Source organism: Ochrobactrum sp. WV_118_8 (assembly GCF_039631535.1).
GTDB lineage: Bacteria > Pseudomonadota > Alphaproteobacteria > Rhizobiales > Rhizobiaceae > Brucella > Brucella anthropi.
The window spans coordinates 398,120-455,790 of sequence record NZ_JBDIUZ010000001.1; the positions used below are offsets into that span (position 1 = coordinate 398,120).

The window sequence follows — 57,671 nt, forward strand, 5'->3', positions numbered from 1 at the left end:
CGGCTGCGAAAACAGTCGTGTGGTGGCGGGTTGCCGTCAGCACGTCCTGAAGCGCGCGGCGGTCGGGGTGATGATAAAGAACGTCATTGGTGGCGAGCAGCGGCACATTGGCTTCGGCTGCAAAACGGGTGATGCGCTCGGCCCGGCGCCCGTCATGGCCCTGATGCGGCATGGCGAGCATCAGCCAGACCGAGCCGGGGGCCGCTTGCGCAATCTCGGTCAGGCGTGCGGCAAAATCCGGTCTGTCGTCTTCAGGCGGAAAGACCGCGATCTGGAACTGCCGGGCGCGAAACAGCAGATCACTCCATTCGAGGTGGCATTCGCCCTTGATGGCGGCGCGTACCTTGCCCTCCGTCAGCAGGCGGCACAATTGCCCATAGGCAGCGCGATCACGCGGATAGACGACCATATCCGGCGTGCCGTCGATGCAAGACAGGCGGCAGCCGATGAAAAGCCGGAAATCGCTCTTGTCGCGAAAATCCTTCCATGCCGCATGTGCCCGCACCACACCGGCCAGCGTGTTGCGGTCGGCAATGCCGATACCGGACAGGCCAAGCTCATGCGCACGCGCTACCAGTTCCTGCGGATGCGAGGCGCCGCACAGGAAGGAAAAATTGCTGGCAGCAGCCATTTCGAAATAATGAGTCATCACGCGAACAGTCCGTGTAAAAACCAGCGCGGATGATTGGCGCCGTCATAAAGGCCTTCGCGGAAAATCCAGAAGCGCTGGCCGTTCTCGTCTTCCACCCGGTAATAATCGCGCAGTTCCGGAACCGTGTGACCGATTGCGAGCCACCATTCCGGTTCGATCCTTTCCGGCCCTTCGGCAAGGCGCACATGATGGCGCACCCGTCGCCACAGGAAAAACGAAGGCGGACTGTCAGGCACTTCCGCCACGCTTTCGATCAACAGTGGCGGGTGAAACAGTTTTATGGGGCGCGCTGGCGGATCACCGGGAAGCACTGATGCACTCTGATAATCGGCTTCGCCCTTGCCATCCGTGTGCAGGGCAGGGCGCAGGCCGAAGGCCCGTTCAGGAATATGCGTGTTGCGCGAAAAGGAAACGAGAACGCGGTTCTGTCCAAGCCGCGCCGAAAGCCGGTCGACAAGCTGACTAAACCCCGCTTCATCTTCCTCATGCTGGTCGAGCCCCGTCTGGCGCTGGGCGATTGCCGCACTGCGCAGCGCTGCCAGCCGGATCATGTCGAAGCCGAAACCTGCATCGAGCGGGTCGGTCAAGGCGTTGAGCCTTTCACGCGCAAGGCGCAGGAAAACCTTGTCGCTGCGCAAGGGCTGGCCGGTTTCGATGTGGATATGACGCACTTCGCCATCGACACGGAAGAAGAAGGCCTCAATCAGAAGCGCGCCTTTTCCCTCCGGTTCAAGCTGCGTAAAAAGCTCCTGCGCCAGTTCCTGCAAGATGCGTTCGACCAGTTCCATTGCGGTAACCGGCTCTGACAGGCGGCGCTCGACGGCACTGAGCGGCATGATGCGCAAGGGGGAAATCGGCGCGCGCTCGCGCCGCGCCAACCGGTCAAGCCTGGTGGCAAGATCGGTGCCGAAGCGGGCGGTGAGTGCGGCGCGCGGAAGCCCCATCACATCGCCGATGCGTTTCAATCCGGCGCGTTTAAGGCCGGTTTCGGCAGCTTGCGCCAGTTCAAGCGCGGAGAGCGGCAGGCGGGGAAGCAGCCGGTCGGCCTCCGCCCTGCTGAAAACACCGCCCTTCGTTCCCCGTGCCAGAAGCCGCGCGGCAAAACTGTTATCGGCAATCGCCGCCTGTACGCCAAGCCCGGCCCGTTCCAGACGCCGGATTGCATCGGCACGCATGGCGTCGAGCCCGCCAAAAAGATGCGCGCAGCCGGTTATGTCGAGCATCAGCCCATGCGGCTCATCGAAGGCGACAAGCGGCGTGTAGCGCTCGCACCAATGGGCAAGGCGCTTGAGTAATGCCGCATCATGTTCCGGTGCTGCCGTTGCCACTTCAAGCCTTTCCACGCGGGCGCGCGCATCCGTTAGCGCCATGCCGGGAAAAAGGCCGAGCTTTGCCGCTCCGGCATCCACTGCTGTCAGGCGCAGCGCATTGGCCGTGCGTTCGGTCACAACCAAAGGCAGGTGCGGTTTACCATCAGGCGGAGCGCTGCTGCGAAGCCGGTCGGTCGGCAGAAACGGAAACCAGAGGGCGAGAAACAGACGTTCTGCCATCCCGTTCGTTAGCACCAAATTCCTGGGTTTCATTGTTCCATTCCATGATCCATTGCCCGCATGTGCCGTGGCGATTGCGTTCCAGAACCGCCGAAAAGACAGGCTTGCCGGGCGCGTTTGCTCCGCTTGAACGGGACGGCGCGGGCGCTACCCGCCAGCGGCTGACGGCAGCGCTCTGCACGCCTGTCCGGTGGCTCCTGAGCAGGATGACGGGCAGCTGCGCGGTTTCGGTTGCCAGAAGCAGACGACGCGAAGCGGTCAGGTCGAGGCATTTCGGCTGGCCTGTCACCGAGGCGACGACACCGGAAACAAGATGCGAAGCCTTGCCGCCACTTCCGGCTTCCAGCGTATCGTTTGCTGCTTTCAGCACATCCTGTGCCGTGGGGCAGCGCACGATCAGAAGTCGCGACGGATCGATCCCGAAGGCATGAAGTCCCGGCGGATAAAGCCCGCCATATTCACTTGCAGCGCTTTCTTCCTCGATCCAGATAATCGGACGACGAGGCTCTGCGGCGCGTTCTGCCGCACGGGCGGCAAAGGCCAGCGCAAAGCCGGTCGCGGCCATATGCGCGCCGGGGTTTTCGGCAAAAACCTCATGCAGCGCGTCGCCTGCAAGGCCATGCGGAAAGGCGGCATCCGCCCCGGCAAGGCCGAGCGTGAAACTGCGCGCCAGCCCGAAGCCCGTTTGCCCCTGATTTGCAAAACTGCCTTGCGGATCGTTGCCTTCAATGGTCGTAACCATGCGCCGCAGCGCCGCGATGTCGATGCCGCTCACGTCTAGATTCCATCTTTTGTTCTCTATATGTTCTAGTATTGAATCGAGCGAGGCAAGAGTCAAGCGGGATCAGCCGGGGGCATGTGTGGATAAGAAAAATGTTCCCCTAGAGCGCTGTGCGTTCATTTGGACGCACAGCGCTCTAAGAGGGAGCATTTATCGTCATGGGTGATTAGCTTAGCACTACAGTTGCAAATTCGTCAGGCCGTGGCGAAAAGAGTGATTTTCGAGTACCGGAGCGGAGCGTACTTGAAGGTACGTGAGCACCGGAACGCAGACAAAACGCTCTTTGCAGCCCGGCATCACGAAGAATGCAACTGTAGTGTTAGGCGGCGTCCCTGAAAGGCACGCCTGCCAGTTGCGCCAGATGGCCGGGAAGGTCGGTGCCTGCACCAGCCGCATTGATCGTGTCGAAATAATCATGCCAGCCGGTGGCCGTGATTCCGGCAATCAGCATGTCGAGAGCTGCTTCATCCGGGAAACGCCAGATGGCGAAGAAACTCTGGCTGGGCGCAAAAGACTTTGTCGCATCGACGGGACCTAATGCCAAAGCCTCGATACCGAGCGCGCCAAGCCCGCCCATACCCGCGCCGACTTTCTCAAAGAAGGCCCGCCTGCCTTCAGCATCAAGCGCGTGCCAGCTCGATTTCGGGGAATAAAGCTCGGCGAGGTAATAGGTCATGTCATATCCCTTAGGGTTTCATTGATCTTGAAAGAGCGACCGGCATCGGTGCGGCTCCAGATGCGGCGCAGCAAGGTGCTGAGAAGCTGCTGTTCGCCTGACGAGAGATCGCCCATCAGGCTTGCAATCCATGCGGTATGTTGTTCGAAAAGCTGTTGCGCCAGCAGCACCCCTTCGGATGTCAGCCGGACAGTCAGTTTGCGGCGGTCCTCGCTATCCGCGTGACGCTTGAGGAAACCATCGCGCTCCAGCCCGTCCAGCAGGCCGGTTATGGTGGCGCGCGTGACACCTGCGCGTTCTGAAAGCTCGTGCGGCGAGAGGCCGTCGGGCGCATTGTGCAGCAGAAACAGCAGGACGAACTTGCCCTCCGAAAGCTTGTGCGGTGCAAGCCGGTTGGCGCAATCACGGTCAATGGCCGCAGCAAGCGACAAGACTTCAAAGCAGGTTTTCAGCGCGTCGGTGGACGGGCTGTGACGGTGTTCCATTTCGCCCAGAAGGGCGTGGTGCTTTTGCTCGATTATTTCCATACGGTGACTTATAGTATGGCGCCATACTAAATGCAAGTGACTTTGATTGCTTGAGCAGGAACAGTGGAGAGCTTGATCGATGGGTATATACGGTTTATATATGATCCGTATATGAACTATATGGTCTGGACAATGCTATGGGTATCGTGAAAATCGGCGATGAACTGCATGAGGAACTGCGCAAGGCGAGTGACGTCATGTGCCGTTCGATCAATGCGCAGGCTGAATACTGGATGAAGATCGGCATGCTGGCACAAGCCCATCCCGACCTGTCGTTCAACGAGATCGTGCAGATGCAGTTGCGCGCAGCACGGGTCGAGCTGCCGGTTCTGCCCGTTCTTACTGTGCAGTCGTCATGACCAAAACCCCTGCCGAAGTGGAGAAAATGGCGACATCCGGCGCGCTGCTTGCCTCGGTTTTTGCGCTTCTCGACCGCACGCCGCTGGCGGGCATGACCACGATGCAGGTCAACGATCTGGTCGAGGATTATATTACCCGCGAATTGCAGGCGCGGCCTGCCAGCAAGGGGCAATATGACTATCCCCATGTGCTGAACAGTTCCAAGAACGAAGTCGTCTGCCACGGCATGCCGTCGGATGACGAGATCATTGAAAACGGCGAGATCATCAACTTCGATATCACGCTGGAAAAGGACGGTTATATCGCTGATTCCAGCAAGACCTATATGGTCGGTGAAGTCGCTCCTTTCGCCTCACGGCTGGTCCGCGTGACCTATGAGGCGCTGTGGAAGGGGATTGCTGCCGTGCGTCCTGGTGCGACTTTGGGTGACATCGGCCATGCCATTGAGCGCCACGCCAAGCGGCATGATTACAGCATCGTGCGGGAATATTGCGGCCATGGTATCGGCCGCGAGATGCATGAGGAACCGCAGGTTCTGCATTTCGGCAAGCCGGGCACCGGCGTTCGTCTCCGCGAAGGCATGGTGTTCACCATCGAGCCGATGCTCAATCAGGGAACGGCCAAGGTGAAGACCGAAAAGGACGGCTGGACGGTGGTGACGCGCGACGGAAAATTGTCAGCGCAGTTCGAGCATACGGTCGCAGTCACCTCGAATGGCGTGCGGGTGCTGACCTTGCGTCCCGGCGAGGAAAAGATGCTGGCGGGTATAAAACACGCCGCTTGATCTCATGCGATCCTGCCGGTCATCCAGAGCACAAAGACAATTGTTCCGCTCTAAAAACAAAAGCCCGCCGGAAGGCGGGCTTTTGTCTGGATTGGATATGCTTATTTGCGATCGCGCGCAGCAAGCGTGCGCAGGCGCAGTGCATTGAGCTTGATGAAGCCTGCGGCGTCCTTCTGGTCGTAAGCACCCTGATCGTCTTCGAAGGTGACGAGCTTGTCGGAATAGAGCGACTTCTCCGATTCGCGGCCGATCACCATCACGTTGCCCTTGTAGAGCTTGAGCGTGACTTCGCCTTCGACATGGCGCTGGCTGTGATCGATGGCGGCCTGCAGCATTTCGCGTTCCGGCGAGAACCAGAAGCCGTAATAGATCAGTTCCGCATAGCGCGGCATCAGCTCATCTTTCAGGTGCGCTGCACCGCGGTCGAGCGTAATCGATTCGATGGCGCGGTGTGCTGCCAGCAGGATCGTGCCGCCCGGCGTTTCGTAGACGCCGCGCGACTTCATGCCGACGAAGCGGTTTTCCACGAGGTCGAGACGACCGATGCCGTTGTCGCGGCCATAGTCGTTGAGCTTGGCAAGAAGCGTCGCAGGCGACAGACGTTCGCCATTGATCGAAACGGCATCACCTTTTTCAAAGCCGATCTTGATGATCGTTGCCTTGTCGGGCGCGGTTTCCGGTGAAATGGTGCGCATATGCACATATTCCGGTGCCTCGACAGCCGGGTCTTCCAGAACCTTGCCCTCGGACGAGGAGTGCAGCAGGTTCGCGTCGACGGAGAACGGCGCTTCGCCCTTCTTGTCCTTGGCAACCGGAATCTGGTGCTGTTCGGCGAATTCGAGCAGATGCGTGCGGCTCTTGAACGACCAGTCGCGCCATGGGGCGATGATCTTGATGTCCGGGTTCAGCGCATAGGCCGAAAGCTCGAAACGAACCTGGTCGTTGCCCTTGCCGGTCGCGCCGTGTGCGATTGCGTCGGCGCCGGTCTTCCTGGCGATTTCGATCAGGTGCTTGGAGATCAGCGGGCGGGCAATCGAGGTGCCGAGCAGATAGACGCCTTCATAGACGGCATTGGCGCGGAACATCGGGAAAACGAAATCGCGCACGAATTCTTCGCGCACGTCCTCGATGAAGATTTCCTTGATGCCCAGCATTTCCGCTTTCTTGCGGGCTGGCTCAAGTTCTTCGCCCTGACCGAGATCGGCAGTGAAGGTCACAACTTCCGCGCCGAGTTCTGTCTGAAGCCACTTCAGGATGATCGAGGTGTCGAGGCCGCCCGAATAGGCGAGAACGACTTTCTTAACGTCTTTCCACTTGCTCATAATAAACTTCCGTCTCATCAGGCGCTCCAGAGCGGCGCCCAAAATTTGTCCGTAGTTCTTTTAGCAGTTGCCAAGCAGCGTGCAAGCCGAAGGGCTGCGACTTATCGCGAAAACTCATGCGGATTACGTGATCTGTGGTTCGCCAACTTCATAAACAACGAGATTGCGGTCGCCAATACCAAGCCCAGGCCAGGCCGCACGCCATTCGGCAATATGGGCGGAGGCAAAATGCCGGTCGAGCGAAGCACGGTCGCGCCACATCTCCTTCACATGGATGAGACCCGGTTCGAGAATATCTGCGGCATAGCCATAGTCCACACAGCCATCCTCCGCCCGACTGGCGGAGATCATGCGCTGCATGGCTTCACGCGCTTTGGCGAAGTTTTCCGGCGGCAGGCGGACGGTCCCTACGATCAGCAGCATTTCTGTCTCCATTCCACTGTTTCATTTGCCCGGAAATTATTCTAGCGTGCGCCATCTCTTGGAGCACATTTCGATGTCTTTTCTGACAAACCTGACCTTCATTCCCGAATGGACGATTTTTGTCCAGTTCGCGATAGCAACCGCGATCCTTTCCATTACCCCCGGTCCTGACATGACGCTTTTCGTCGGGCGCGCCCTGTCCGAAGGCAAGGCCGCAGGCTTTGCCTGCATGGCTGGCGCCAGCACTGGCATCGTCATTCACACAACCATGGTGGCGCTCGGCCTTTCGGCGCTCATTCTGGCGTCTCCTGCAGCCTTTACGGCGCTGAAAGTGGTGGGAGCGGGCTATCTGGTCTGGCTGGCCGTGCAGGCGATCCGCAAGGGATCGGCCTTCTCGCCGGAAAAGAATGGCGGCAAGAAGCATACGCTGTTCCAGAACTGGCTGACCGGTCTTGGCATCAACCTTTTGAACCCGAAGATCATCCTGTTCAACATGACCTTCCTGCCGCAGTTCGTCTCCGCACATGACCCGCATGCCATGGGTAAATTGTTCTTCCTCGGCCTGTCGTTCATTCCGATGGCGCTGCCCTTCACCATTCCGATGGTCGTGGCGGCAGATCGTTTCGCCGGGCTCCTGAAAAAGAACCCGACCGTGACGCGCATCGTGGACTGGATGTTTGCGGGTGTATTCTCGGCCTTTGCGCTGAAGATCATCACCGCACAGGCAAAATAGAGCATTTCCAGCAAAAGTGCGAAGCGGTTTTGCGTAGGACAATGCGAATGAAAAAGCCATTTCCAGCAAAAGTGCGAAGCGGTTTTGCGTAGGACAATGCGAATGAAAAAGCCATTTCCAGCAAAAGTGCGAAGCGTCTCCGCGGGGAAATCAGTCCACTGGACTGATTTCTGATCCCGCTTCGATGCGTACGACAATGCGAAAAAGAAGATGGATTTTATTCAACCGGGCGGGTTAAAAGCCGCCCGGCATTGCGCCCTGCCAGCAGCCAGTAGACGAAGCTGCCGACGACACCGGCTCCTGCAATGGCTGCGATCCAGAGCGAGCTTTCCGGCACGCTCCGGCCATCGCTGAACGGAAGCGATGCGCCTGCGGCGGCAAGCCCGATCAGGGCGCCCGCAACGCAATAGAACAGGGACGATTTGTAACCGCGCGCTTCAGCCAGAATGATGAGGATGAGTGCGGGCACAAAGCTGAACCCGCCAGCCATGGCTGCAATGGCAAAACCGCCAACGAAGACGGCGCTCCAGAAGCTGGTGGCTGCAAAGAGCGAACCGGCATCCGGGTCGCTTGCCATCATGACGAAATCGCTCATGAAGGAATCGATCCCGAGGGTGCGGAAAAGGATGGCGGCGAGAAACCAGCCTGCCGTCAATACACCGCAGCAATAGCCGAATACCACGATGGCGAAGCGCGTTATGTAGTCGAAAGTATCGTTCAAGCGCGCTCACCCATCGGTTTATTCACCCCGTTATTCACCATGCCCGGCAATCATCATGGCTTCGAGTGCAAGGCGCTCGCTCTTGCGCATGCGCTCCGATTCCGACTTAAGCTGGCCGCAGGCCGCGAGAATGTCGCGACCGCGAGGGGTGCGGATCGGCGATGCATAGCCAGCTGCGTTTACATAATCGGCAAATTTCTCGATCTGCTCCCATTCCGAGCACTGGTAATTGGTGCCGGGCCACGGGTTGAACGGGATCAGATTGATCTTGGCCGGAATGCCCTGCAAAAGCTTTACCAGCAGCTTGGCATCCTCAAGGCTGTCATTGATGTCCTTGAGCATCACATATTCGAAGGTGATGCGCTTTGCATTGGACAGGCCCGGATATTCGCGGCAAGCCTTGATGAGCTGTTCCAGCGGATACTTCTTGTTGATCGGCACCAGAATGTCGCGCAACTCGTCGCGCACGGCGTGCAGCGAAATGGCGAGCATCACACCGATCTCGTCGCCGGTGCGATAGATTTCCGGCACGACGCCGGAGGTCGAAAGCGTGATGCGACGCTTGGAAAGCGACAGGCCATCGCCATCGGAAGCGATAATCAGCGCCTTTTTCACTTCCTCGAAATTATAGAGCGGCTCGCCCATGCCCATCATCACTATATTGGTGATCTTGCGGCCCTCGGCGGGCACCATGGCGCCGTCTGGTGTATCCTTGTCCGGGAAATCGCCGAGCCGGTCGCGGGCGGTCAAAAGCTGCGCCAGAATTTCTTCAGAGGTCAGATTGCGCACCAGCTTCTGCGTGCCGGTATGGCAAAACGAGCAGGTGAGCGTGCAGCCGACCTGAGAGGAAACGCAGAGCGTGCCACGGCCTTCTTCGGGAATGTAGACGCTTTCGATTTCGACCGGACGGCCTGCGCCGCGCGGCGGAAAACGGAACAGCCATTTGCGGGTGCCGTCCTGCGAAATCTGTTCTTCGACCACTTCAGGCCGCGCAATGGTGAAATGCTGCGCCAGCATAGCGCGCAAATCCTTGGAAATATTGCGCATGTCGGCGAAATCGGAAACGCCGCGCACATAGAGCCAATGCCAGAGCTGGCTGATGCGCATCTTCACCTGACGCTCGGGCACACCGGCCTTGATCAGCGCTTCGGCCATTTCCTCGCGCGACATGCCGATGAGCGACGGCTTTGCCTCCAGGCTGGCGCGCGCATGGCGGGCAAGCTGGTCGCGCGTATCATCAATGGTAAGGTCGAACGAAATGGACATCTGTTTTCAACTGTTGGAGACGACGGCTGAAGCGCGTCGATAAGCTTCGCCAGATAATCTGGCCCGAATGCATGGATAAATAGGGTCCGGCACTTGGCTTTGCGACCCCTGTTGCGCGCGCTCTTAGCACACAATATCGCATTCGTCATCCCACATGAAATCCGGCCACATGAAATCCGGTCTGCTATGCATGACGGCGGGGAGCAAGGCTGCAAAAGAAAAAGCCGGGCGCAAGCCCGGCTTTGAAAGTTGTCCAATCACGAGGATTACTTGCACTTCTGGATGGCTTTCAGCGCATCCGAAATACCCTTCAGCGAATAGGTATAGTTGGTCTTGGTGCCGCGCTTCGACTGTGCCTGCACCTTCATTTCCGAACCGCCGCGCATGGCTGCGATGAGCTGCGGCTCTTCCGCTGCATTTTCCATCCAGCCGGACTTGCCGTTGACGAACATGTTGAAGTTGCGGTTGCCGATGGAGACGACGACCTTGGCATTGGTATTGAGGTCGTAACCGGCCATGAATTGCGGTTCGAACGAGATGTTCTGGCCGGGCTTCTGGCTCACGAGGAAGAAGTTGTCACCGTGATCGACATTGGCCGGAGCCTTCTGGGTCGGTACGGAGAGGACATAGCAGACCTTGCCGTTGCCCGACTGATAGCTGTAGGCGCCCCAGGCATTGAACTGGCTGATCTGGCTCGGGGTCTGGGCGAGTGCCGAACCCGCCATCCCAATCATGAACACAGAAGCCGCGACGATCGATTTTCCAAGCATTGGTTTTTACCGGTTCTCTTTCGTTTGCTTCAAACTTGAATATCGGGATGCCGCCGTTCATCACGCCGTCCCGCTCAGTTGCCGATTAAATTGCCTTAATCTGGGTTACCAAACGGTGAAGTTTCGAAAGAAAACTTGAATGAGCAGCTAAGTCGCCCCGCCATCCCTTGGCTCCACTTGAATTAAAAGAAAGCGGCGAGAGTGTGTTCGTGGGGATAAGGCAATAAGGCAGCAGTGGATTAAGGCAATATGTTGAAAGGGGGATAGGATGTCGGAATTAGGGAAATAAGGAAAAAAGCGGAGGGCAATTGAAGCAAAGTAGCCGGAATCACATAGCTGTGATCAGCCGCCGCTATTCCCTTGCTCCCTCATCCTCAAGTGCCTGTCGCGCGGCCAGCCGGTGCGCCGGTGTGATATGGGCACGAACGGCCGTCAGCGCTGCCATCAGTACGGCAACGTCATCGGTGAAGCCGATACCGGCCAGGATATCGGGAATGGCGTCGAAGGGCAGGACGAAATAGGCGAGCGCCGCCATCAGGGTCATGCGCACACGGGTCGGCGTCTTCTGGTCGAGGGCACAGTAATAGGCTGCCACCACCTCATCCATGAATGGCACCATGCGACCGGCGCGGCGCGCGGCCTTCCAGAATCCGTTCTTCACCCGTTCGCTGCGCTTCTTGAATTCGCTCTCGCTGCCGGGTTCGAGGATTTCACCGATTCTGACGTCATCCATTCTCGTTCAACTCCTGTCGTCCCGATTCCAATCGTCGAATGCGGGTTCTGACCGGTAAAAAATGGGGAGTTTGTATCGCTCTTGCAAGGCCAGTTCGATTTCCCCGTAGTCCTATCCTGCAAGAACCATCAGCTACAACGCCCTCGTCAAATCCCCAAAATACAGATTCGACCGGATTGCTCACCAAACGGCTTGGACCGCGCTGGAGCGATGCCGAACGAATGGAGGTTTTGATGCATTTGACCGGCTATGGGGAAAATTTCATCCGCAGCGACCGTTCAACACGGCTGTTTCGCGGCAACCAGCTACTGGCTGCTGGAAGCGAAGATAATTACATCACCGTCGATCTGTCGGAGGCGGGATGCTACGATGCCGCCGTCTATCTGCGGTTTCTCTTCGGAGCCGGAATTTCGCTCAACACTTTGCGCGGCACATCCAGCCAGAACTGGATACCGATCCTGAATTTCAGGGCGGGCGAACAATGGAACGGTTATTCGGCTCTACCCTTCGGTCAGGCAATCGGCTTTTATGACGTGCAGGCGGGGCACATTTTCCATGCTGCAATTTCGCTCGGCGATGTTCATATCCGGGGTGTCCATGGCGGCAAACTCGGGCAGAACTGGCAGGATCGCATCAATCTTACCCGCGTTCTACCCTATTCGAGCCGCAATCCAGATGGCAGCTTCAATTATGATCGCCGGAAGATTTACGTCTATATTTCAAAGCTCTAAATTCAGGCTATCGCATTCATCTTGCGCGCAAGCTTGATGTCGAGTTCCGTAATGCCGTTCTCGCTATGGGTAGCGAGCGTGACATCGACGCGGTTGTAGACATTGAACCATTCAGGGTGATGGTCGAGCTTTTCCGCATGGAGCGCTGCGCGCGTCATGAAACCGAAGGCGGCATTGAAATCCTTGAACTTGAAGCTCTTGGCAATCGCCTCGCGTCCGTCGACCTTCTGCCAGCCATCCAGTTCAGTGAGCGCTTCGTTCAGTTCATTTTCTGTCAGCCGGTTGCGTGCCATCGTCTTTCGCCTATGTTGCGGTTCCTGAACTAACTTATCATGAGCGCGAGAGTTCCGTGATCGTATCCGTAGCCGCACAAGCCCCGACCAGCATTCTTTTCGTTTGCGCAGGCAATATCTGCCGTTCTCCGCTTGCCGAAGGCGTGATGGGGCATGTGCTGGAAAAGCGCGGCATCCGCCATGTGCTGGTCGATTCTGCCGGAACCAATGGCTATCATACCGGCGAGGAGCCGGACGAGCGCTCCATCAGCGTTGCAGCGCATCATGGTCTCGACATTTCCGCACAGCGCTGCCGACAGCTCATCGCCGGTGATTTCAGCCGTTTTGACCTGATCCTTGGGATGGACCGTTACAATATGCGGATGATCGCTGAGCGCAGGCCCGCAAGTGCAGACGCGCATATCGGGCTTTTCGCGGAGATTGCAGAAGGGCGGACAGTTGAAATCCCCGATCCCTACTACGGCGGGACCGGGGACTTCGAAAAGGTTTACCGGATGGTTCTGGCAGCCTCCATCGCGCTTGCCGACCAGTTCTGGCCGGAACGGGCAACCAAAGGCCAGGCTTCCTCCACGATATAAGGTCCGCCACCGACGGAATCGCGTGACGACATCAGCACGAACCGTCCCACCTTGAAGGGCAGCGTCGCGAAGTTGCCACGTGAGGAGAGATAGCGCACCACATCCTCGATGCGGGGATTTCTCAGCCGCGCCAGTGTCACATGGGGCGTGAACTTGCGCGGGTCGGCGGGAATGTGAAGTCGCCGGCAGATCCGTTCGATTTCCGCCTGCAATGCGTTGAGCTCAGGCGAAGGGGATACACCCGCATAGATGCTGTGCGGCTTTTTGGAACCGAAAGCATTGACACCCGACAGGTTGAGCATGAATTCCGGCCGCCGCACGCGATCAAGCGCATTGGCAACCTCGTCGGCCACGTGGCCTTCCACATCTCCGATAAAACGCAGCGTTATGTGGTAGTTTTCGACATCAATCCAGCGTGCGCCGGGAAGACCGCCTCGCAACAACGAGAGCGAAAGCGCGGCGTCGCGCGGGATTTCGAGGGCAGTGAAAAGACGCGGCATAAGGCATCCTCCTCGAAGCGTTCCATGCCAGAGCGCCGGGCATCCAAAGGATGCGTAAAGGACACTCTAGCCTAGAGAGTCAGTGCATCGTACCTGCCGAATTGATTCGGTTAAGTTGATGCAACTGCAGCGAATCAAAGTTTGAGTCCGGGAGCAAGCTGTTTATGCTCCCGACCGGCGTCAGCCTCCCGATGTCCCCTTGTTTTGCATATCTGTCAGGCTCTTTTCGATAGTGGGCATAAAGTTAGACACCATCGTTTCGACGCCCTTTTCATTGGGGTGCATTCCGTCCTCGAGCAGAAAGTCCTTCTTGGTTGCTACGCCGTCGAGGAAGAACGGGTAGAGCGGCACGCCATATTTCTGTGCCAGCTTCGGATAGATCGGGTTGAACTTGGCGGCATAGTCCTTGCCCATGTTGGGCGGGGCCATCATGCCGGCAAGAATGACCGAAATGCCGCGCTGCTTCAGGCGCGCCAGCATCTCATCGAGGTTCTTTTCGGTAATGTCGGGTTCGATGCCGCGCAGCGCGTCATTCGCTCCCAGTTCAAGGATGACCAGATCGGTGCCATCGGGAACGGACCAGTCGATGCGCGAAAGCCCGCCCGTGGTCGTGTCACCCGACACGCCCGCATTCTCGATCGAAACCTCGACACCCTTGTCGTTGAGTGCCTTTTCAAGCTGCTGCGGAAAGGCGGCATTGGCCGGCAGCAGATAGCCCGCCATGAGGCTGTCGCCGAAACCGACAATTCTGACCTGCGACAATTGCTCGGTCGGCAGTGCGTCTTCGAGGCCGGTCGGATCTTCCTGCGCCTGCGCCGTAGTGATGGGACTTGCCGCCATAAAAGACGCCATCATCGCAAAAATCGGGAGCCATGCCGGAATTGAGAGTTTGAAACGCATCGTCGAAAACCCATATTTGAGGGGCTGTGGGCAAATGGCCCGCCGGACTTCTCTTCAATAATTGGCGCAACATAAGTTCAAATTTGTGGCGCGCTGTTTGGTTCTAAAGATTCATATAGGATAAAAACCGCGTGACGGAACAGGTTGTTGGCCCGATTATCGAACTTGAGAACGTTCATCTAACCCTTGGTCACGCCGCCTCATTGGTGCATGTGCTGAAGGGCGTTTCCCTTCATATATCGCAAGGACAGTCGGTTGGCATCGTTGGTCCGTCCGGTTCCGGCAAGTCCACGCTGCTGATGGTTCTGGCCGGTCTGGAGCATGTCGATAACGGAACTGTGAAGATTGCCGGTGAGACGATCAGCCAGATGAGCGAAGATCAGGCCGCCGCTTTCCGCGGCGCCAATATCGGCATCGTGTTCCAGTCCTTTCACCTTATTCCCAACATGACCGCGCTTGAAAATGTCGCCGTGCCGCTGGAGCTTGCCGGGCGTCGCGATGCTTTCGAGGTGGCGGAACGCGAATTGCGCGCTGTCGGCCTTGGCGAGCGCCTCACCCATTATCCATCGGAGCTTTCCGGCGGTGAACAGCAGCGCGTTGCGATTGCCCGTGCTCTTGCGCCAAGCCCGAAAATCCTGATCGCGGATGAGCCGACCGGCAATCTCGATACCACGACAGGGCGCCAGATCGCTGATCTTCTGTTCGCCAAGCAGCGCGAAAACGGCCTCACCATGGTGCTCGTCACGCATGACCCGGCGCTTGCGGCGCGCTGCGACATCGAAATTCCGGTGCGCTCGGGCCGGATCGAAGAGCCTGCACAGGGCGGCTCCGTTCTCGAATCTCTGGCAGCTGGCGCATGAGTGCGGCAAAATCGTTCTCGCTTGCTCTCCGCTTTGCGCTGCGTGAAATGCGCGGTGGCCTGTCCGGTTTCTATATTTTCCTCGCCTGTATCGCGCTTGGCGTTGCCGCTATCGGCGGCGTCAACTCGGTGGCGCGCTCGGTCAGCACCGGCATTGCGTCGGAAGGCCAGAGCATTCTGGGCGGTGATGTCAGCTTCGCGCTCAATCAGCGGGAAGCAACGGCGGAAGAACGCGCCTTCATCGCAAAACAGGGCAGAATGGCGGAAAGCGCCACCATGCGCTCCATGGCGCGCATGCCCGATGGTTCCGACCAGTCGCTGGTCGAGGTGAAGGCTGTCGACGCTGCCTATCCGCTTTATGGCGAACTGAAGGTTCAACCGCAGCAATCTTCGGCCGATATGACCGGCGAGAAGGACGGCACCTATGGTGCTGCCGTCAGCCAGGACTTTCTCAATCGCATGGACCTGTCGCTTGGCGCAAAGGTGCTGCTCGGCTCGCAAATGTTTGAATTGCGTGGCCTGATCGAGAGCGAACCGGACCTCTTGTCGTCCGGCTTCAATTTTGCGCCGCGCTTTCTGGTTTCGCTGGATGGCCTGCGTGCTTCCGGTCTCATTCAGCCCGGAAGCCTTGTCGATCATATCTACAAGGTTGCGCTTCCGGACGGTGCGCCGGATGCAGCAATTGCCGAAGTCAGGCAGCAGGCCGCTGCCGATTTCCCCGATGCAGGCTGGAACATCCGTTCCCGCACCAATGCCGCGCCAGCGCTGAGCGCCAATATCGAGCGCTTCTCGCAATTCCTGACACTGGTGGGCCTGACAGCCCTGATCGTCGGCGGTGTCGGCGTCGCCAATGCAGTGCGCGCCTATCTTGACGGCAAGCGCGGTGTGATCGCCACCTTCAAGTCGCTCGGCGCGCCAGCGCGCTTCGCGGTGTTGGTTTATCTCGTGCAGATTATGGTGATCGGCTTCATAGGCATTGTTCTCGGGCTGATACTGGCGGCGATTATCCCGTTTGCTGCCGCGATGGCGCTTGCCAATTATCTGCCGGTCGCCGGTGGTGGCGGTTTCTTTCCCGATGCGTTGGCGCTCGCTGCCGTCTTCGGCCTTATCACCACGCTTGCCTTCGCGATTATTCCGCTGGGCCGCGCACGCGATATTCCGGCGACGGCGCTTTTCCGCGAACAAGGTTTTGAACAGCGCGGCCTGCCACCATTCCTCTATCTCACCCTTGCGGTTCTGCTGATTGCTGCACTCGCCGGTCTGGCGCTCTACGTTGCTTATGACCGGCGTATCGCCGCAATCTTCATCGTTTCGGCCATTGCGGCTTTCGGCGTGCTGCGGCTAGTCGCCGACGGCATCCGCTGGCTTGCCCGCCGGGTTCCGCGCGTGCGCTCGACGTCGCTCCGGCTCGCAGTGGGCAACATCCATCGACCCGGCGCGCTCACGCCTTCTGTGGTGCTTTCACTGGGCCTTGGCCTGACGCTGATGGTGGCAATCGCGCTGATCGATGGCAATCTGCGTCGCCAGGTAACGGAAAACATTCCAGCGCAGGCGCCTGACTTTTTCTTCGTCGATATCCAGAACCGCGACATCGGTGATTTCACCAAGCTGGTCAGCGGCATCGTGCCTGATGGCAAGCTCACCTCCGGTCCGATGCTGCGCGGGCGTATCGTTGCCTTCAACGGCACCAATGTGCGCGACATGACCATCCCGCCGGAAGCAGCCTGGGTGCTGCGCGGCGACCGTGGTATTACCTTTTCCGATACAGTCCCCGAAAACTCGACACTGACGGAAGGCGAATGGTGGCCGAACGACTATAGTGGCGAACCACTGGTGTCCTTCGCGGAGCGCGAGGGCAAGGAACTGGGTCTGAAGCTCGGCGACACGGTGACGGTCAATGTGCTGGGCCGCAACATTACCGCGAAGATCGCAAGCTTCCGTCAGGTTCAGTGGGAAACGCTTGCGATGAATTTCGTCATGGTGTTTTCGCCCAATACCTTTGCCGGTGCGCCTGCGACTTGGCTGGCGACGCTCACCATTCCCGATAGCCAGAAGAACCTTGCGCCTGATGTGCTGCGGCAGGTCACCAAGACATGGCCCGCCGTCACGACGGTCAGCGTGACCGATGCGCTCAATGTCGCCAATGATCTGATCAGCCAGCTTGCAACCGCCATTCGCGCTGCGGCCTCCATCGCGCTGGCTGCGTCGGTTCTGGTGCTGGGCGGCGCGCTTGCCGCAGGCAATCGCGCGCGCGTTCACGATGCGGTGGTGCTGAAGACGCTGGGCGCCACGCGCGGCACGCTGATCACGGCCTATGTGCTTGAATATATGCTGCTCGGGCTTGCAACGGCGCTCTTTGCACTTGTCGCCGGCAGTGTGGCTGGCTGGTATGTCGTGGTGGAAATCATGAAGCTGAAAGCGAGCTTCCTGCCTGATGTCGCGCTGATGACCGTTGCCATCGCGCTGGTGCTGACTGTCGGTTTCGGCCTGGCCGGGACATGGCGCGTTCTCGGCCAAAAGCCTGCCCAGGTGCTCAGGACGATATGAACGATTTGTAATCGTCACCGGCAGAAAAACGTAAGTCATTGGATCGTATGGAGAAAGCGTTTACACTTCCAGGCTGTTGCATCACGTTTTTTTACAGGTGGTACTTGTACGCGAAGGCCGAAATCCCCATAATGTCAGGCAGGCATGCTGGGGTCCCGCCAGCGGCGCCTGGCGGCGGCTCGACCTTTTGAGCGCCCCCGACACCGGACGGGACATGGCAAGAGGATTTAAGTCATGGCTGACTTTCGCAATATTCAGGCGCAGCAGAGGCCGGTAGGCGGCGCTCGCGCTGATGCAGGCATCGATCAGGGCCTGCGCAGCTATATGCTCGGCGTCTATAACATGATGGCTATCGGCTTGGCCGTTACCGGCCTTGCCGCATTTGCCGTTGCAGCACTCGCAACGACCACGGACCCGTCCGCAGCCGTCGCCCAGCTCGCCAACGGCAAGATGCTCACCGGTCTCGGTGTAGCGCTCTACACGTCTCCGCTTCGCTGGGTCGTGATGCTTGCGCCGCTTGCGGCAGTGTTCTTCCTGAGCTTCCGCATCGAACGTCTTTCGGTCTCGACCGCTAACGCCGTCTTCTGGGGCTATGCAGCTCTCGTCGGCCTGTCGCTGTCGTCGATCTTCCTGGTCTTCACCGGCCAGAGCATCGTTCGCACCTTCTTCGTGACGGCTGCTTCCTTTGGCGCGCTGTCGCTCTACGGTTACACGACCAAGCGCGACCTGTCCGCCATGGGCTCGTTCCTGATCATGGGCCTGTTCGGCCTGATCCTGGCATCGGTCGTCAACATTTTCCTCGGCTCGACCGCGCTGCAGTTCGCGATCTCGGTGATCGGCGTTCTGATCTTCGCAGGCCTCACCGCCTACGACACGCAGTCGATCAAGGAAATGTACTACGAAGGTGATTCTTCGGATGCGCATGGCCGCAAGGTTGTGATGGGCGCGCTGCGTCTCTATCTCGACTTCATCAATATGTTCACCTTCCTGCTGCAGTTCATGGGCAACCGGGAGTAAGGTTCTCTTGTAGAGTTTTATACGGGAAACCCCGCCAAGCTTCCGGCTTGGCGGGGTTTTTTGTTTGCGTCTGGGTGATTGCCATTTCAAAGCATCCAATTGTTTTCGATCCCGGAAAATATCGGTCATGTGGGTGCTGTGTGAAATGTATTCATTCTGATTGTAGTTTTATCTTTTTATTTCAAATATTTATATTGGTTCAGCGTGGCTATGGCATTGAATGATTTCAATCTGAACCCAACAGCAGATGCTTTCCTTCTCATTTGACACCATTTTGAACTCGTCCGGTTAAGGCACAGAACGAATGAAGTCAGAAAACGCTGTGCTTCACGAGCGTTGCAGGGAAAGGAAGGCTGAGGCTATGTCGATTGCAAGAGTATGCAGCTCACCTCGTATCGACGACCGTAGTCAGTCCCGCATTCCTGTGGAGCGCGAGGAAAAGTTTCCGGCTCATATGCTGGCCATGATGTGGCTCGCAATGATCGTTGGCTGTCTTTGGTTCTGGGGAGCCGTGTTGCGCTTCCTGCTTTCCGGCTTTTGAACCTCAAAAACTCCATTCCGCTGTCCAGAATACGCGGAATGGCTGGTGCTCGCCTTGGTTCTCGCCAAGCGCGATCCTATGGTCTCATGATGCCCCGCATCATTGAGGCCGTAAACTCCCGGCCGACTACAGATGCCCCCGCAACGCCCGTCGGTCGGGAGTGCTAAGTCTGTTGGAAAGTGCGCAATCGCTCACACATCATTTCAATGATGGCCATCCAACGGAAAAGTTCCCCAACCACTCCTCCTGTTCTGTCGGTTGATGCGCTGCCCCTGAAGGAGAGCCGTGCCGTGATGCACGAAGGCAATCTTGTTTCAGCCTGCATTCTGGAGGTGTTGGAAAGGCTGAAAACAAGACTGAAGCAAACGTGCCGGATTGTGAGAGTGGCACATCCAGCGTCACCTTCATCGCCCTGGAAATCCGGTAATCGGGAGGCGTTTCATGATTGGCATTATCGGCCGTTCGGGACTGATTGCACTGCTTATGACAATTCCCGCTGCCAGTCATAGCGATGTGGTCTTGTCGGCACAGATAAGGCGGCTGGAAGATATGTTACTTTCCGGCTTGCCTGCTAACGGCCAAAACCGCTTTCGGGAGGCGCAGTCGGCGTGGGTTACTTATAAAATTGCCGAATGTCGCCAACGATATTTGAATTATCCCGCAGTGACGGAAATTGAAGAATGTAATAGCGAATTGGATCAAGAGCGCATGAAATATTTACGTCTACAGTTGCGTTGGCTTCATGGTCTTCCAGGGAAAGTGAAATAACCACGTCTGACAAATCCTTTCTCTTTGTTAGAAATTATGTGTTTTACTTGTTTGTGCTGATATGCCTGATTTCGGGAAGTCGATGGAACGTCTCACAAAGATTGATCGCAGCACCCTGCGTACCTACTGGCTAGTGGCGGCGTTCGTGGTTTTGATAGCATCGCTTGGCGCTGCAACCATGATTTATCGCGATTATAAGAATCGCATTGATGATACCGGACAGCAGGCCATGTCGTTGGCGCAGGCGCTGGCAGAACATACAACCCAAATTTTTGCCAAGCTGGATGCATTGAGCCGCGCAATCATGGAGGATCGCGCGGACAGGATCGTTTCCGAAGGACTTCTCTCAGAGGTCATGCGCCGCCGCGCCGCTGCCGAACCTGCAGCGATGGGAATAGCTATCATCGACCGGGATGGCCGCGTGTACGCAAGTGGACTGGATGATTATCCAGTGGGGAGAAACCTTAGCGATACACCAGACTTCAAGACATTAAACAGATCAGACGCTCCCGATTTTTACATCAGCAAACCTTACAAATCGGATTTGAATGTGCCCGGAGATTATAGTGGTTGGGCGATGAGCTATGCGCGGCGGATCAGTAGCGAAAGCGGGGGGTTCAATGGATATGTTCTCATCGTCGTCGATGAGGCCTATCTCTACGGCTTTTACACTCAGCTCGATGAGCAGCCCGGCATGGTCATTGGTTTGATGGGAACTGACGGTGTCATTCGAGCGTCCAGCTCGCCTTCAGTCGTAGGTCAGAATGTTGCTTCCTATATTCCCGAGGAGCTGGAAGCGGGGAAGGGTATCAGGATCAATCCATCCGTCCGAAGCGGCATAGAACGAATTTTCGCTTATTATCGCTCCTCGGCAGCACCATTGATGGCTTATGTGGGTGTTCCTACTGCCCCAATTTACGCGGCATGGCTTGCGGCTTCATCGGTCATTGTAGCGGCTCTGGCAGCCTTGTTCGCTGCACTGATCGCGATTGGAATAATTCTCGGCAAATATATGCAAAGTCGGGTTTCCCTTGTTCAGGTGATGATCGAGGCTGCCAATCAGCGTCGGGACAAGGAGTTTCTGGAAACCATCGTTAATACGGGTGGTGTCCTGATGGCTGTCACCGACGCTGAAGGACGTTTCATTGTCGCCAATCAGGCAATGCACGAGCTTTTCCCCGACATTGAAAGCCGAAAATCGGAAGCAGGTGCAATCTCCCATCCGTTGGGTGAAGCCTTCTCAACTGTGGTTGAGAATCTGCCTTGGCAGGCACTGAACAACATCGTGCTCGCAGATGGGCGCAAGCGAGCCCTGTCCTGGTCCGTTTCCCCTATTAAAACCAACGAAGGTAATATCAAGAATCTCGTCGCGGTCGGGCTCGATATCACTGAACAGCGTGATGCCGAACTGGCGATTTACCAATCGGGAAAACTCGTGACGCTGGGTGAAGTTGCCACCGGCATTGCCCACGAGATCAACCAGCCTTTGGCAGCGCTCGCTATGGCCATTGACAACCTTCAGGCTCGTTTATCAGAGGGAAAACTCGATCAGTCGATGATGATCGAGAGCCTGGAGCTGGCCTCCGGGCAGGTCGATCGGGCGGCAAACATCGTTCGTCACATGCGTATTTACGGCCATCGAAGTGACGGCTCGCTCAGACCCCTTGATCCGGCCGACGCGATTGAAGGGGTTCTGACCATTGCCGGCAGACAGATTGCAAATGAGGGAGTTACCATCAATCGCAATTACAAATCTGGCGAATTCAGCGTGATGGGAGATCTCGTTCTGGTGGAGCAAATCATCCTGAATCTGCTTCTCAACGCAAGAGATGCAATTCTTGAAAACTGCGTGTCAGCTGGGACGACTGCCGAGGAGGCGGACGCCGACTATATCACAATCAGTGTTGAGCGGGGACCGGACAATATGATTGCGATTGTTGTGGCCGATTCCGGTCCGGGCATTCCGCCTGCGATCCTTGATCGCCTGTTTGAGCCATTTTTTACGACGAAGCCGGTTGGTAAGGGAACCGGGCTTGGGTTGTCGCTGGGATACGGCATGGCTCGGGACATGGGTGGAAGTCTGGAAGCGCGCAACGGTGCCAAAGGAGCTGAGTTCAGACTTGTTCTCTGTAATGCAGAAAACCATTTCCGGGCGGGAGGCGATCAATGAGTAGCGCAACAGCTAACACAACAGTTCTGCTGATCGACGATGAGGAGCCGTTGCTTGAGGTCTTGGGCACGGCGCTGACCGACGCGGGTTACAACTGCCTGCGCGCATCGGCTGCTGTGGGGGCCTTGAAGATTCTGGACAGAACGCCGGAAATTGACGTGGTGGTGAGCGACATCCGTATGCCCGGAATGGACGGGATCGAGTTATTGCGCAATATCCGTGAACGACATGCAGACCGCAACTGGCTGCAGGTCATTTTCGTAACCGGACACGCGACGCTGGACAATTCCGTGGAAGCCCTGCGGCTTAACGCGGTTGATTTTCTGCACAAACCGGTTCGCCGGGTACAGTTCTTGGAATCTGTAGGCAAAGCGGCAGCAAAGGCCCATGAACAACGCACAACGGCAGCTCAGTGGTCGCAGGGAACAGAGCGCCTTTCCCGACTGATGGAGGAAGCACAGCAGTTGGGCACGATGCTCGGGTCGCTGCAATCATTTGTACCCGGCGGTGCACAACCCTTGGCACGGCCAAAGACACAACCGGCGGATATGTCACCGGTCTCGCCCGACAAGGAGCGCCTGTTGGAACTCTTGCGTATCCGTGACATTAAAACGCGCTATTTCTCAGACAAACTCTTCGTCGATCCCGCTTGGCATATGTTGCTCGACCTGATGGAAAACCATCTCCAGGAAAAGCAGGTCTCGGTATCGTCATTGTACATTGTTTCGGGTGTTTCCCCTGCGACGGCATCGCGACGTCTCGATGAGATGGAAGCGGCAGGTCTTGTTCGTCGCTGGCTAGATCCGAACGACGGCAGGCGTCAGCTGGTGGCCCTGTCGGAGCGTTCCGTCGCGTCGATGCTCTCCTATCTGACGGCGCTGGATCGTCAAATGCAGGGTGAGTGAGGCTGATTACGGAGTTTGCTTCACCCGCAGATTGCCTGAGCCGCCGCGTAACTATGCGGAATCTATGCTTGATGCACATTATTAGCTGCATTCTTGAAGCTATATAAAATTAATAAAAACAGATATTTAGATTGATTGCCTTGGCGATGGGGCTGCATCGCTTTCAATCTGAAAGCATCTTCGAGTGAATTCTGTGCGGATCAAAGCCATCTAAGCTCCGAACCGGCACGAAAACTACCCCCCAATTTGTACACTCTATTGCCGGCCAGGTTTACGCCTGATGAGGAATGACGGTTATGTCGATCATGGAAAATACCTTGCCCCGGTCCGAGGTCTGCGAAACTTCGAAGCTGAACGATGACCTGCTGGAGGCCGAAATCCGAGCCCATCTGCGTTTTACGCAACGGCTTGGATGGATCATGATCTACTTTTTTTCCTTCCTTCTTAGCGCAGGCGCAATCCACTTTATGGCACTCAGCCTTTAAAGGACGGCCCCGGATATGCTGAAGAAGTCCATAATTCTCTCTGGGATTGGTATGGCGGCGTTTGCCGCTGCAACGGCCTATGCTGCCGATCCGACGCTTCCTAATGGTGCAACCTCACTGCGCGAGCAATATGCCGACTGGACTGTTCTGTGCGGTATTGCAGCTGACGGCGACAAGAAGACCAAGGTCTGCTCTTTGCAGCAGGAACAGGTGCGTCAGGTCAAGAACGGCCCAAGCCAGCGTGTGCTGGCGGTTGAATTGCAGCCAAAGGATAAGGGCCTTGAAGGTGTGCTGGTACTGCCGCTCGGTCTCACGCTCGACAAGGGGGCGACGCTGAAGATTGACGACGGTCAGCCTTCGGATGCCAACCGGTTCCGCACCTGCATCTTTGCCGGTTGCGTCGTCGATATCAGGGCTGACGCCAAGATGGCGGCAGCTCTTGGCAAGGGTAAGACCATTGCCGTCAAGACGATCACGGATGAAGGCAAGGATGCCGACTTCACGATCTCGCTCAATGGTTTCCAGAATGCGGTCAATCGTGTCAGCGAACTGATGAAATAATCAACCATTCAGCTTCCGTCCCTCTGCCGAGAGACGGATAGCGACTGGAAGGACGGACATCCCGCCAGGTCGTCTGCCCTTCCAGTCTGCAGACATTCACAAAACCAACGTTAGCGCATCGACCCGACGGCTCGGGGAAAACAGCTGCGCGCCAAATTTCGCCGTCGAGAACGGCGCTTCGAAAGGACTAGACCCATGCCAGCCCCCAACGGCATCAAGAAGCGGAGCAACGTCCGCGCCAAAGAGAATACCAATACGCTCGGGAAGCTTCTTTCCGCGAGCATAGCTTTGTTTGCAGCCTCGACTGTCCTTTCAGGTGTGGCTTATGCAGGCACTGTCGCGCCTGGCGGTTCCGCAGTTGTTGGTGCCGGTGATCCTGCCGAAACATGGAACGTTCAGAACGACGCAACGCTCGATGTGATGGCTGGCGGTAAGGTAAATGAAACCACCGTGTTCGGCACGTTGAACATGAATGGCGCCACGGCATCACCGAGCGGCGCGCCGAGTGGCTATGTTGTTACCGTCTTTGGCGGCAACGCCAACATCACGGGTTCCTCCCTTTCGGGGCAAGGCGGCCTCGGAATTTCCGGTTTCATCGACACAGTTGGCTCGGCTGTCGTGACCAACAGCGACATTCAGGGTGTTTCGCAGGCCGTGCTTGTCCAGCATGGCAGCACGCTGAACATGACCGGCGGTACCGTCAAAGGCGGCACGCACGGCTTTGAACTGATCAATGGTGCCGATGTCATCATCGACGGAACGACGATCACTTCCGGTGGTGTCGGAATATTTGCCTATGCGGGTAGCAGTGCAGGTGCTGTCGGATCGAACGTGGAACTGCGCAATGGCAGCATCACCTCCGTTGGCCATGGCGTTAACCTGCGCGATGGCTCACGCGCCGTTATCAGCGGGTCCAAGATCGAAACGACTGGAGCCAATGCCCGTGGCGTGTTCGCGAATGGCATTGGCACCCATGCCGAGATTACCGACACGGATATTATCACGCGGTCCAATACGGCTCCGGGTATTGAACTTGCTGCGGGCGCATCGGCGAATGCGACCAATGTGAACATCACCACGAGTGGCACTACGTCGTCGGGCGCCCGCGTGAGCGGTGATGGCTCAACGCTCGTTTACAAGGGCGGCAATATTTCAACGACTGGCGGCACCGCACACGGCATCGATGCGTGGAGCGGCGCTCAGGTGAGCGTCGATAACGTCAATATCAAGACGGGAGGCAGCAACAGCGCCGGCCTGCGGCTCAATTATGCCGGGACCTCGCTTGTCGCAAATGGTGGCACGATCAACACGTTGGGTGCCAATGCCTACGGTGTCGATGTAGCTGCTGGCGCCAAGGCAGAAGTCAACAACGTCGATATCACGACGGCTGGCGGTGGTGCTTACGCAGTTCGTGTATCCAATGTGGGATCGGAAGCTGTTATCAACGGTGGCAACCTTACTGCGTCGGGTGTGAACAGCGCGGGCATAATAGCAAGGGCCGGTGGGCAGGTGGTTGCGAACGATGTGAATATCATCATGCTCGGCGGGAACGGAGCTGCCGTCTGGGCAGGTGATGCAGGTTCCTCGGTAACATATAATGGTGGATCGGTGACCACTTCAGGTGTGACCCGAGCATTCAATATAGAACGCGGTAGCCATCTCGACGCATCGAATGTCGTTGTCTCGACGTCAGCTCAAGATAGCCATGGTGTGGTTCTTTCCAGCAACTCAACCGGCTCGGTGTCTAATCTGGATATTACGACCTCAGGTCTCAAAGCCTATGGGGTCGCTATTCAGCGCAATTCCGAACTCGACGTTGCAAACACAAAAATCGTCACTGGTGGGCAGACGGCTTATGGCTTGACAGCACAAACTGGCAGTAAGCTCGAAGCAACGAATATTCTCGCGACCACAACCGGTGAAGGCTCTTTTGGCATTCGTGTCCTGGACGCTGATACACAGGTTGATGTATCAAGTGGCAGCTACAGAACAGGCGGCACAGGCGCCGACGGCATAAATGTATCAACGGGAGCGGTTATCAATATCGCTCACGAAGATGGTGCGCTCAACACGCGGATCACCACAACTGGTGCGCAGGCGGCAGCTCTTCGCGCCTTTGACGGCAGCACGATCAACGCATCGGGTGCAGATGTGAGAACGCTGGGTAACGGTTCGCACGCTGTGGTTGCCGCAGGCGGCAGCACCGTCAACCTGACCGGTGGCGGGTTCAATCCGAACGGAACCGGTGCTCATGGTGTGGTGGCGTCCGGTGGCAGCACTGTCACCATGAACAGCTCGATCTTCCAGGTGTTTGGTGCAGATAGCCATGGCGTTTCTCTGGCTAATGACAGTATCGTCATCGCGGAACGGTCCTTTATCGGCTCTTATGCTCCGGCCCTGAAGACGGAAAGCGGCAATGTCGTTTACGATCTGCGTAATGGAACACAGGTGGTCGGTACTTACGGTACGGTTCTCTCTGCTGCGTCTGGTTCTTCGACGACCTTGACGGCTGACGGCAATGTTCAGTTGTCAGGTGACATGGTTGCAGAAGCAGACGATGCAGTCATCGATGCAACCCTGTCGAACAAAAGTCAGTGGTATGGCGCAGCCAAGGGCGTGACGAGCGCGTCTGTTGATGGTTCGTCATACTGGGCAATGACGGGGTCGTCGGATGTCGGTGCGTTGAGCAATGACGGCGTTGTCGACTTCGATGCGGCTAATCCGTACAAGACACTGACGGCTGGCAGCCTTGCGATGAATGGCGGTTCGTTCATTCTCAACACCAAGCTCAATGAGGGCGGTGCGGCAAGCGAAACCGACAAGATCGTTGTGACGGGTGATGCGACCGGCAATGGCCTCATCAATATCCGTAACAATGGCGGCACGGGTGCGTTCACCGGAACTGGTGCAACCGATGGCATTCAGGTTGTTGAGGTCGGTGGCGCAAGCGACGCCGAGTTCAAGCTCGGTTCGGCAGCCGTCGTCGGTATCTATGATTACCAGCTGAAGAAGGCCGATGGCCAGAACTGGTATCTGCAGACCGAAGGCAGCGATGTCGTTGATCCGCCTGCCTGCACGCCTGGTGTCGATTGCCCAGGTGACGGTGGAGACGATGGCGATGGTGCCGGTAATCCTGGTCCGGGCACAGGCCATGTTGTCGATATCGTACCGGGTTACAACATCGCCCTTTCGGCAGCCCAGAACCATGTCCTGACCTCGCTCGACACGTTCCATGAGCGTCTGGGTGAATTGCGCGCCGAAGAGCTGCAGGATGGCTACCATGCCTGGATGCGCGGCATTGGCAAGACGGGTTCCTATTCGCCAAAGAGCATCACCGGTTATAACGGCCATGGCTTTGACATGACGACTGCTGGCGTTCAGATCGGCGCTGACTATTCGAAGAGCGATGTGTTTGTTGCTGGCGACAAGCTCACCATTGGCATGTTCGGCGAATATGCCAATTCGAGCTTCAATGTGCGTGGCCGTACCGCTGACGGTTCGATCTCATCGAAAGGTCTGGGTGGCTATGTGACCTGGCAGCATAAGGCTCCAACCGATCGCAAGCCTGGTACCGGCGCTGATGTCGATGCCGTGGTGAAGCAGGACTGGCTCGAATTTGGTGTCAACGCCAAGTCTGTCTCCGGATTTGACCTGCAGAACGGTTATAAGGGCAAGGCTACCACCGCGTCGATTGAAACGGGATACGGCTTCGATCTTGGCAACAATGTCGTGCTGCAGCCTCAGGCTCAGCTGACCTGGTCGAAGGTGAAGGCCGATAGCTTCACCGACAGTTACGGCATTGCCGTGCACGGTCAGGAAGCTGAATCGCTGATTGGTCGCGTCGGCGTGCGTCTGGAAAAGACCTTCTACTTCGGTGATGAAGAAGAGACGGTTGAAGCAGCCCCTGTTCCTGCACCAAAGGCGCAGAAGCAGGTGAAGGGCAAGAAGGGCAAAGCCGCCAAGGCTGTTCCTGCTGTTCTGCCGGACGCGCCGAAGAAGAAGAAGTTTGTCAAGTCGGTTACAACTTATGCGGACGCCAATGTGAAGCATGAGTTCAAGGGGAAGAACGGTCTTGTTGCTTCCAACACCGGCATTGGCAATGACATGGGTGGCACGCGGTATGACGTCGGCGTTGGCGTGGTTGCCCGTGTGTCGGAAAATGTCAGCCTGTTTGGGCGTGGCTCTGTCGAATTCGGCGGCTCCACCAATGTTGCAGGCAAGGTCTCTGGCGGTCTCAAGATTACCTGGTGATCGATAAGCTGCCAGTTCCCGGGCACACAGTTCGCGACCGGGAGGCCAACCATAGATTTCCACCCATTGGTGGAGGTCTATGGGACAGTGAAACCGGAGTGGGGCCGTTGATTGTTCCCTCTTTGGTATCTCTTTCAAATAAAAACCCGCCCGACTGCTGATCGGGCGGGCTTTTTCCGTCAGGAAGAAAATCCAACATCTATTTTGAAGTGATAATTCTCTTTCCATTCATGCCATGGCCAAAAGCCAAAGCGGTAAACCGGTCTGTCGATTGTGCTGGCGATCAAATCGAATGAAGGATTCGCTTACTGGGCAAAAGCTATCGAACCAGCCTTTGCGGCGTGCGTTGACTACTCCGACGCCGCTATTATCGAAGCACCACAGTTGGCCGACGCTTAGTTCCCCCTACTGATTTCTGGCTCTGCCTCGATCAAATAAGATGGGCTTAGAAAGAGATAGACAGAGTGGTTCATTTGGAACCATTCTGGCAACCGTCAAACAATTATCCTCCGGTTCCTCCCATGCCCGTCATCCGCGATTTCCAGCCTGCCGATATCGAAACAATCACCACCATCTATACGGAAGCCGTTCTGACCGGCGCGGGCTCCTATGAGATCGAGCCGCCGACAATGGACGAAATGGTGAAGCGTTTTGAGGCATTCGTGGAGCAGGGCTTTCCGATCCTCGTCGCGGAGGAGGATGGTCGGATTCTGGGCTATGCCTATGCGAGTTATTTCCGCGTCAGGCCTGCCTACCGCTGGCTTGCGGAGGATTCGATCTATATCGCCCCGGATGCGAAGGGAAAGGGTATCGGCAAGCTTTTGCTGAGGGAACTCATCGACCGTATTGCTGCATTGGGGTTCCGGCAATTGCTGGCGGTCATCGGCGATGGCGAACACAATATCGGTTCGGTCAAGCTGCATGAGAGCCTTGGCTTCACCCATTGCGGACGTATCGAGGGCTCCGGGTTCAAGCATGGACGCTGGCTGGACACGGTGTTGATGCAGCTACCGCTCAACGGCGGGCGTTCAATCGAGCCGGGGACGCCGCCGCTTTCATGATCCTGTAGTCGCTGCCGAAATCAGCTTTCGACGAGCTTGAGGCTCTTGTCGAACACGCGCAGCACGCGTTCCAGCTCATGGCCGCGCTTCATGATAAGCCCGCTTGCAGCGATGACCGAATAAGCGCCCTGTTTCTGCGCCAGCTTCGGATTCTTCTCGATGCGGAAGAGCGGTACTTCGCTTGCGCGGCGAAAGATGGAAAATACCGCACGGTCAGCCAGATGATCAATGGCGTAATCACGCCACGTGCCGGAGGCAACCATGCGGCCATAAATGTTCAGGATTTTGGCAAGTTCATGCCGGTTGAAACTGATGGGAGCCGGTCGCACACGGTCGATAGGAACGACCTTTGGCGAAGCAGACGAGGGAGAAGGGGATGACAAATCCTCATTCGCCACGCTTGACGTATTCATGTCGTTCCTTTCAGCCTTTTGCAGAGCCGGACCGAAGACCGGGCGGGATCAAGAACAAACTGCGCGCAACCGGTTTGGATATTCGGCAATGGCGACGAAGCGAACCGAACCGGCGCATGACAACAGGGTGATGCTTTTGTGAAGCAATTTCAAGGGGAGGCTTTCGCAGGCCGGTTTTCATCGCCAATTATCTGGCGGGGAAAGCCCCAATAAATAGGGATTATGGGCTCTATATTAGTTATTCACGAAAAGAGAATGCCTGTTTGGAATGGTGATTGTCGGCCACATTTTCGCCTTGTCAGCTTCGCATTCCAGCCTGATTATGGCTTCAGCATCTACACGTTGCCTGAGACGGTTCGGTTCGGGTATGTCCGACCCCAAGCCCCCCGCCCAAAGGACTGCCCGAGCCGAACCAACCTTTTCCAGCCCCCGCTGAACCAAGTTGCAACACGCACCCAGATGCCCGACGCTACATCAGCCCAAAATGAGAATCTGTTCGATCTGATCGAAACGCATTTCTTGCTGTAAATCGCGCAAGAGCGATGAGGATCGCAGAAAACTCAAAGGCCGATCGGCTTCTTCTGCTTGAACATGGCCGCGCCATGGATGGGGCCGAGCGAATTGTCATCGCGCGTTTCCTGCAGCACCACCGCACAGCCTGAAACATCCTTGCGTTTCAGTTCCGACGCCGGGATTTCGATCTTCAGTGGCTTGCCGTCCCACATGCCGATCGTATTGGTATCGCGGACAGTGTTGCGATAGGTGACAGCCTCACCGGCATTTTCACCTTCGGTGATCGGAATGGTCACGGAATCGCGGAAATAGAACAGCACGACATGCACCGGCGCTTCCGGCTTCTTGCCTGCACCGATATCGATGGACAGGCGTCCATCATCAAGCTGTGTGATCGAAACCGGCACATCCAGCTTGTTGGCCGCAATCTGCGCCTGAACGGCTTCGCTGTCGCGACCGTTCACTTCCGTCGTACCATTGATGATGGCTTGCGGCGTATAGATCATGCGCGCATTGAAGGAGTTGCGATAGGCGTTCTGCCGGTCGGTGTTTTCCTGGGTGGCAAGCGTGTCGCGCCATCCCATATAATCCCAGTAATTGACATGGAACGACAGCGCCAGAACATTGGGATCGTCGGCATATTTCGCGAAATTCTGGTCAGCCTTGGGGCAGGACTTGCAGCCCTGGCTGGTGTAGAGCTCCAGAACGGCGGTCTTCTTGCCGCTGTCTTGTGCCTTGGCCGGCCCCTGCATGGAGATGCAGCCGGTGAATGCCAGCCCCAGAACGGCACAGATGCTACGCCAGCCGGGCAAATGCTCGCCGGTAAGCCATGAACCTGTCCCATAGAAGGGGGCGTGGAGTATCACTTCGTTTCATCCTGCAATAATTGTCGCTGACATCTATTATGTAAGAAGTCCTGCAATCAATAGGAATTCACGTTGCGGTGAGATTCGCAGGCGTTACGATTCCCATATCTCACCCTTAAGGGCGAATATCACCAAATTAGCCCACAACAGATTGTGCGAGAACGAGACTGGCTGAACATGAGATCGAGCTTGAGAGAAAAAGCCATCGCCATTTGCGATGAGAAGATAGCGAAAAAGGGCGAGCTGGTCGGTATTTCGTTCTATGCTTTCTTTGCCAACAAGAACACGGAGCCTGAATTGCTCATGGAAGCTGCCGAGTGGTGGATCAAGACCCATACCCTTGATCACTTTGAAAAAGCAGTAAAAATCAGAGAAATGATCCGTTCAGGCCGATAGTTTCCGTGTCTAATCTAAAATAAAAAAGCCGCCGGATTTCTCCGGCGGCTTCTGAATTTAAAGCGCGTGCTGATTAAGCAGCGAGATCGCGCAGAACGGTCTGCAAAATGCCGCCGTTCTTCATGTAGTCGAGCTCGTCCAGCGTATCGATGCGGCAGATGAGCGGAACCTTCTTCACTGTGCCATCAGCAAAAGTGATCGAAGCTTCGACTTTCTGGCGCGGACGCACATCGGCGAGACCTTCGATGGTGACCATTTCGTCGCCCTTGAGGCCGAGCGTCTGCCAGCTGGTGCCTTCCTCGAAGACGAAAGGCACAATGCCCATGCCGACGAGGTTGGAGCGGTGGATACGCTCGAACGACTGCGCGATCACGGCCTTGACGCCGAGCAGGTTGGTGCCCTTGGCAGCCCAGTCACGCGAAGAACCGTTGCCGTATTCGACGCCTGCGAAGACGACGAGCGGAACGCCCTCGGCCTTGTACTGCATGGCAGCATCATAGATCGAGGTTTCTTCCTTCGACGGATAGTGGATGGTGTAGCCACCTTCACGTCCGTTTTCGCCCAGCATGTGGTTGCGGATACGGATGTTTGCGAAGGTGCCGCGCATCATCACTTCATGGTTGCCGCGACGCGTGCCGTACTGGTTGAAGTCGGCAACACCGACACCATGGTCGATGAGGTATTTGCCAGCTGGCGACTGTGCCTTGATGGAACCGGCAGGCGAAATGTGGTCGGTCGTGATCTTGTCGCCGAAGAGACCCAGAATGCGGGCACCCTTGACGTCGCCGATCGTGCCGGCCGACTTGCCCATGCCGACGAAGTAAGGCGGATTCTGCACATAGGTCGAGTTGTCGTCCCACGCATAGGTCTGGCCCGCAGGAACCTGAACGGCCTGCCAGTTTTCGTCGCCCTTGAACACGTCCGCATACTTCTCCGAGAAGATCTTGCGGGTGACGTTCTTGGCGATGAATTCCTGGATTTCCTGAGAGGAAGGCCAGATGTCGCGCAGGAATACCGGGTTTCCGTTCTGATCTTCGCCGAGCGGCTCCTTGGTCAGGTCCTTGGTGACCGTACCGGCAAGAGCGTGGGCGACGACGAGCGGCGGCGAAGCCAGGTAGTTGGCCTGAACGTCCGGCGAAACACGGCCTTCGAAGTTACGGTTGCCGGAAAGAACGGCAGCCGCGATCAGGCCCTTTTCGTTGATCGTCTTGGAGATCGGAGCAGGCAGCGGACCGGAATTGCCGATGCAGGTCGTGCAGCCGAAGCCGACGAGGTTGAAGCCGAGCGCATCGAGATCCTTCTGGAGGCCAGCGGATTCGAGATAGGCGGCAACGACCTGAGAACCGGGAGCCAGCGACGTCTTGACCCAAGGCTTGGTCTTGAGGCCCTTGGCAACTGCATTGCGGGCCAGAAGGCCGGCCGCAATCAGCACGCTCGGGTTCGAGGTGTTGGTGCACGACGTGATGGCGGCAATCGCCACATCGCCATGGCCGAGATCATAGTCTTCGCCTTCAACGGCATAACGCGCGGTCTGGCCGGTGGTCTTCTTGTACTCGTTTTCGAGCGAGGTGGCGAAACCGGAAGCGATGTTTTCCAGTGCGATGCGGCCTTCCGGACGCTTCGGACCGGCCATCGACGGAACGACGTCGCTCATGTCGAGTTCGAGAATGTCGGTGAAGACCGGATCGGCTGCACCCTTGTCGCGCCACATGCCCTGTGCACGGCAATAAGCTTCGACGAGTTCGATGCGATGCTCGTCGCGGCCGGTCGTGTTCATGTAGTTGAGCGTTTCGCGGTCAACCGGGAAGAAACCACAGGTCGCGCCATATTCCGGACCCATGTTGGCGATGGTTGCGCGGTCGGCCAGCGTCATGTTTTCGAGGCCTTCGCCGAAGAACTCGACGAACTTGCCGACAACGCCCTTCTTGCGCAGCATCTGCGTGACGGTGAGAACGAGGTCGGTCGCGGTCACGCCTTCCTTGATCTTGCCGGTCAGGCGGAAGCCGACGACTTCCGGCAGAAGCATGGAAACCGGCTGGCCGAGCATGGCCGCTTCAGCTTCGATGCCGCCAACACCCCAGCCCAGAACGCCAAGGCCGTTGACCATGGTGGTGTGGCTGTCGGTGCCGACGCAGGTGTCGGGATAGGCAACGGTTTCGCCGTCTTCTTCCTTGGTCCAGACAGCCTGGGCCAGATATTCGAGGTTCACCTGATGGCAGATGCCGGTGCCCGGAGGAACGACGCGGAAGTTCTTGAATGCCTGCTGGCCCCACTTCAGGAAGCGGTAGCGTTCGCCGTTGCGCTGATATTCGAGGTCCACATTGGCCTTGAATGCGCTTGGATTGCCGAATTCGTCGACGATGACCGAGTGGTCGATGACGAGATCGACGGGAACGAGCGGGTTGATCTTTTCCGGATCGCCGCCAAGAGCCTTGAGGCCGTCGCGCATGGCTGCAAGGTCAACGACGGCAGGAACGCCGGTGAAGTCCTGCATCAGCACGCGGGCCGGGCGGTAGGCGATTTCTGCGCCTGCGGAACCGCGGTCGTTCAGCCACTTGGCAACAGCTTCGATGTCCGACTTCTTGACGGAGCGGTCGTCCTCGAAGCGGAGCAGGTTCTCGAGCAGAACCTTCATGGAGAATGGAAGCTTGGAAACGCCTTCGAGACCGTTCTTTTCGGCTTCGGTCAGGCTGTAATAAACATAATCCTTACCACCTACGGTAAGGGTTTTGCGGCATTTAAAGCTGTCGATGTGCGACACTGCGTTCGTCCTTCATGCTACTGGCCGGAAAACCAGGACGAACGCCTCTGCTGCGTTTCAAGGACGCGCCAAGGTGCGGGTGCAGTCATTTCCGCTGTCCGTCCCGATGCCTGTGTCCTTGAGGGCAACAGGTTGAGATCGGCCAAAAATGGTTTCCACGCCGACCGCTGGCGTGGTAGCCCTCATATAGAGAGTTTTCTAAAACGATTCCAGACAGAATATCGTGAATTCGGCCCCTTGCGGCGAAATGTTGCGATGCCTTTCCATAGATTTTCCGAGGGGCCGGTTCTATTGGTCTGGCAATTATCCATCGGGGCTTAGAGGGTATAAAATGCGGCTTGAAGCCGAAAATCTGGCGGGCGAGAGAGGCGGGGAAACGATTTTCGCTGGCCTGTCTTTTGCTCTCAGTGAAGGCGAGGCGCTGGTGGTGACCGGCCCGAATGGCTCGGGCAAGTCCACGCTGCTGCGAATCATCTGCGGCCTGCTTCTGCCAGAAGCAGGAAAGGTGGAACTTCGCGAGGATGGCACAGTTCTTCCGGTGCGCGCCGCCTGCCATTATCTCGGCCATCAGAACGCGATGAAACCGGCGCTCAGCGTGCGTGAAAACCTGTCCTTCTGGCAGAAGTTCAATGGTGCTGCGCAAACGGAGATCGATGAGGCGCTGGAAGCCGTCGATCTGCCCGGCGTGGAGCATCTGCCGTTCGGTTATCTGTCGACGGGGCAGAAGCGCCGTGTTTCCATTGCCAAGCTTCTGGTCAGCCATCGTCCGCTCTGGATCGTCGATGAACCGACCGCCGGTCTCGACAAGGCGTCCGAAGCCCGCTTCGCCGAGCTGATGCGCGGACATATGCGCGACGGCGGCATGATCGTCGCTGCAACGCATATTCCTCTTGGCCTTGAAGGTGTCAGCGCGCTCGACATGGCCGCCTGTTCAGTCGAGGCTGCCTGATGCTGGCGCTTTTTCTGAGAGATTTGCGCCTCAGTTTCCGCGCCGGTGGTGGCGCGCTGATCGGAATCCTATTCTTTCTGGCCGTGATTTCGGTGATGCCCTTCGGCGTCGGGCCTGATCTCAACCTTCTCGCACGCATCGGTCCTGCCATGCTGTGGATCGGCGCGTTGCTGGCAACGCTACTGGGGCTCGACCGGCTGTTTCAGGCTGACCGGGAGGATGGTTCGCTCGACCTGCTGCTGATCGGCGCGGACAGTCACATGCTGGCCTTCACGGTTTTTGTGAAATGCGTGGCCCATTGGGTGGCAAGTGTGCTGCCGCTGGTAGTCGCATCGCCAATGCTCGGCCTGTTCATGAACATGGATGCATCGGCAATCGGCGCAACATCGCTGACGCTTCTGGTGGGAACGCCCGCCATCGCCTTCATTGGCGCTGTGGGTGCAGCCCTTGCCGTGGCGCTGCCGCGTGGCGGGTTGCTGGTGTCGGTGATCGTTCTGCCGCTCACCATTCCGGTGCTCATTTTCGGTGTATCAGCTTCGCATGGAGCGACAGTAGACAATGCGCCCTTTCTGGCGCCATTCCTTATTCTTGCAGCACTCACCCTGTTCTTTGCCGTCCTCGGGCCTCTGGCCGCGAGCGCGGCACTGAAAAGTTCGGCGGATTGAACATGATCCCGAAAAGTGGGAACCGCCTTCGCGGGGAAAACAGTCCACTGGACTGTTTTCTGATCCCGCTACGATCAGAAACGATCAAGTTCGGCGGATTGACGCAGTTGATTACGGTCAATTGAACGGCACGGGGGTGGAAGGTAAGTATAGGCCATGGAAAAAGACATGACCAAAGACGCCGTTAAAACCACGAGCTGGCTCGATCTGGCCAATCCCACGCGCTTCCTTGCCTTTGCAGGCAAGGTGTTGCCATGGCTGGCCGTGCTTTCGGTGCTGTTTCTGGCGGCTGGTCTCTATATGGTCTTTTTCCTGTCGCCGGAAGACTACCAGCAGGGCATGACGGTTCGCATCATGTATATCCATGTGCCTTTCGCATGGCTTTCCATGATGTGCTATTCGATCATGGCTGTTTCGGCGCTGGGCACGCTGGTCTGGCGGCATCCGCTGGCCGATGTGTCGATCCGCGCCGCCGCTCCGCTCGGTGCCGTCTTCACCGCGCTTGCGCTTGCCACTGGTTCGCTCTGGGGCAAGCCGATGTGGGGCACGTGGTGGGTGTGGGATGCGCGACTGACTTCGGTTTTCGTGCTGTTTCTGATGTATCTCGGCATTATCGCGCTGTCGCGCGCCATGGACGATCCGGCGAAAAGCGCCAAACCTGTGGCCGTGCTCACGCTGGTCGGCTTCATCAATATTCCGATCATCAAATTCTCGGTCGACTGGTGGAACACGCTGCACCAGCCAGCCTCGGTGTTCCGCATGGATGGCCCGACCATCGACGGCTCCATGTTGCGCCCGCTTTTCGTGATGGCTATCGGCTTCTCGCTTCTGTTTTTCACCCTGCATATGATGGCCATGCGCAATGAAATCTGGCGCCGCCGCGTGGCGTCGATGAAGAAGCTTGCCGCACGGAATGCCGACCGTAATCGCAAAGCACAGGAGGGTGCAGTATGAACCATCTTGGCTATGTTCTCGCATCCTATGGCATCACGGTCGCGGCACTCGCCGTCACCATTGGCTGGATATTGATCGATCAGCGTATCCAGAAAAACGAATTGAAGCGGCTTGAGGCGCAGGGTGTGCGCCGCCGTTCTGCAAAAGCCCCCGGTAAAGCACAATGACCGAAACGACCGAGAAGCCAGCCGCGCCGAAAAAGCGCTCCACATGGGTTGCCCTGCTGCCGCTGGCGATTTTCGTCGGACTGGCGGCGGTGTTTGCGGTCCAGCTTCTGTCGGGCAAGGACAATACGACGATCCCTTCCGCTTTGATCGGCAAGCAGGCACCGCAGACGAACCTGCCGCCCGTCGAGGGGCTGGTGCGTGATGGCGTGCCTGTGCCCGGCCTCAACAGCGAAGAGTTTAAGGGCAAGCTGACACTGGTGAATGTCTGGGGATCATGGTGCGTTCCCTGCCGTCAGGAGCATCCGCTCTTGATGGAAATCGCCAAGGACGAGCGCGTCCGCGTGGTTGGCCTCAATTACAAGGACCAGCCGGAAAATGCGCGCCGTTTTCTCGGCGATCTCGGTAATCCCTTTGCCGCAGTCGGTGCCGACCGCGCCGGGCGTTCAGCCATCGAATGGGGCGTCTACGGCGTGCCGGAAACCTTCCTCGTCGGTCCGGATGGTAAGATCGTCTACAAGCATGTCGGGCCGTTTACGCCGGAGTCAGTGAAGAACGATCTGATGCCTGCTGTGGAGAAAGTTCTCAGCGGTCGATAATTCAACTGCCTTGCAGTTGAGGCGCTAGAGTTGACTGAGAGTCATAATAATAAGCAAACAAGCCACGGCGCCTATCAGAGTTGACAAGAGTATTGTTATCCAAAACAGGATGAGCAGTACGATTGCGCGGACAGGTTTGCGTGTACGAAGCAGATAAAGTAGCTGTGCGAGCGGTAGTAGCAAGACACCGACGAATAACAATCCGCGTGAGGGGAATGCGTAGCCATTGATATGCGCATCAGAATTGAGTGATTGAAGCGCTGCTACGAGAAGAATTATAGTGAGGCCGAGGACGACCATACTCTGGAGGTCTTCATTCAGGCCGGATGCGAACTTCATATAAAAAGATATTGCCCCCATTATAAAGGGTAAAAGGAACACTGCACACAAAAGCGCCTTGTTGTCTTTAAAATTTTCCCGCACCACTAAATATACCCCCGTACCGTGCCATCAAGTGATTCTCCGATCGATGGTATAACGTGGGAATTGCTTGCGTTTGCAAGAAAAAAGGCGGCTTGCGCCGCCTTAAATATTCTATCCGATCAATCCGGCAACTTCCGTACCGCGCCCTTGGCGGCGCTGGTTGCCATGGAAGCATAAGCCTTCAGCGCGGTGGAAATCTTGCGCTTGCGCTCTTCAAGCGGCTTCCAGCCTGTTTCATTCTGCTCGGCGCGGCGTTCTGCCAGCGTTGCATCATCAACAGCCAGATGGATCTTGCGGTTTGGAATGTCGATATCGATGATATCGCCTTCGCGTACCAGTCCGATCGTGCCGCCTTCGGCTGCTTCCGGCGAGACGTGGCCGATCGAGAGGCCCGAAGAGCCGCCCGAGAAACGTCCGTCGGTGATCAGCGCGCAGGCTTTGCCGAGGCCCTTCGATTTCAGATAGCTGGTCGGGTAGAGCATTTCCTGCATGCCGGGGCCGCCGCGCGGACCTTCATAGCGGATCAGCACAATGTCGCCAGCCTTGATCTTGCCGTTCAGAATGCCGAGTACTGCGGTATCCTGGCTTTCGAAGATGCGGGCAGGGCCGGAGAATTTCAGGATGGAATCGTCCACGCCAGCCGTCTTCACGATGCAGCCGTCTTCGGCCAGATTGCCGTAAAGCACGGCCAGACCGCCATCCTGGCTGAACGCATGTTCCTTGGAGCGGATGACGCCCTTTTCGCGGTCGGTATCGACGCTGTCGAAACGGCGTTCCTGAGAGAAGGCAACCTGCGTCGGCACGCCACCGGGTGCAGCCGAATAGAACTTGTGCACCATGTCGCTGTTGGTGCGGGTTACGTCCCAATGATCGAGCGCCTTGGCAACCGTTTCGCTGTGCACGGTCGGCAGATCGGTATTGATGAGGCCCGCTTTGTCGAGCTGGCCAAGAATGCCCATGATGCCGCCTGCGCGGTGCACATCTTCCATGTGAACGGTATTGTTGGCAGGCGCGACCTTGCAGAGCACCGGCACGCGGCGCGACAGGCGGTCGATGTCGGCCATGGTGAAGTCGATCTCGGCTTCCTGTGCAGCTGCAAGCAGATGCAGAACCGTATTGGTCGAACCGCCCATGGCGATGTCGAGTGTCATGGCGTTTTCAAAAGCCGGGAAGCTCGCAATCGAGCGTGGCAGCACGCTTTCGTCGTCCTGCTCGTAATAACGGCGGGCGAGATCGACAACCAGATGACCGGCTTCCACGAAGAGGCGCTTGCGGTCGGCATGGGTTGCGAGCGTCGAGCCATTGCCCGGCAGCGACAGGCCGAGCGCTTCGGTGAGGCAGTTCATCGAGTTCGCGGTGAACATGCCCGAGCACGAACCGCAAGTCGGGCAGGCTGAACGCTCAATCGCCTTGACCTGATCGTCGGTGTAGCTGTCATCAGCGGCTGCAACCATCGCATCGACGAGGTCGAGCTTCTTGACCTGATCGTCCCAGACGACCTTGCCTGCTTCCATCGGACCGCCGGAAACGAACACGACCGGGATATTGAGGCGCAGAGCGGCCATCAGCATACCGGGAGTGATCTTGTCGCAATTGGAAATGCAGACCATCGCATCGGCGCAATGGGCATTGACCATATATTCGACCGAGTCGGCGATGAGTTCACGCGACGGCAGCGAATAGAGCATGCCGTCATGGCCCATGGCGATGCCGTCATCGACTGCAATGGTGTTGAATTCCTTGGCGACGCCGCCAGCGCTTTCAATTTCGCGCGCGACGAGCTGGCCGAGGTCCTTGAGGTGAACGTGGCCGGGCACGAACTGGGTGAACGAGTTCACCACGGCAATAATCGGCTTGCCGAAATCCTCATCCTTCATGCCGGTGGCGCGCCATAGGCCGCGCGCGCCGGCCATGTTGCGACCGTGGGTGGTTGTACGCGAACGATAAGGAGGCATTTTCAAACCTTTTAGGAACTATTCCAATGTGTAACGTCGATATGACAGAACCGTTCCCGCTGAGCAAAGCGCAAATTGCCCCATACTATCGGGGCTGAACCATTCGCAGACTTGCGGACAACGGAAAGGGTTCCGGCGTGCGACAGCTTTCGCAGGCACAGACACGGCAATCTAGCACGTTATTGTTATAATGCAAAAGATATTGCGCTGAAAACGTAAGGAAGTTGCTCAGCCTTAAGATGGTGCGTCAGCCATGGCGGCATCCAGCAGGGCATTCGCCGTTTTCATCCGCTGTTCCGCGGCAAGGCGAAACTCTTCCGGCAGGCGGTCTGGATGATTGCTGGCGGCAAAGCTGCGCCGCCGCCGTTGCAGTTCGGAGCGTTTCAGGCCGGAATGCAGGTCCAGCTCCTGGCGGATTACATCCGGCGACTGCTTCTGCATCCGCGCTTCTATCGCCTGTCTTTCCTGTTCAGGCTCGGGCGCAGCCTCCGGCACGCTCTCAATATCGAACAGGCTTTCAAGATTGTCCGGCTGGCGGGGTGTTGCTGGCGTATCGCCGAAACCCACGGAAAAGACGGCGGAAGCAAACCCGAATTGCGGCGGGCGGGTGTTTTCCTCGGGGCCTGCGTCAGCCTCGACTTCCTTCAGAACCGTTGCGAAATCCGGGCGGTTCCGCAGCATCAGGCTTGCTGCACCCTATGCGACGAAAAGGCGGAAGCCAGAGCGCGCGTCAGCCGGGATGGCAGCACAGGCTTCTGAAAGACCGGTATTCCGGGATAACGTGCCGCAAGGCGCGCTGGAAGGCCACCGCCGGTATGGATGACCACGAAGACATCACGGCTCTTCAGCCGGTCCAGCACGGCTTCCACATCGCCATCGGCGAGGTTCACATCGAGAATGGCGGCATCAACTTCATTGCGATTGATGATATCTATTGCTTGCCGGACGGTGCCGACCGGACCGAGAACGGTTCCGTTCGCATCCTCGACAGTCGCGGCGACATCGAGGGCGACGAAAATCTCGTCTTCCACCACCAATACTCGCCGCTGTCCAAGATCGTTCATCACTTGTCTCGCTGCCTCCCTTTTTGAGGTAAGCCCTTCACGCAAGAAATGCGCGAGCGCAAGCAGAGGTTCCCTTCGCCGGCATGATAATTCGTTAATGGTGAATCAAACCTTTACCGGTTTTGGAGGCCGCGATGTCAGAAGGCGGTGAAGGTCAGCGTCGTCAGTGAACGGATGATGTTGGGAATGTTGAGAACATTCTCGTTGATGAACTTGCCGATATCCTGATCCTCGGCAATGTAGATCTTGGCCAGAAGGTCGAATTCGCCGCTGGTGGAATAAAGCTCGGAGACGATTTCGCGCTGAAAGAGCGTATCGGCAACTTCGTAGGTCTTGCCGGGGGCGCACTGCAGTTGCAGGAAAACGGGCTTCATGTCTCTTCCTTTCGCGACGGGACTGCGTGGCGGATATCACAGCAGTGTTTGCAGGTTACAAACACGGACAGCCCGCCGAAATCAAGAGCGAAAGCATAGCGGATGGCGATGTTTGGCGCAGCAGGTTTGTCCTCCACGCATGGCTGGTTCACGCGGAGGTTTTAATTTACTCAATTGTAATTTTCTTGAGAGGGCGCAATAAGACTTCTCCCAGAAATTGTAATTTGCGCGTCAGATTTATATGAAATTTGTACTTCCCGCCGTTTTGCTGCTGTTCGCGTTCGCCTTTTTCTCGGCGTGGCTTTCCGATCGCGGTCGCCGGTTTCTGGCGTCCTGCGGCGCTTGTTTCCTGCTGATCGGCCTCGCAATGCTGGTCCAGCTTGGTGATTTCCCTTCGGACGACAATCTGAACACGGTGCTTTCCGCCGCATTTTATGTCGGAGGCACGCTGGTTGGCGGCTATGGCATTTTGCAGCGAAGCGGGCTGCGGCTTACATCTGCCTTCTACATATTGAGCTTTGCCCTCATCGTCGGCGGTGTCTGGTATTATTGCTATATTGAGCCCGATCTTCTGTCGCGGGTCTATGTGCTCAATCTGGGCATGGCCACGTTGATCCTTTCTTTCGCATGGCAGGCGCGGCGGCTGTTCAAGGGGCCGCTGGTGGACAAGCTGCTGCTGGTCATGCTCGTTCTGGTGGCATTGCAATTCGTGCCGCGCACGCTTCTGACCGCCCGCTCCTTGCTCGGCGATGTCGATGGCGACGATTTCGCAACGACTGTTTTCTGGCAATGGACGGTGTTTTCTACCGCTATCGCAGCGGTTGTCACCGGCTTCGCCTTGCTGGCCGCTGCCGGTTACGACCGTATCGGCGAACTGTCGCATGAACGTGACAGCGATCCCTTGACCGGGCTCCTCAACCGGCGCGGACTGGAAATGCGCTACGATGCGCTTTCACAGACGAAAAAGGGCGTGCCGGGCTGGGTTGCCGTTTGCGATATCGATTACTTCAAGGCGCTGAATGATGCCTATGGCCATGCGGCGGGCGACGCGGTTTTGAAGGAATTCGCTGGGATCCTGCGCAAGCTCATCGGCGAACGGCCACTGATTGCGCGTACTGGCGGTGAGGAGTTCGTGATCTGTGTCGACGACATGCATGCCGATAATGTCTTCCAGCTTATGGAAGGCGTGCGGCAGAACATCGAGAGGCACCGGTTCCAGCGCCTCGCAAAGGAAGCCAGCGTCACATGCAGCATCGGCTGTGTCCGTTTGCCGGAGCAGGGTGATTTCTGGCAGGCGGTCGATAAGGCCGACAAAATCCTCTACGCCGCCAAGAAAGAAGGACGCAACCGCACCTATGTGGAAGGGTTGAACCCGAACAGCGACGGATAGTTCACAGAGCGGACGAATTTTGGGGATGGCGGTTTTTACGGGTGGCCTTCGATAACTTTCCGGTGATGATCCGCACATTGCCGCAAATCATGCTTATTATCGCCGCCGATAATGTGAGTACCGAGGAGTTCCCGAAAGTCCGATGAAATTCAAATCCCTTGTGTTGCCTGCGTCCGCTGTTGTTGGCCTCCTTTCTTTCGGCCCGGCGGTTTCCCCGTCTTTTGCAATGAATGCTTCCGAAAAGGCCCAGCTCGAGAAGCTCGATCCGGCAACCCGCCTTGAGCAACGTTGCGACGTGGAAGCAATGGAACGCATCACGCGGGAACAGAAGTTTTCGGTCGACAAGGTTCTGGCCTATGCCTTCTCCGATCCCGTGACCACGAAGAATTCGATCGAGGCCGATGGCGCTGCCTTCCGCAGCCGCGAGCACTGGTACAAGCTGTCCTTTGTCTGCAAGACGGATGAGGAACATATCAATATCGTTTCGTTTCGCTACGATATCGGCGATGAAGTGCCTCAGAACCAGTGGGACAAGCACTACCTCGTCCCATAACAGGGCCGTCTATTCTTCCAAGTCGTCCGAACGGCAGGCTGACAGCAGCGTCACTTCCTTGGCGGTGTGATCGGCTTCGAGATGGCTCAGCACAGCCTGACCGTCCTTGTCGCTCCAGCGGTAGCTGTCCTGCTCATCGATGGCGACATATTTCTTGAGACTGTCATGCCATTGCAGCGCGATCATCTTGCCTTCCGCATCGAGAACCGCAAAGCCGGGTGCACTGCCATTGCGGATATAGGTGACAGGCACGACGACCCCACGTTCGCAGATGTAATCGACCCGCTCGATGGGGTTTGCATCCTGAGCCTGCGCCGAAACAGAAGGCGCGAAGAGCATTGCCGGGCCTGCTATAACCGCGAAAAGGGTGCAAATGGAACGCTTGCCATATGCCATGGTGAAAAATCCTCTGGTCAGCCAATCGATACAGGGAAAATAACTCTTCGGCGGCCCGGTTCAAGAGCGATCATATGGCGCGGTAAAGTTGTAACCCGACAGCAAAAATAATCAGCCTGCGACCGATTTCCTGCAACCGAAACAGGTTTCGCCCGTTATCAGCCTGCCGGTCGCGAGATTGGCGGAGGCCCGGATGAATACTTGCCCCCCGCAACCCCAGTCCGGGCCTCACTTCCGAGGTTGGAAAGATTGTATCTGAAATTATTGGGATTGTTCGTACTCATAGCAGGCACTTATATCGGGTGAGCTTGATTTAGAAATTTATACTGAAGCCTGGTGATCCCATATGACGCTTAATCTGATCGTGGCTTTTGTTGTTACCGGATTGCTCCTTCATTTTTTCAATTGGCGTAAGACCGGAATCGTTCTGATCGGCCTTGCGGCCATCTTTTACGGTGCAATTGCTTCGGCAATTCTTCCCGACACGCTGATGAGCCGCCTGCAATCGGCCTATTCATCGCAATTGCAGACGCAGCTTGAAGACAATACTGCCTTCATCGTCTTCGGCATGGGAACCCAGACAGTCGATGGCGACGGTCAGAAGGTGGTCGAACCACTTGCCTTCTCCTACGGGCCGATTTTGGCGGCGGTCGCCATGAACCGACAATGTGTCGAGAAGGGTTTTCGCTGCAAGTTCATCGCCAGCGGCGCCGATGTAGCCGGAACGGGTGTTTCCGAAGCCGCATCAATCGCCACGCAGCTGGAAAAGGCCGGTGTCGATCCGGCTTCCGTCCTGCTTGACGAGAAAAGCCGCAACAGCTGGCAGAACTCCAGGAACGTGGCAGCAATCCTGCGCGAGGTCAGACCGGCGAAAGTTGTTCTGCTGCAGGCTGCGCCGATGATGAAGCGCGATCTTCTTTATCTGGCACATTTTGGTGTGAAGCCTGAGCCGGTTGCGGCCGGTTATCTGACCGGATCGCATACCAACATGTCTTCGCCGGGCCTGTCTTTCCTCATGACCGATCTGGCGCTTCACGAGGAGATCGGAGTCTGGCGCTATACGCTCTACAACTTCATGGGCTGGAATGAGCCGAAGCAGCCTCCGCTCCAACTGGGGCAGGCCACGAGCAGCCTCCCCACCCAAACTTCACCGGCTGCCGGACCGGTGTCGGCTCAATGAGTTAATGATACTATCACCGGCGTGTTTCGACACACCGGTGGAAAAATTATCTCCGAATTCTCCGACAAAATGAGTAGATTTTTCGAAGTCGTTTCAAATAACGACCGGCTTGTGGCATCCTGTCTTCAAAGAGCTCTGATACTGTCTTGGCCAGTGAAACATGGAGGCGGTCATGAAGATATCGAGATTCTCGCTCACTTTGGCAGCATTGGTGGCTGCGGCTTCGCTGACCGGAACGGTTCAGGCAAGCTTTGCCGATCAGACACTTCTGAACGTGTCCTACGATCCGACGCGTGAACTTTACAAGGATTACAACGCCGCTTTTGCCGCCCACTGGAAGGCAGAAACCGGCGAAACCGTCACCATTCGCGCTTCCCATGGCGGGTCGGGCAAGCAGGCGCGCTCGGTGATCGATGGCATCAAGGCCGATGTGGTGACGCTGGCGCTTGAAAGCGATATCGATGCTATTGCTGCACTTTCAGGCAAGATCGACAAGGACTGGCGCAAGCGCCTGCCCAACAATTCGGCTCCCTATACGTCAACCATCGTCTTCCTTGTGCGCAAGGGCAATCCGAAGGGCATCAAGGACTGGGGCGATCTGGTGAAGGACGGCGTCGAGGTCATCACGCCGAACCCGAAGACCTCCGGCGGTGCCCGCTGGAACTATCTCGCCGCATGGGCCTGGGCCTACAAGCAATACGGTGGCGACGAGCAGAAGATCAAGGATTACATCGGCGAACTGTTCCGCCATGTGCCTGTGCTCGATACTGGTGCGCGCGGCTCGACAACCACTTTCGTGCAGCGTCAGCTCGGCGATGTGTTGCTTGCCTGGGAAAACGAAGCCTATCTCTCGGTGGCTGAATTTGGCGAGGATGCATTCGACATCGTTGTTCCGCCGCAGTCCATTCTGGCTGAACCGCCAGTCGCGGTGGTGGACAAGAATGCCGAGGAAAACGGCACCACCAAGCTGGCGCAGGCCTATCTCGAATATCTGTACTCACCAGAAGGTCAGGCGCTTGCCGCCAAACATTTCTACCGTCCGTCGAAGCCTGACATCATCCCTGCCGACAAACAGCGCAAGTTTCCGGACTTGACGCTGGTGACGATCGATGATCCGATTTTCGGTGGATGGGCCAAGGCACAGCCCTATCATTTTGGCGATGGAGGAACGTTCGACCAGCTCTACAAGCCGGGAAAATAATCCGGAATTCGAGAGCAATCAGTAACAATAAGTACTGAAGAGGGAACAAACCAACGCATGTCTTCGCTCCCTGCACGGGCCAGAGCAGGGTCGCACTTCAGAAAGCCGAGCGTCATTCCCGGTTTCGGGCTGACGTTCGGCTTCAGTGTTGCCTATCTGACCCTTCTCATTCTCATTCCGCTTGCGGCATTGGTGCTGCGTTCCACCGAAGTCGGGTTTTCCGGCTTCTGGCGCCTCGTCACCGACGAGCGCACATTGAAAGCGCTTGAAACGAGCTTTGGCACCGCCTTCATCGCGGCGCTGGTCAATGTGGTCTTCGGCGTCATCCTCGCCTGGGTTCTGGTGCGTTATCGCTTTCCGGGGCGCCGCTTCGTTGATGCCATCGTCGATATTCCCTTTGCGCTGCCGACGGCAGTGGCCGGTATTGCGCTGGCCGCGATCTATGCGCCGAATGGCTGGATAGGCAGCCTGCTGGCTCCGTTCGGCATTCGCATCGCCTTTTCGCGGGCGGGCATTATCATTGCGCTGATCTTCATCGGTCTGCCGTTCGTGGTGCGCACGGTCCAGCCGATTATGGAGGAAATCAGCCGCGAGGTCGAAGAGGCGGCGGCAACGCTTGGCGCATCCCGGTTTCAGACCATCTGGCGGGTGCTGCTGCCGAGCCTGCAACCCGCCATCCTGACCGGCTTCGCGCTCGCCTTTGCACGCGGCGTCGGCGAATATGGCTCGGTGATCTTCATTGCGGGCAATACGCCTTATGTCTCGGAGATCGCGCCGCTTCTGATCGTGATCAAGCTGGAGGAATATGATTATGCCGGGGCGACGGCGCTCGCCACGGTGATGCTGGCGCTTTCCTTTGCGATGTTGCTTTTCATCAATCTCATCCAGTCGTGGACACGGAGGAGATATGGTCATGGCGAATGAACCTGTCTCTGCCGCTCCTCGCAACAGCCGAAGCGCTGTCACGGAAAGCCCGGCGACGCGCATCACGCTGATCGCTCTGGCGCTGGCATTTCTGGCCCTGTTCCTCATCCTGCCGGTGATAGCGGTTTTCGTGGAAGCCTTCCGCAAGGGGGCAGGCGAATATCTGGCGGCACTGGTCGAGCCGGATGCCTGGGCTGCGATAAGGCTCACCCTCATGGTGGCGGCCATTGCCGTGCCGCTCAATCTGGTCTTCGGCATTGCAGCTGCGTGGGCAATCGCGAAGTTCGAGTTCAAGGGCAAGGCGCTGCTGACGACGCTGATCGATCTGCCGTTTTCCGTGTCGCCGGTCATTTCCGGTCTTGTTTTCGTGCTGCTTTTCTCAAGTCACAGCCTGCTTGGGCCGTGGCTGTCACGGCACGGCATCGAGATATTGTTCGCCGTTCCGGGCATCGTGCTGGCGACGGTGTTCGTCACGTTTCCCTTCGTCGCGCGCGAACTGATCCCGCTGATGCAGGAACAGGGAACCGGGGATGAAGAGGCAGCGATTTCGCTGGGCGCCAATGGCTGGCAGACGTTCCGCTATGTGACGCTGCCCAATATCAAATGGGGGCTGCTTTACGGTGTGCTGCTCTGCAATGCCCGTGCAATGGGCGAGTTCGGCGCTGTTTCCGTTGTCTCTGGACATATTCGCGGTCTCACCAATACGATGCCGCTGCATGTGGAAATCCTCTACAACGAATATAACTTCGTCGGTGCATTTGCGGTGGCGTCGCTGCTGGCTTTCCTGGCGTTGTTGACACTTGCCATCAAGACAGCGCTGGAACTGCGTTATGGCGATGAACTGGCTGGCAGCGGAAACGGGCACTGATATCTAAACGAGCAATTGGCCGCACGGCGGCAGAAGTAAAGCATAGTCCTGCTATGGCAGACGGAAGGATTGGGAATGGAAGTTCGTGTTGCCGGTGTGCGTAAGGAGTTCGCTCGCTTCCCGGCGTTGCATAATGTCTCGCTGGATATTCGTTCCGGCGAGTTGATCGCTTTGCTGGGACCTTCCGGTTCGGGCAAGACCACGCTTTTGCGCCTGATTGCCGGGCTGGAAACGCCGACCGAAGGTACCATCTTCTTCGGCGACGAAGACGCCTCGCAGAAGAGCGTTCAGGAGCGCAATGTCGGCTTCGTCTTTCAGCATTATGCGTTGTTCCGTCATATGACGGTGGCGGACAATATCGGCTTCGGTCTGAAGGTGCGTCCAAGCGCGACACGTCCGTCGAGTGACGATATTCGCAACCGCGCGCTGGAATTGCTCGATCTCGTTCAGCTACAGGGACTGGAGAAGCGTTATCCGGCGCAGCTTTCCGGTGGTCAGCGCCAGCGCGTGGCGCTTGCCCGCGCCATGGCGATTGAACCGAAAGTCCTGCTTCTCGATGAACCGTTTGGCGCGCTTGATGCGCTGGTGCGCAAGGAACTGCGCCGTTGGCTGCGCGAGATTCACGACAAGACCGGCCATACGACCGTTTTCGTGACCCACGATCAGGACGAGGCGCTGGAGCTCGCCGACCGCGTGGTGGTGATGAGCCAGGGGCGTATCGAGCAGGTCGGTACGCCCGACGAAGTCTATGACAATCCGAATTCCCCGGGCGTCTATGGCTTCATCGGCGAGTCCAGCACGCTTCCGGTACGGGTCGAAAAGGGCGAGATCTGGCTGGTGGATCGCAATATCGGCCTGACAGCCCAGGATGTGGCGGATGGCGATGCGCAGCTCTTCTTCCGTCCGCACGATGTTGAATTGCTGGACGGTTGCGGCGGCTGCATCGCAGGCACGGTGGTGGCGAGCCGTCGCTCGGGCGGCAAGCGGCGTGTCGAACTGGAAGTAGGCGGCGCACGCGAGCGGGTGGAGATCGAAATTCCAGCCGAACATCCAGCCGCGGAAAAGAGTCGCATCGCCTTCCGACCGCGTTACTGGAAGCTTTTTCCTGCCAGTGAAACCGGTTCCTGATCGTCACTTTCCGGTGAAGTGAAATACGAGGCCCGGCAGATGCGCGGTGATTCCCGCAGACCTGCCGGGCTTTTCTCTATCGACGGGCGTGGTGGGGCCGCGCTGAAATTTTCCGGCAGGTTACCTGCGGTAGTATTATTTTTATTTTCAATATGTTAGGGTTGCAGGAAACGGGGTGTTCCATAACGCAACATTAATGGGCGGAAAGAATTGTGCGTTGCGATTCAAACGGTTTGAATATCAGCACATTGCGCCGTCGCATTTTGGCCAAATGCGGTCGACATTCAGGGAACCGATCACGGATACTGCCGTTTCCCTGAAATGAAAATTCGGAATAATGTCAGTATCCACCCGCCGCAGATAACTCATTTCCTTCGGAAAGGCTGTTAAGGCAGATGCCGGAATTGTCTTCTTCGCTCTCCAATTCAACCTCTACCGAGAATAAATCGCCGATGCAGAAACCTTCGATGGAACCCAAATCCAGCGAGCCCGATGCATCGGGCCGGATTCCGCCCGAACAACCATCCCCCATCAGGGCCTTGTACAAAACCGAGGAAGAGCTTGGCGCGCTTGCCGCTGCCGTGGCGCGGGGCGAAGACATTCCGCTGCCGGGCTATATCGCCTTCCCGTTCGACCAACGCCTGTCCGAAAACGGCAAGCTGATCCTGCATGCCTATCGCGCCTCCGATGCCGCATCGCGTGCGGGCGAGACCATCACGCCAGCCGCGCAATGGCTGCTCGACAATCATTACCAGATCGACAAGAACGTGCAGCAGGCCCGCCGCGACCTGCCACGCCGCTTCATCCGTCAGCTGCCGCTCTACAAGGCGCCGGTTGAGAAATATGAGGGCATGCCGCGCATTTTCGCGCTGGCCTGGCTTTATGTCGCCCATACGGACAGCAATTTCTCGCTGAAGACGCTGACGGCCATCGTCAAGGGTTTCCAGACCGTGGAGCCCCTGAAGATCGGTGAATTGTGGGCGCTGCCTTCTGCGGTGCGCTATTTCTTGATCGAGAATGCACGCCGTCTGGCGCTGCGCGTCGACCGCGCGCGCATCATGCGCAATCTCGCCAATACGGCCGCCGACCGCATCGTGGTTGCCACCGACGGTGCCGAACTGGATTCGGTTCTGGCGCAATACGCCGATGCCGCCCGCGACAGCACTTTCGCGACCCATCTTCTTTATCGCTTGCGTTCCTCATCGACCGACACCACGGCTGCTGCCAGCTGGCTGGAACGGATTCTGGAGCAGGAAGGCAGCAATCCGGAAGACGCCATCGTTGAGGAACATGCCCGCCAGTCTACCGGCGGCGTCACGATGGGCAATGTCATCCGCAGCCTGAAATCCATCGATGACGTGGACTGGGAAACCTGGTTCGAAACCGTCAACGAGGTCGATGCGATCCTGCGTGACCACAGCGATTTCGAGCTTCTGGATTTCCGTTCTCGCAATGCCTATCGCGTGACCATTGAAAAGCTCGCCCGGTATTCGGACATGAGCGAAATCGACATCACATGGGCAGCGCTGAAACTGGCCGAAGACGGACATCGTGCGGAAAAGGCCGGTCATCCTGAAGCCGAGGGCAAGGGCGCAATCGCCTATTATCTGTCCGGCGAAGGTCGCAAGGAGCTGGAAAAGGTTTGTGGCTACAAGGCGCCGTTCGGCGTCAAGGCGCTGCGCTTCTATCGTGGTCTCGGTCTGTGGGGGCTGTTCATCCCGACGGCGATCTTCACGATCCTGATCCTTCTGCTCGTCAATTACTGCATGATCCGCGCCGGTCTTTCGACTGATCTGCGCACGCTGTTCACGCTTCTGGCGATCTTCCCGGCAATGGACGCGTCCTATTCGCTGTTCAATGCGCTGGTGCCATGGTTTGTCCAGCCGACGCGGCTCATCGGTTTCGAATATAAGGAAGGCTTGCCGGAGGAGGCGCGCACGCTGGTCGCGGTGCCGACCTTCATCACCTCGCGTGATTCCATCGACGAGCAGATTCGCAATCTGGAAGTTCATTATCTGACCAATCCGCGTGGTGAAATCTACTTTGCGCTGGTCAGTGACTGGACCGATGCGAAGCAGGAAATCACCCCTGCGGATATGGAAATCTATGAATATGCGCGCGAGGAAATCGCCAAGCTCAACGAGCATTATACCGGCGACGACCAGCCACGCTTTTTCCTCATGCATCGTCGTCGCCTCTTCAACGAGAAGCAGAATTGCTGGATGGGCTGGGAGCGCAAGCGCGGCAAGCTGCACGAGCTGAACCTGCTGCTGCGCGGTGATCAGGATACGAGCTTTTTCCCGCCGGACGAACGCCTGCCGAAGGAAATCAAATATGTGATGACGCTGGACGCCGACACGCGTCTGACGCCGGAATCCGTCACGCATCTGGCCGGCAAGCTCAGCCATCCTCTGAACCGTCCGATCATCGACGAAAAGACCGGCAAGGTCGTGCGCGGTTACGGCATCCTCCAGCCGCGCGTAACGCCCTCGCTCACCACCGGTGACGAGGCGTCGTTCCTGCAGCGCGTCTTCTCCGTCAATCGCGGTATCGACCCTTATGTCTTCGCCGTGTCCGACACCTATCAGGACCTGCTCGGTGAAGGCACCTTCACCGGCAAGGGACTTTACGACATCGATGCCTTCGAGGCAGCGCTGAAGGGCCGCGTGCCTGAGAACACGCTGCTCAGCCACGATCTTCTCGAAGGCGGCTATTCCCGCGCGGCTCTGGTCAGCGATGTCGAAGTGGTCGAGGATTATCCGACCGGCTACAATGTCGACGTATCGCGTCATCATCGCTGGGCGCGTGGCGACTGGCAGCTTCTGCCCTGGCTGTTTTCGACAAGCCGTGGCGTCAGCCACATCACGCGCTGGAAGATGGTCGACAACCTGCGCCGCTCGCTCAATCCGATCCTGTGGCTGATCGCAGCCGTCGTCGGCTGGAGCGTGCTGCCAATCGGGCCTGCTGCCGTCTGGCAGGGCTTCCTCATTCTCTCCATGTTCGTTGCGCCGACATTCGGCATTGTGACCAATCTCATTCCATCGAACATGGACTATTCGCTGAAAGGTCATGCGCAGTCGGTGCTGACTGACATCGCACTCGGCACGGCCGATGTGGCGCTGCGCACCACCTTCATCGCCCATTCGGCGTTCCTGATGGCGGATGCGATTGTGCGTACCGTCTATCGCCTGTTCGTCTCGCATCGCAATCTTCTGGAATGGCGCACGGCTGCGCAGGCGAGAACCTCGCCCGATACGCTGCTGTTTTATTTCCAGCTGATGTGGCCGGCCATAGCCATTGCGGGTCTGGCAATCTTCATCCCGCTTGCTGCCCAAAGTCATGCGGCAATGATCGCAGCGCCATTTGCCGTCATCTGGTTTGCCTCACCGCTGATTGCATGGCTGGTCAGCCGTTCGGCGAAGCCGCAGGACACGCTGGAAGTGCTTTCTTCCGACAAGTCGGACCTGCGCCGCTATGCACGCCGGACCTGGCGTTATTTCGCCGAGTTCGCAAACGAGGAAAACCACCATCTGCCGCCGGACAACTTCCAGGAAGATCCGGCGCCGATTGTCGCGCAGCGCACGTCGCCGACCAATATCGGCGTCTATCTCCTGTCCGTCGTCGCCGCGCGCGATTTCGGCTGGATCGGCTTCGGTGAAACGCTGGACCGCGTTCAAGCCACTGTCGATACGCTTGAGAAGATGGAGAAGTATCAGGGCCATCTCTACAACTGGTACGAGACCAACACGCTGACGCCGATGCGCCCGCTTTATGTCTCTGCGGTGGATAGCGGCAACCTTGCCGGGCATTTGGTCACGCTGTCGTCGGCGCTGGAAGAATGGGCGGAAGCACCATCCGTCTACATGCAGGGCGACCTCGACGGTATCCTTGATGTCAACGACATCCTTGAAGAGACAATCGCGAAAATCCCGGATGATCGCCGGATTCTGCGTCCGCTGCGCCGCCGTCTGGAAGAGCGGATTGCCAATTTCCGCCGCGCCGTGATTTCCATCAAGGATGAGCCGGAAACGGCCTCCTTCCGCACCATCAACCTGTCGCTGTTTGCAACCGACATCGTTCGCCTGATGGACGAACTCGACGGCGAAATCGAAACCCCGGCAAGCGCTGAAGCCGTGGAATGGGCGCGCATTCTCGTCGATACCTGCAAGGCGCATACTGAGGATTCCATCGGCGAGCACGATACGGACGCGCTGCGTGAGCGTTTGCGCTATCTTGCTACCCGTTCGCGCCAGCTCGCATTCGACATGCAGTTCGGTTTCCTTGAACGGAAGGAACGCCGCCTTCTCTCCATCGGTTTCCGTGTGCAGGAAAACGAACTGGACGAAAGCTGCTACGATCTTCTGGCGTCCGAAGCGCGTCTGGCGAGCCTGTTCGCCATCGCCAAGGGCGACGTTCCGGTCGAACATTGGTTCAAGCTTGGCCGTCTTCTGGTGCCGGTGGGCTGGAAGGGCGCTCTGCTCTCCTGGTCCGGCTCGATGTTCGAATATCTGATGCCGCCGCTGGTCATGTCCGAGCCGCTTGGTTCGCTGCTTGACCAGACCAACAAGCTCGTGGTGCAGCGCCAGATCGATTATGCGACCTCGCGCGGTCTGCCATGGGGTATTTCGGAAGCGGCGTTCAATGCGCGCGATGCGCATATGAACTACCAGTATTCCAATTTCGGCGTGCCCAATCTGGGCCTGCAGCGCGGCCTGTCGCGCAATGCGGTTATCGCACCCTATGCGAGCCTGCTCGCCGCGCAGTATCAGCCTGCTGCCGCTGTCGCGAACCTGAAGCGCCTTGCCAAGCTTGGCGCGCTCGGACGCTATGGCTTCCACGATTCGGTGGACTTCACGCCGTCACGTGTTCGCGAAGGCGAACTCTGTGCTGTGGTGAAGAACTACTACGCCCATCATCATGGCATGGCGATCATCGCGGTCAACAACGTGATCTTTGAAGGCCGGATGCGCGAGCGTTTCCACTCCGATCCGGTGATCGAGGCCGCCGAACTGCTCCTGCAGGAAAAGGCACCGCGCGAAATCCCGATGATCTACGCCAAGACGGAAAATCCTATGCGCGTTGATTCGGGTGGCTTCGATGATGCGCCGATGCGGATTGTCGACAAGCCGTTCAAGGCGCCGCGCACCACGCATATGATGTCGAACGGACAATATGCGCTGATGGTGACAGCAAACGGTTCAGGCTACAGCCGCTGGCACAATTGGGACATTACCCGCTTCCACGCCGATGCGTCGGAAGACCTTCAGGGCACGTTCCTGTTCCTGCGCGACATGGAAAGCGGATACTGGTGGTCGGCAACCGGCGAACCGGTCCGCAACCCGGAAGAGGAAACCAAGACGGTCTTCACCGAAGACAAGGCGGAATTCTACAAGACCGCCGGTGACATCAAGACCGTCATGGAAGTGATCGTGTCGTCGGAATCGGACGGCGAAGGCCGCAGGCTCGACATCATCAACACGTCCGCCCGCGACCGTATGATCGAGGTCACCTCCTATGCGGAGCTGGTGCTGACCGACAGCGACAGCGATGCCGCCCATCCGGCCTTTGCCAAGATGTTCGTGGAGACCGAAATCTCCGATAACGGTTCGACCATCTATGCCAAGCGCCGCAAGCGCGCGCCGTCCGATCCGGACATCCACGTCGCGCATTTCGTGACCGATCTTTCCGGCTCGATCCGCGAAACGGAAGTCGAAACCGACCGCCGTGCCTTTGTCGGTCGTGGCCGCAGCTTGCGTGATGCGGCTGCCTTCGATCAGGGTGCCAAGTTCAACGGCAGCCAGGGTTGCGTGCTCGACCCGATCGCTTCGGTGCGTACACGTGTCCGCGTTCCGGCGCATAAAAAGGTGAGCCTCGTTTTCTGGACCTTCGCAGGCGGCAGCCGCGATGCGGTAGAACACGCCGTGGCGCTGCATCGGCATCCGGAAACTTTCGCCCGCGAATATTCGCTGTCATGGACCAGCTCGCAGGTGCAGCTCTACCATATCGGCATCAAGCCTGCCGAAGCTGCCGACTATCAGAAGGTGGCCGCCTATCTGCTCTATCCGGAGCGGACATTGCGCCAGCCGCCGGAAACCATCGCCAGCGGCCTCGGCAAGCAGTCCGACCTGTGGCCGATGTCGATATCCGGCGACTATCCGATTTTCGCATTGCGTATCGACAACGAAGCTGATCTCGACGTGTTGCGTGGTGTGCTGCGCGCGCAGGAATACTGGCGCTCGAAGGGCCTAACCGTCGATGTCGTGGCGGTCAACGAGCGTGCCTTCTCCTATGCGCAGGACACACAGCGCGCCATCGACTGGATCGTGGAAGGTTTCCGCGCCCGTGGTGGCGGTCAGCCGCACATCTTCGCGGTGCGCCGCGACCAGATGAGCGACGAAAGCTACAACACGCTGCTCGCCTCGGCGCGCATCGTCATGCATGCGCAGAACGGCTCGCTGGCCGAGCAGCTTCGTCGCAGCGAGGAAATCACCGTCGATCTGGCGGCGCGCGATGCCAAGACTGCCATTGGCGGTCAGGCTTCGGCTCAGGGGCTGGGTGCTGCGGGGCTTGCGCCTGTCGCCATCGAACGCGGGACGGAAGAACGCCGTCCTGTGGTCAAGCCTGTAGTAAACCGTCCTGCGCCGTCCGGGGACGATCTTCGTTTCTGGAATGGTTATGGCGGCTTTGCCGAGGACGGCAGCTATGTAGTGCGCGTCAACAACCGCACCAACACGCCGCATCCGTGGATCAATGTGATCGCCAATCCGAATTTCGGCTTCCATGTCTCGGCGGAAGGTTCGGCCTTCACCTGGGCAGGCAACAGCCGCGATTATCAGCTCACCCCATGGGCGAACGATCCGGTCACGAACCGTCCGGGCGAGGCGATCTATGTCCTCGACCGTGAAACGGGCCGCACCTTTGCGCCAACGGCAAGCGTGCTGCGCGATGAGGCCGTGACCTATGAAGCGCGTCATGGCCATGGCTATTCGAGCTTCGGGGCACAGCATGGCGAATTGGCACTCGACCTCACCCACATCGTGGATGCGGACAAGCCGGTGCGCCTATCACGCCTGACCGTGACCAATAACGGGCGTTCCAAGCGCAAGCTGCGCGTCTATGGCTATGTGGAATGGGTGCTAGGCAATGCCCGCTCCAAGAATGTGCCTTTCATTGTACCTTCGCAGGACGAGGAATTGGGCGCACTCTTTGCAGGCAATCCGTATCATCCGGACAAGTCCGGGCAGATTGCTTTCTTTGCGGCAACCGAAAAGCCGCAATCCGTCACTGCCGACCGCAGCGAGTTCATCGGCACCACCGGTTCGGTGGACAAGCCGGAAGTCGTGCTGGCTGGCAAGGCGCTTTCGGGTACGGTCGAAGCAGGCCGAGATCCATGTGCGGCGCTCGCTCTTGATATCGAAGTGGGGCCGGGTGAAGCACGCGAGATCGTCTTCCTGCTCGGCAATGCCGCCGATCAGAGACAGGCGAAGGCGCTGATCGCCGAAACCCGCAAGGTGTCGTTCGGTGACAAGCTTGCTGCTGCCAGACAGCAGTGGGAAGGCCTGTTCGACCGCGTTCAGGTGAAAACGCCAGACCCTGCTTTCGACCTTCTGGTCAATGGCTGGCTGCCCTATCAGGCGATTGCCTGCCGTATATGGGCCCGCGCTGCCTTCTATCAGGCAAGTGGTGCGTTCGGCTTCCGTGATCAGTTGCAGGACACGCTGTCGCTGCTTCTGATCGATCCGACGCTTGCCCGCGCGCAGATACTCAATGCGGCATCACGCCAGTTCCCGGAAGGCGATGTCCAGCATTGGTGGCTGCCAGCGACCGGGGCGGGCGTCCGCACGCTGATCTCGGACGATGTTGTTTGGCTCGGCTATGGCGCTTCGCTTTATGTCGAGACGACGGGCGACCGCTCGATCCTCGATGAAAAGCTGCCGTTCCTCGAAGGGCGCAAGCTGGAGGAGGGCGAACACGATGCCTTCTATCAGCCGGAAATCTCCGAACAGACGGCAAGCCTTTATGAGCATTGCGCCTTGGCGCTCGACCTTGCTGTCGAGCGAACCGGCAAGCACGGTCTGCCGCTGATCCTCGGCGGCGACTGGAACGACGGCATGAATCTCGTCGGCGTGAAGGGAGAGGGCGAGAGCGTTTGGCTTGGCTGGTTCCTCGCCTATACGCTCGGTAAATTCATCCCGATTGCCGAAGGGCGCAAGGACAAGAAGCGCGTCGATATCTGGAAAGCACATCTGGAAAGCCTGACCGAAGCGCTCGACCGCGATGGTTGGGATGGCCAGTGGTATCGCCGTGGTTTCTACGACAACGGCGCACCGCTTGGCTCGAAGGACAGTGACGAATGCCAGATCGATGCCATCGCACAGTCGTGGAGCGTGTTGTCCGGCGTTGCCGATCCGAAGCGCGCCGAACAGGCGATGGCCTCGCTTGAAAAGTACCTGCTGGATGACGAGGGTGA

The 57,671-nt window shown here is 57.6% G+C and carries 52 protein-coding genes (2 of these 52 running past the window's edge); 30 read left to right on the top strand and 22 right to left on the bottom strand.

Annotated elements, in window-relative coordinates; all coding sequences use genetic code 11:
- From ABDF71_RS01910 to ABDF71_RS01930, 5 genes are all read right to left on the bottom strand, one after another.
- On the bottom strand, positions 1–649 hold the beginning of the coding sequence (locus ABDF71_RS01910; protein WP_259030228.1) for an error-prone DNA polymerase. Its footprint begins 2,585 nt before the window's first position; only the first 649 of its 3,234 coding nucleotides appear in the window; it begins with the start codon at positions 647–649; its stop codon lies beyond the left edge, outside the window.
- A complete protein-coding gene (locus ABDF71_RS01915) occupies positions 649–2,190 on the bottom strand; it encodes a Y-family DNA polymerase (RefSeq protein ID WP_259030429.1) in 1,542 nt (513 codons plus the stop codon). Before ABDF71_RS01915 ends, ABDF71_RS01910 begins: the two co-directional genes overlap by 1 nt.
- Complete coding sequence (locus tag ABDF71_RS01920) at positions 2,126–2,977, bottom strand: ImuA family protein (protein ID WP_259030229.1); 852 nt, start codon at positions 2,975–2,977, stop codon at positions 2,126–2,128. The genes ABDF71_RS01915 and ABDF71_RS01920 overlap by 65 nt, the downstream gene beginning before the upstream one ends.
- A 325-nt stretch (positions 2,978–3,302) precedes the next feature.
- On the bottom strand, positions 3,303–3,659 hold the full coding sequence (locus tag ABDF71_RS01925) for a DUF6616 family protein (protein ID WP_259030230.1): 357 nt from the start codon (positions 3,657–3,659) through the stop codon (positions 3,303–3,305).
- Positions 3,656–4,186, bottom strand: coding sequence for a MarR family winged helix-turn-helix transcriptional regulator (locus tag ABDF71_RS01930; RefSeq protein ID WP_259030231.1), 531 nt, complete (start codon positions 4,184–4,186; stop codon positions 3,656–3,658). Before ABDF71_RS01930 ends, ABDF71_RS01925 begins: the two co-directional genes overlap by 4 nt.
- A gap of 137 nt (positions 4,187–4,323) precedes the next feature.
- Here ABDF71_RS01930 and ABDF71_RS01935 point away from each other — a divergent pair, with 137 nt between their 5' ends.
- The gene (locus tag ABDF71_RS01935; RefSeq protein WP_010657888.1) at positions 4,324–4,545 is read left to right on the top strand and encodes a ParD-like family protein; all 222 of its coding nucleotides are present in this window, start codon (positions 4,324–4,326) and stop codon (positions 4,543–4,545) included.
- Positions 4,542–5,330 (top strand): type I methionyl aminopeptidase, encoded by a 789-nt coding sequence (map, locus tag ABDF71_RS01940; RefSeq protein WP_259030232.1) that lies wholly within the window; start codon positions 4,542–4,544, stop codon positions 5,328–5,330. The genes ABDF71_RS01935 and map overlap by 4 nt, the downstream gene beginning before the upstream one ends.
- Positions 5,331–5,431: 101 nt before the next feature.
- On the opposite strand, the gene ABDF71_RS01945 is transcribed toward map, so the two are convergent.
- Positions 5,432–6,652 (bottom strand): argininosuccinate synthase, encoded by a 1,221-nt coding sequence (locus ABDF71_RS01945; RefSeq protein WP_151645816.1) that lies wholly within the window; start codon positions 6,650–6,652, stop codon positions 5,432–5,434.
- Between the two features lie 123 nt (positions 6,653–6,775).
- Complete coding sequence (locus tag ABDF71_RS01950; RefSeq protein WP_010657891.1) at positions 6,776–7,075, bottom strand: putative quinol monooxygenase; 300 nt, start codon at positions 7,073–7,075, stop codon at positions 6,776–6,778.
- A 73-nt stretch (positions 7,076–7,148) separates the two neighbouring features.
- On the opposite strand from ABDF71_RS01950, the gene ABDF71_RS01955 reads away from it, so the two are divergent.
- The gene (locus ABDF71_RS01955; RefSeq protein ID WP_010657892.1) at positions 7,149–7,808 is read left to right on the top strand and encodes a LysE family translocator; all 660 of its coding nucleotides are present in this window, start codon (positions 7,149–7,151) and stop codon (positions 7,806–7,808) included.
- A 217-nt stretch (positions 7,809–8,025) separates the two neighbouring features.
- On the opposite strand, the gene ABDF71_RS01960 is transcribed toward ABDF71_RS01955, so the two are convergent.
- The 4 genes from ABDF71_RS01960 to ABDF71_RS01975 form a co-directional block, all read right to left on the bottom strand.
- Entirely contained in the window at positions 8,026–8,529 is a 504-nt protein-coding gene (locus tag ABDF71_RS01960; RefSeq protein ID WP_151691164.1) for a hypothetical protein, read from the bottom strand.
- Between the two features lie 30 nt (positions 8,530–8,559).
- Positions 8,560–9,795, bottom strand: a complete 1,236-nt coding sequence (gene rlmN, locus ABDF71_RS01965; RefSeq protein WP_029926026.1) for a dual-specificity RNA methyltransferase RlmN — start codon at positions 9,793–9,795, stop codon at positions 8,560–8,562.
- 266 nt (positions 9,796–10,061) lie between these two features.
- Complete coding sequence (locus ABDF71_RS01970; RefSeq protein ID WP_010657895.1) at positions 10,062–10,565, bottom strand: invasion associated locus B family protein; 504 nt, start codon at positions 10,563–10,565, stop codon at positions 10,062–10,064.
- A gap of 352 nt (positions 10,566–10,917) precedes the next feature.
- Positions 10,918–11,298 (bottom strand): YkvA family protein, encoded by a 381-nt coding sequence (locus tag ABDF71_RS01975; protein ID WP_125333667.1) that lies wholly within the window; start codon positions 11,296–11,298, stop codon positions 10,918–10,920.
- A gap of 233 nt (positions 11,299–11,531) precedes the next feature.
- Here ABDF71_RS01975 and ABDF71_RS01980 point away from each other — a divergent pair, with 233 nt between their 5' ends.
- Complete coding sequence (locus tag ABDF71_RS01980; RefSeq protein WP_226622377.1) at positions 11,532–12,029, top strand: hypothetical protein; 498 nt, start codon at positions 11,532–11,534, stop codon at positions 12,027–12,029.
- A gap of 2 nt (positions 12,030–12,031) precedes the next feature.
- On the opposite strand, the gene ABDF71_RS01985 is transcribed toward ABDF71_RS01980, so the two are convergent.
- Entirely contained in the window at positions 12,032–12,322 is a 291-nt protein-coding gene (locus ABDF71_RS01985) for a 4a-hydroxytetrahydrobiopterin dehydratase (RefSeq protein ID WP_010657898.1), read from the bottom strand.
- 56 nt (positions 12,323–12,378) lie between these two features.
- Here ABDF71_RS01985 and ABDF71_RS01990 point away from each other — a divergent pair, with 56 nt between their 5' ends.
- Positions 12,379–12,900, top strand: a complete 522-nt coding sequence (locus tag ABDF71_RS01990; protein ID WP_259030233.1) for a low molecular weight protein-tyrosine-phosphatase — start codon at positions 12,379–12,381, stop codon at positions 12,898–12,900.
- On the opposite strand, the gene thpR is transcribed toward ABDF71_RS01990, so the two are convergent.
- Together thpR and ABDF71_RS02000 are read right to left on the bottom strand one after the other, a co-directional pair.
- Positions 12,810–13,400, bottom strand: coding sequence for an RNA 2',3'-cyclic phosphodiesterase (gene thpR / locus ABDF71_RS01995; RefSeq protein ID WP_010657900.1), 591 nt, complete (start codon positions 13,398–13,400; stop codon positions 12,810–12,812). The genes ABDF71_RS01990 and thpR overlap by 91 nt on opposite strands.
- A gap of 180 nt (positions 13,401–13,580) precedes the next feature.
- Positions 13,581–14,300 (bottom strand): arylesterase, encoded by a 720-nt coding sequence (locus ABDF71_RS02000; protein ID WP_010657901.1) that lies wholly within the window; start codon positions 14,298–14,300, stop codon positions 13,581–13,583.
- Between the two features lie 131 nt (positions 14,301–14,431).
- On the opposite strand from ABDF71_RS02000, the gene ABDF71_RS02005 reads away from it, so the two are divergent.
- From ABDF71_RS02005 to ABDF71_RS02055, 11 genes are all read left to right on the top strand, one after another.
- Complete coding sequence (locus ABDF71_RS02005; RefSeq protein ID WP_010657902.1) at positions 14,432–15,160, top strand: ABC transporter ATP-binding protein; 729 nt, start codon at positions 14,432–14,434, stop codon at positions 15,158–15,160.
- Positions 15,157–17,706 (top strand): ABC transporter permease, encoded by a 2,550-nt coding sequence (locus ABDF71_RS02010; protein WP_259030234.1) that lies wholly within the window; start codon positions 15,157–15,159, stop codon positions 17,704–17,706. Before ABDF71_RS02005 ends, ABDF71_RS02010 begins: the two co-directional genes overlap by 4 nt.
- 234 nt (positions 17,707–17,940) lie before the next feature.
- Positions 17,941–18,723 carry a Bax inhibitor-1/YccA family protein gene (locus ABDF71_RS02015; protein ID WP_011982324.1) on the top strand — a complete coding sequence of 261 codons (783 nt, stop codon included), beginning with the start codon at positions 17,941–17,943 and terminating at the stop codon, positions 18,721–18,723.
- A 361-nt stretch (positions 18,724–19,084) separates the two neighbouring features.
- A complete protein-coding gene (locus tag ABDF71_RS02020; RefSeq protein WP_144405894.1) occupies positions 19,085–19,264 on the top strand; it encodes a hypothetical protein in 180 nt (59 codons plus the stop codon).
- A gap of 441 nt (positions 19,265–19,705) precedes the next feature.
- Entirely contained in the window at positions 19,706–20,032 is a 327-nt protein-coding gene (locus ABDF71_RS02025) for a lysozyme inhibitor LprI family protein (RefSeq protein WP_259030235.1), read from the top strand.
- Positions 20,033–20,114: 82 nt separating this feature from the next.
- Entirely contained in the window at positions 20,115–22,202 is a 2,088-nt protein-coding gene (locus ABDF71_RS02030; protein WP_500060911.1) for an ATP-binding protein, read from the top strand.
- Positions 22,199–23,107, top strand: coding sequence for a response regulator (locus ABDF71_RS02035; protein WP_259030238.1), 909 nt, complete (start codon positions 22,199–22,201; stop codon positions 23,105–23,107). Before ABDF71_RS02030 ends, ABDF71_RS02035 begins: the two co-directional genes overlap by 4 nt.
- A 296-nt stretch (positions 23,108–23,403) precedes the next feature.
- On the top strand, positions 23,404–23,592 hold the full coding sequence (locus tag ABDF71_RS02040; protein WP_029926012.1) for a hypothetical protein: 189 nt from the start codon (positions 23,404–23,406) through the stop codon (positions 23,590–23,592).
- Between the two features lie 15 nt (positions 23,593–23,607).
- Positions 23,608–24,153 carry an invasion associated locus B family protein gene (locus tag ABDF71_RS02045; protein WP_259030239.1) on the top strand — a complete coding sequence of 182 codons (546 nt, stop codon included), beginning with the start codon at positions 23,608–23,610 and terminating at the stop codon, positions 24,151–24,153.
- Positions 24,154–24,348: 195 nt separating this feature from the next.
- The gene (locus tag ABDF71_RS02050; RefSeq protein WP_500060914.1) at positions 24,349–28,404 is read left to right on the top strand and encodes an autotransporter outer membrane beta-barrel domain-containing protein; all 4,056 of its coding nucleotides are present in this window, start codon (positions 24,349–24,351) and stop codon (positions 28,402–28,404) included.
- 521 nt (positions 28,405–28,925) lie between these two features.
- Positions 28,926–29,465 (top strand): GNAT family N-acetyltransferase, encoded by a 540-nt coding sequence (locus ABDF71_RS02055; RefSeq protein ID WP_010657936.1) that lies wholly within the window; start codon positions 28,926–28,928, stop codon positions 29,463–29,465.
- 20 nt (positions 29,466–29,485) lie between these two features.
- On the opposite strand, the gene ABDF71_RS02060 is transcribed toward ABDF71_RS02055, so the two are convergent.
- Positions 29,486–29,878 (bottom strand): DUF2794 domain-containing protein, encoded by a 393-nt coding sequence (locus tag ABDF71_RS02060; protein ID WP_010657937.1) that lies wholly within the window; start codon positions 29,876–29,878, stop codon positions 29,486–29,488.
- A gap of 560 nt (positions 29,879–30,438) precedes the next feature.
- Positions 30,439–31,173, bottom strand: a complete 735-nt coding sequence (locus ABDF71_RS02065) for a DUF1223 domain-containing protein (protein ID WP_029375846.1) — start codon at positions 31,171–31,173, stop codon at positions 30,439–30,441.
- A gap of 261 nt (positions 31,174–31,434) precedes the next feature.
- Between ABDF71_RS02065 and ABDF71_RS02070 the strand changes: the two genes are divergently transcribed.
- Positions 31,435–31,653, top strand: coding sequence for a DUF6500 family protein (locus tag ABDF71_RS02070; RefSeq protein ID WP_010657940.1), 219 nt, complete (start codon positions 31,435–31,437; stop codon positions 31,651–31,653).
- Between the two features lie 73 nt (positions 31,654–31,726).
- On the opposite strand, the gene acnA is transcribed toward ABDF71_RS02070, so the two are convergent.
- Positions 31,727–34,414: an aconitate hydratase AcnA gene (gene acnA / locus ABDF71_RS02075; protein ID WP_258123426.1), complete on the bottom strand. Its 2,688-nt coding sequence runs from the start codon at positions 34,412–34,414 to the stop codon at positions 31,727–31,729.
- Between the two features lie 331 nt (positions 34,415–34,745).
- Between acnA and ccmA the strand changes: the two genes are divergently transcribed.
- The 5 genes from ccmA to ABDF71_RS02100 all read left to right on the top strand — a co-directional run bounded on the left by ccmA (position 34,746) and on the right by ABDF71_RS02100 (position 37,745).
- Complete coding sequence (gene ccmA / locus ABDF71_RS02080; protein WP_010657942.1) at positions 34,746–35,363, top strand: heme ABC exporter ATP-binding protein CcmA; 618 nt, start codon at positions 34,746–34,748, stop codon at positions 35,361–35,363.
- Positions 35,363–36,028, top strand: coding sequence for a heme exporter protein CcmB (gene ccmB / locus ABDF71_RS02085; RefSeq protein ID WP_029925999.1), 666 nt, complete (start codon positions 35,363–35,365; stop codon positions 36,026–36,028). The genes ccmA and ccmB overlap by 1 nt, the downstream gene beginning before the upstream one ends.
- 168 nt (positions 36,029–36,196) lie before the next feature.
- A complete protein-coding gene (locus ABDF71_RS02090) occupies positions 36,197–36,982 on the top strand; it encodes a heme ABC transporter permease (protein WP_029375847.1) in 786 nt (261 codons plus the stop codon).
- Positions 36,979–37,149 carry a heme exporter protein CcmD gene (ccmD, locus tag ABDF71_RS02095; protein ID WP_010657945.1) on the top strand — a complete coding sequence of 57 codons (171 nt, stop codon included), beginning with the start codon at positions 36,979–36,981 and terminating at the stop codon, positions 37,147–37,149. The genes ABDF71_RS02090 and ccmD overlap by 4 nt, the downstream gene beginning before the upstream one ends.
- Positions 37,146–37,745 (top strand): DsbE family thiol:disulfide interchange protein, encoded by a 600-nt coding sequence (locus tag ABDF71_RS02100; protein ID WP_258123422.1) that lies wholly within the window; start codon positions 37,146–37,148, stop codon positions 37,743–37,745. The genes ccmD and ABDF71_RS02100 overlap by 4 nt, the downstream gene beginning before the upstream one ends.
- Positions 37,746–38,287: 542 nt before the next feature.
- Here ABDF71_RS02100 and ilvD read toward each other — a convergent pair.
- From ilvD to ABDF71_RS02120, 4 genes are all read right to left on the bottom strand, one after another.
- Entirely contained in the window at positions 38,288–40,123 is a 1,836-nt protein-coding gene (ilvD, locus tag ABDF71_RS02105; protein WP_029925991.1) for a dihydroxy-acid dehydratase, read from the bottom strand.
- Between the two features lie 234 nt (positions 40,124–40,357).
- A complete protein-coding gene (locus ABDF71_RS02110) occupies positions 40,358–40,804 on the bottom strand; it encodes a hypothetical protein (protein ID WP_258123421.1) in 447 nt (148 codons plus the stop codon).
- Positions 40,804–41,187, bottom strand: coding sequence for a response regulator (locus ABDF71_RS02115; protein ID WP_011982335.1), 384 nt, complete (start codon positions 41,185–41,187; stop codon positions 40,804–40,806). The genes ABDF71_RS02110 and ABDF71_RS02115 overlap by 1 nt, the downstream gene beginning before the upstream one ends.
- A gap of 137 nt (positions 41,188–41,324) precedes the next feature.
- Positions 41,325–41,561: an Lrp/AsnC ligand binding domain-containing protein gene (locus ABDF71_RS02120; RefSeq protein WP_010657951.1), complete on the bottom strand. Its 237-nt coding sequence runs from the start codon at positions 41,559–41,561 to the stop codon at positions 41,325–41,327.
- 241 nt (positions 41,562–41,802) lie between these two features.
- Between ABDF71_RS02120 and ABDF71_RS02125 the strand changes: the two genes are divergently transcribed.
- Together ABDF71_RS02125 and ABDF71_RS02130 are read left to right on the top strand one after the other, a co-directional pair.
- Entirely contained in the window at positions 41,803–42,951 is a 1,149-nt protein-coding gene (locus ABDF71_RS02125; protein ID WP_010657952.1) for a GGDEF domain-containing protein, read from the top strand.
- A gap of 142 nt (positions 42,952–43,093) precedes the next feature.
- Positions 43,094–43,504: a DUF930 domain-containing protein gene (locus ABDF71_RS02130; protein WP_010657953.1), complete on the top strand. Its 411-nt coding sequence runs from the start codon at positions 43,094–43,096 to the stop codon at positions 43,502–43,504.
- A 9-nt stretch (positions 43,505–43,513) separates the two neighbouring features.
- Here the strand turns inward: ABDF71_RS02130 and ABDF71_RS02135 are convergent, their stop codons facing one another.
- On the bottom strand, positions 43,514–43,900 hold the full coding sequence (locus tag ABDF71_RS02135) for a lysozyme inhibitor (RefSeq protein WP_308669806.1): 387 nt from the start codon (positions 43,898–43,900) through the stop codon (positions 43,514–43,516).
- Between the two features lie 346 nt (positions 43,901–44,246).
- Here ABDF71_RS02135 and ABDF71_RS02140 point away from each other — a divergent pair, with 346 nt between their 5' ends.
- From ABDF71_RS02140 to ABDF71_RS02165, 6 genes are all read left to right on the top strand, one after another.
- A complete protein-coding gene (locus ABDF71_RS02140; RefSeq protein WP_258123420.1) occupies positions 44,247–45,080 on the top strand; it encodes a YdcF family protein in 834 nt (277 codons plus the stop codon).
- Positions 45,081–45,252: 172 nt separating this feature from the next.
- Entirely contained in the window at positions 45,253–46,281 is a 1,029-nt protein-coding gene (locus ABDF71_RS02145; protein ID WP_010657956.1) for a sulfate ABC transporter substrate-binding protein, read from the top strand.
- 57 nt (positions 46,282–46,338) lie between these two features.
- Positions 46,339–47,205, top strand: a complete 867-nt coding sequence (gene cysT, locus ABDF71_RS02150; RefSeq protein ID WP_500060922.1) for a sulfate ABC transporter permease subunit CysT — start codon at positions 46,339–46,341, stop codon at positions 47,203–47,205.
- Positions 47,195–48,073, top strand: a complete 879-nt coding sequence (gene cysW / locus ABDF71_RS02155) for a sulfate ABC transporter permease subunit CysW (protein ID WP_010657958.1) — start codon at positions 47,195–47,197, stop codon at positions 48,071–48,073. The genes cysT and cysW overlap by 11 nt, the downstream gene beginning before the upstream one ends.
- Before the next feature lie 75 nt (positions 48,074–48,148).
- On the top strand, positions 48,149–49,201 hold the full coding sequence (locus ABDF71_RS02160; RefSeq protein ID WP_029925979.1) for a sulfate/molybdate ABC transporter ATP-binding protein: 1,053 nt from the start codon (positions 48,149–48,151) through the stop codon (positions 49,199–49,201).
- A 395-nt stretch (positions 49,202–49,596) separates the two neighbouring features.
- On the top strand, positions 49,597–57,671 hold the 5' portion of the coding sequence (locus ABDF71_RS02165; protein WP_258123419.1) for a glycoside hydrolase family 94 protein. The gene runs 589 nt beyond the window's last position; only the first 8,075 of its 8,664 coding nucleotides appear in the window; it begins with the start codon at positions 49,597–49,599; its stop codon lies beyond the right edge, outside the window.

Bases quoted from the DNA above. Each gene is read 5' to 3' on its own strand.
- cysW (WP_010657958.1), top strand. From the start codon at position 47,195: ATGGCGAATGAACCTGTCTCTGCCGCTCCTCGCAACAGCCGAAGCGCT.
- ABDF71_RS02040 (WP_029926012.1), top strand. From the start codon at position 23,404: ATGTCGATCATGGAAAATACCTTGCCCCGGTCCGAGGTCTGCGAAACT.
- ilvD (WP_029925991.1), bottom strand. From the start codon at position 40,123: ATGCCTCCTTATCGTTCGCGTACAACCACCCACGGTCGCAACATGGCC.
- ABDF71_RS02135 (WP_308669806.1), bottom strand. From the start codon at position 43,900: ATGGCATATGGCAAGCGTTCCATTTGCACCCTTTTCGCGGTTATAGCA.
- ABDF71_RS02145 (WP_010657956.1), top strand. From the start codon at position 45,253: ATGAAGATATCGAGATTCTCGCTCACTTTGGCAGCATTGGTGGCTGCG.
- ABDF71_RS01930 (WP_259030231.1), bottom strand. From the start codon at position 4,186: ATGGAAATAATCGAGCAAAAGCACCACGCCCTTCTGGGCGAAATGGAA.
- ABDF71_RS02000 (WP_010657901.1), bottom strand. From the start codon at position 14,300: ATGCGTTTCAAACTCTCAATTCCGGCATGGCTCCCGATTTTTGCGATG.
- ABDF71_RS02050 (WP_500060914.1), top strand. From the start codon at position 24,349: ATGCCAGCCCCCAACGGCATCAAGAAGCGGAGCAACGTCCGCGCCAAA.
- ABDF71_RS02100 (WP_258123422.1), top strand. From the start codon at position 37,146: ATGACCGAAACGACCGAGAAGCCAGCCGCGCCGAAAAAGCGCTCCACA.
- ABDF71_RS02025 (WP_259030235.1), top strand. From the start codon at position 19,706: ATGATTGGCATTATCGGCCGTTCGGGACTGATTGCACTGCTTATGACA.
- ABDF71_RS02060 (WP_010657937.1), bottom strand. From the start codon at position 29,878: ATGAATACGTCAAGCGTGGCGAATGAGGATTTGTCATCCCCTTCTCCC.
- ABDF71_RS02030 (WP_500060911.1), top strand. From the start codon at position 20,115: ATGGAACGTCTCACAAAGATTGATCGCAGCACCCTGCGTACCTACTGG.
- ABDF71_RS02115 (WP_011982335.1), bottom strand. From the start codon at position 41,187: ATGAACGATCTTGGACAGCGGCGAGTATTGGTGGTGGAAGACGAGATT.
- ABDF71_RS02020 (WP_144405894.1), top strand. From the start codon at position 19,085: ATGTCGATTGCAAGAGTATGCAGCTCACCTCGTATCGACGACCGTAGT.
- ABDF71_RS02010 (WP_259030234.1), top strand. From the start codon at position 15,157: ATGAGTGCGGCAAAATCGTTCTCGCTTGCTCTCCGCTTTGCGCTGCGT.
- ABDF71_RS02110 (WP_258123421.1), bottom strand. From the start codon at position 40,804: ATGCTGCGGAACCGCCCGGATTTCGCAACGGTTCTGAAGGAAGTCGAG.
- map (WP_259030232.1), top strand. From the start codon at position 4,542: ATGACCAAAACCCCTGCCGAAGTGGAGAAAATGGCGACATCCGGCGCG.
- ABDF71_RS02120 (WP_010657951.1), bottom strand. From the start codon at position 41,561: ATGAAGCCCGTTTTCCTGCAACTGCAGTGCGCCCCCGGCAAGACCTAC.
- ABDF71_RS01925 (WP_259030230.1), bottom strand. From the start codon at position 3,659: ATGACCTATTACCTCGCCGAGCTTTATTCCCCGAAATCGAGCTGGCAC.
- ABDF71_RS02125 (WP_010657952.1), top strand. From the start codon at position 41,803: ATGAAATTTGTACTTCCCGCCGTTTTGCTGCTGTTCGCGTTCGCCTTT.
- cysT (WP_500060922.1), top strand. From the start codon at position 46,339: ATGTCTTCGCTCCCTGCACGGGCCAGAGCAGGGTCGCACTTCAGAAAG.
- ABDF71_RS01955 (WP_010657892.1), top strand. From the start codon at position 7,149: ATGTCTTTTCTGACAAACCTGACCTTCATTCCCGAATGGACGATTTTT.
- ABDF71_RS01970 (WP_010657895.1), bottom strand. From the start codon at position 10,565: ATGCTTGGAAAATCGATCGTCGCGGCTTCTGTGTTCATGATTGGGATG.
- ccmD (WP_010657945.1), top strand. From the start codon at position 36,979: ATGAACCATCTTGGCTATGTTCTCGCATCCTATGGCATCACGGTCGCG.
- ABDF71_RS02045 (WP_259030239.1), top strand. From the start codon at position 23,608: ATGCTGAAGAAGTCCATAATTCTCTCTGGGATTGGTATGGCGGCGTTT.
- ABDF71_RS02055 (WP_010657936.1), top strand. From the start codon at position 28,926: ATGCCCGTCATCCGCGATTTCCAGCCTGCCGATATCGAAACAATCACC.
- ABDF71_RS01975 (WP_125333667.1), bottom strand. From the start codon at position 11,298: ATGGATGACGTCAGAATCGGTGAAATCCTCGAACCCGGCAGCGAGAGC.
- ABDF71_RS02035 (WP_259030238.1), top strand. From the start codon at position 22,199: ATGAGTAGCGCAACAGCTAACACAACAGTTCTGCTGATCGACGATGAG.
- ABDF71_RS01950 (WP_010657891.1), bottom strand. From the start codon at position 7,075: ATGCTGCTGATCGTAGGGACCGTCCGCCTGCCGCCGGAAAACTTCGCC.
- ABDF71_RS02015 (WP_011982324.1), top strand. From the start codon at position 17,941: ATGGCTGACTTTCGCAATATTCAGGCGCAGCAGAGGCCGGTAGGCGGC.
- ABDF71_RS02160 (WP_029925979.1), top strand. From the start codon at position 48,149: ATGGAAGTTCGTGTTGCCGGTGTGCGTAAGGAGTTCGCTCGCTTCCCG.
- rlmN (WP_029926026.1), bottom strand. From the start codon at position 9,795: ATGTCCATTTCGTTCGACCTTACCATTGATGATACGCGCGACCAGCTT.
- ABDF71_RS02130 (WP_010657953.1), top strand. From the start codon at position 43,094: ATGAAATTCAAATCCCTTGTGTTGCCTGCGTCCGCTGTTGTTGGCCTC.
- thpR (WP_010657900.1), bottom strand. From the start codon at position 13,400: ATGCCGCGTCTTTTCACTGCCCTCGAAATCCCGCGCGACGCCGCGCTT.
- ccmB (WP_029925999.1), top strand. From the start codon at position 35,363: ATGCTGGCGCTTTTTCTGAGAGATTTGCGCCTCAGTTTCCGCGCCGGT.
- ABDF71_RS01985 (WP_010657898.1), bottom strand. From the start codon at position 12,322: ATGGCACGCAACCGGCTGACAGAAAATGAACTGAACGAAGCGCTCACT.
- ABDF71_RS01935 (WP_010657888.1), top strand. From the start codon at position 4,324: ATGGGTATCGTGAAAATCGGCGATGAACTGCATGAGGAACTGCGCAAG.
- ABDF71_RS02070 (WP_010657940.1), top strand. From the start codon at position 31,435: ATGAGATCGAGCTTGAGAGAAAAAGCCATCGCCATTTGCGATGAGAAG.
- ABDF71_RS01980 (WP_226622377.1), top strand. From the start codon at position 11,532: ATGCATTTGACCGGCTATGGGGAAAATTTCATCCGCAGCGACCGTTCA.
- ABDF71_RS02140 (WP_258123420.1), top strand. From the start codon at position 44,247: ATGACGCTTAATCTGATCGTGGCTTTTGTTGTTACCGGATTGCTCCTT.
- ABDF71_RS01945 (WP_151645816.1), bottom strand. From the start codon at position 6,652: ATGAGCAAGTGGAAAGACGTTAAGAAAGTCGTTCTCGCCTATTCGGGC.
- ABDF71_RS02090 (WP_029375847.1), top strand. From the start codon at position 36,197: ATGACCAAAGACGCCGTTAAAACCACGAGCTGGCTCGATCTGGCCAAT.
- ccmA (WP_010657942.1), top strand. From the start codon at position 34,746: ATGCGGCTTGAAGCCGAAAATCTGGCGGGCGAGAGAGGCGGGGAAACG.